At 36.8% G+C, this 57,671-nt stretch carries 60 protein-coding genes and 1 tRNA gene (2 of these 61 only partly in view); 10 read left to right on the top strand and 51 right to left on the bottom strand.

The window, feature by feature from the left end; translation table 11 throughout:
• Positions 1–396 carry the 3' portion of a methionine biosynthesis PLP-dependent protein gene (locus BM211_RS07760; protein WP_035429700.1) on the top strand. Its footprint begins 717 nt before the window's first position, so the window shows 396 of its 1,113 coding nt (coding positions 718–1,113); its start codon lies beyond the left edge, outside the window; its stop codon occupies positions 394–396.
• Positions 393–1,556 (top strand): cystathionine beta-lyase, encoded by a 1,164-nt coding sequence (metC, locus tag BM211_RS07765; protein WP_035429703.1) that lies wholly within the window; start codon positions 393–395, stop codon positions 1,554–1,556. The genes BM211_RS07760 and metC overlap by 4 nt, the downstream gene beginning before the upstream one ends.
• A 291-nt stretch (positions 1,557–1,847) precedes the next feature.
• On the opposite strand, the gene BM211_RS07770 is transcribed toward metC, so the two are convergent.
• Together BM211_RS07770 and BM211_RS07775 are read right to left on the bottom strand one after the other, a co-directional pair.
• On the bottom strand, positions 1,848–2,627 hold the full coding sequence (locus BM211_RS07770; protein ID WP_035429705.1) for a class I SAM-dependent DNA methyltransferase: 780 nt from the start codon (positions 2,625–2,627) through the stop codon (positions 1,848–1,850).
• A gap of 13 nt (positions 2,628–2,640) precedes the next feature.
• Positions 2,641–3,486: an MBL fold metallo-hydrolase gene (locus BM211_RS07775; RefSeq protein ID WP_035429708.1), complete on the bottom strand. Its 846-nt coding sequence runs from the start codon at positions 3,484–3,486 to the stop codon at positions 2,641–2,643.
• A 358-nt stretch (positions 3,487–3,844) separates the two neighbouring features.
• Here BM211_RS07775 and BM211_RS07785 point away from each other — a divergent pair, with 358 nt between their 5' ends.
• Positions 3,845–4,135: an ArsR/SmtB family transcription factor gene (locus BM211_RS07785; protein WP_020062633.1), complete on the top strand. Its 291-nt coding sequence runs from the start codon at positions 3,845–3,847 to the stop codon at positions 4,133–4,135.
• 164 nt (positions 4,136–4,299) lie between these two features.
• Here BM211_RS07785 and BM211_RS07790 read toward each other — a convergent pair whose 3' ends face one another.
• Both BM211_RS07790 and BM211_RS07795 read right to left on the bottom strand, forming a co-directional pair.
• Positions 4,300–5,415 (bottom strand): class I SAM-dependent methyltransferase, encoded by a 1,116-nt coding sequence (locus BM211_RS07790; protein ID WP_090996176.1) that lies wholly within the window; start codon positions 5,413–5,415, stop codon positions 4,300–4,302.
• 11 nt (positions 5,416–5,426) lie between these two features.
• Positions 5,427–6,056, bottom strand: coding sequence for an MBL fold metallo-hydrolase (locus BM211_RS07795; protein WP_035429714.1), 630 nt, complete (start codon positions 6,054–6,056; stop codon positions 5,427–5,429).
• A 155-nt stretch (positions 6,057–6,211) separates the two neighbouring features.
• Here BM211_RS07795 and BM211_RS07800 point away from each other — a divergent pair, with 155 nt between their 5' ends.
• Positions 6,212–6,385, top strand: a complete 174-nt coding sequence (locus BM211_RS07800) for a DUF2759 domain-containing protein (protein ID WP_035429716.1) — start codon at positions 6,212–6,214, stop codon at positions 6,383–6,385.
• Positions 6,386–6,496: 111 nt separating this feature from the next.
• Here the strand turns inward: BM211_RS07800 and BM211_RS07805 are convergent, their stop codons facing one another.
• The 15 genes from BM211_RS07805 to BM211_RS07875 form a co-directional block, all read right to left on the bottom strand.
• The gene (locus BM211_RS07805; protein WP_035429719.1) at positions 6,497–7,474 is read right to left on the bottom strand and encodes an ROK family glucokinase; all 978 of its coding nucleotides are present in this window, start codon (positions 7,472–7,474) and stop codon (positions 6,497–6,499) included.
• Positions 7,475–7,657: 183 nt separating this feature from the next.
• Positions 7,658–7,849, bottom strand: coding sequence for a YqgQ family protein (locus BM211_RS07810; protein ID WP_035429721.1), 192 nt, complete (start codon positions 7,847–7,849; stop codon positions 7,658–7,660).
• Positions 7,850–7,962: 113 nt separating this feature from the next.
• Complete coding sequence (locus BM211_RS07815; protein ID WP_035429725.1) at positions 7,963–8,532, bottom strand: 5-formyltetrahydrofolate cyclo-ligase; 570 nt, start codon at positions 8,530–8,532, stop codon at positions 7,963–7,965.
• A 51-nt stretch (positions 8,533–8,583) separates the two neighbouring features.
• On the bottom strand, positions 8,584–8,733 hold the full coding sequence (rpmG, locus tag BM211_RS07820) for a 50S ribosomal protein L33 (protein WP_012095458.1): 150 nt from the start codon (positions 8,731–8,733) through the stop codon (positions 8,584–8,586).
• A 70-nt stretch (positions 8,734–8,803) separates the two neighbouring features.
• Positions 8,804–11,161, bottom strand: coding sequence for a sugar phosphate nucleotidyltransferase (locus tag BM211_RS07825; RefSeq protein ID WP_035429961.1), 2,358 nt, complete (start codon positions 11,159–11,161; stop codon positions 8,804–8,806).
• Positions 11,162–11,167: 6 nt separating this feature from the next.
• On the bottom strand, positions 11,168–12,358 hold the full coding sequence (locus tag BM211_RS07830) for a glycosyltransferase family 4 protein (RefSeq protein WP_177206897.1): 1,191 nt from the start codon (positions 12,356–12,358) through the stop codon (positions 11,168–11,170).
• Positions 12,359–12,820: 462 nt separating this feature from the next.
• Positions 12,821–13,477, bottom strand: coding sequence for a phosphate signaling complex protein PhoU (gene phoU / locus BM211_RS07835; protein ID WP_090996185.1), 657 nt, complete (start codon positions 13,475–13,477; stop codon positions 12,821–12,823).
• A gap of 90 nt (positions 13,478–13,567) precedes the next feature.
• Positions 13,568–14,383 carry a phosphate ABC transporter ATP-binding protein gene (gene pstB / locus BM211_RS07840; protein WP_090996188.1) on the bottom strand — a complete coding sequence of 272 codons (816 nt, stop codon included), beginning with the start codon at positions 14,381–14,383 and terminating at the stop codon, positions 13,568–13,570.
• 29 nt (positions 14,384–14,412) lie between these two features.
• On the bottom strand, positions 14,413–15,279 hold the full coding sequence (pstA, locus tag BM211_RS07845; protein ID WP_035429733.1) for a phosphate ABC transporter permease PstA: 867 nt from the start codon (positions 15,277–15,279) through the stop codon (positions 14,413–14,415).
• A 1-nt stretch (position 15,280) separates the two neighbouring features.
• The gene (gene pstC / locus BM211_RS07850; protein ID WP_035429735.1) at positions 15,281–16,231 is read right to left on the bottom strand and encodes a phosphate ABC transporter permease subunit PstC; all 951 of its coding nucleotides are present in this window, start codon (positions 16,229–16,231) and stop codon (positions 15,281–15,283) included.
• Positions 16,232–16,258: 27 nt separating this feature from the next.
• Positions 16,259–17,152, bottom strand: a complete 894-nt coding sequence (locus tag BM211_RS07855) for a PstS family phosphate ABC transporter substrate-binding protein (protein WP_256217048.1) — start codon at positions 17,150–17,152, stop codon at positions 16,259–16,261.
• A 614-nt stretch (positions 17,153–17,766) separates the two neighbouring features.
• Positions 17,767–19,902 carry a peptidoglycan D,D-transpeptidase FtsI family protein gene (locus BM211_RS07860; protein WP_090996194.1) on the bottom strand — a complete coding sequence of 712 codons (2,136 nt, stop codon included), beginning with the start codon at positions 19,900–19,902 and terminating at the stop codon, positions 17,767–17,769.
• Positions 19,903–20,010: 108 nt separating this feature from the next.
• Positions 20,011–21,288 carry an MFS transporter gene (locus BM211_RS07865; RefSeq protein WP_090996197.1) on the bottom strand — a complete coding sequence of 426 codons (1,278 nt, stop codon included), beginning with the start codon at positions 21,286–21,288 and terminating at the stop codon, positions 20,011–20,013.
• Between the two features lie 386 nt (positions 21,289–21,674).
• Positions 21,675–22,286 carry a superoxide dismutase [Mn] gene (gene sodA, locus BM211_RS07870; RefSeq protein WP_035429743.1) on the bottom strand — a complete coding sequence of 204 codons (612 nt, stop codon included), beginning with the start codon at positions 22,284–22,286 and terminating at the stop codon, positions 21,675–21,677.
• Between the two features lie 226 nt (positions 22,287–22,512).
• Positions 22,513–22,586, bottom strand: a tRNA-Ile gene (locus BM211_RS07875).
• A gap of 208 nt (positions 22,587–22,794) precedes the next feature.
• Here BM211_RS07875 and BM211_RS07880 point away from each other — a divergent pair.
• From BM211_RS07880 to ispG, 3 genes are all read left to right on the top strand, one after another.
• Positions 22,795–23,562 (top strand): DUF1189 domain-containing protein, encoded by a 768-nt coding sequence (locus BM211_RS07880; protein WP_090996199.1) that lies wholly within the window; start codon positions 22,795–22,797, stop codon positions 23,560–23,562.
• Positions 23,563–23,627: 65 nt separating this feature from the next.
• Positions 23,628–23,969, top strand: coding sequence for a hypothetical protein (locus tag BM211_RS07885; RefSeq protein ID WP_035429748.1), 342 nt, complete (start codon positions 23,628–23,630; stop codon positions 23,967–23,969).
• Positions 23,970–24,265: 296 nt separating this feature from the next.
• Positions 24,266–25,414, top strand: a complete 1,149-nt coding sequence (gene ispG / locus BM211_RS07890; protein ID WP_177206898.1) for a flavodoxin-dependent (E)-4-hydroxy-3-methylbut-2-enyl-diphosphate synthase — start codon at positions 24,266–24,268, stop codon at positions 25,412–25,414.
• 52 nt (positions 25,415–25,466) lie between these two features.
• On the opposite strand, the gene BM211_RS07895 is transcribed toward ispG, so the two are convergent.
• The 4 genes from BM211_RS07895 to BM211_RS07910 form a co-directional block, all read right to left on the bottom strand.
• Complete coding sequence (locus tag BM211_RS07895) at positions 25,467–25,880, bottom strand: Fur family transcriptional regulator (RefSeq protein ID WP_035429752.1); 414 nt, start codon at positions 25,878–25,880, stop codon at positions 25,467–25,469.
• Between the two features lie 13 nt (positions 25,881–25,893).
• The gene (locus BM211_RS07900; RefSeq protein ID WP_035429754.1) at positions 25,894–26,727 is read right to left on the bottom strand and encodes a metal ABC transporter permease; all 834 of its coding nucleotides are present in this window, start codon (positions 26,725–26,727) and stop codon (positions 25,894–25,896) included.
• On the bottom strand, positions 26,724–27,497 hold the full coding sequence (locus tag BM211_RS07905) for a metal ABC transporter ATP-binding protein (protein WP_035429755.1): 774 nt from the start codon (positions 27,495–27,497) through the stop codon (positions 26,724–26,726). Before BM211_RS07905 ends, BM211_RS07900 begins: the two co-directional genes overlap by 4 nt.
• Positions 27,498–27,655: 158 nt before the next feature.
• Positions 27,656–28,534 (bottom strand): YitT family protein, encoded by an 879-nt coding sequence (locus tag BM211_RS07910; protein ID WP_035429756.1) that lies wholly within the window; start codon positions 28,532–28,534, stop codon positions 27,656–27,658.
• A 144-nt stretch (positions 28,535–28,678) separates the two neighbouring features.
• Between BM211_RS07910 and BM211_RS07915 the strand changes: the two genes are divergently transcribed.
• Positions 28,679–28,933, top strand: a complete 255-nt coding sequence (locus tag BM211_RS07915; RefSeq protein WP_035429758.1) for a DUF2624 domain-containing protein — start codon at positions 28,679–28,681, stop codon at positions 28,931–28,933.
• Between the two features lie 68 nt (positions 28,934–29,001).
• Here BM211_RS07915 and BM211_RS07920 read toward each other — a convergent pair whose 3' ends face one another.
• Both BM211_RS07920 and BM211_RS07925 read right to left on the bottom strand, forming a co-directional pair.
• Positions 29,002–29,898, bottom strand: coding sequence for a deoxyribonuclease IV (locus tag BM211_RS07920; protein ID WP_035429760.1), 897 nt, complete (start codon positions 29,896–29,898; stop codon positions 29,002–29,004).
• Between the two features lie 332 nt (positions 29,899–30,230).
• Positions 30,231–31,541 (bottom strand): DEAD/DEAH box helicase, encoded by a 1,311-nt coding sequence (locus tag BM211_RS07925; protein WP_035429762.1) that lies wholly within the window; start codon positions 31,539–31,541, stop codon positions 30,231–30,233.
• Positions 31,542–31,916: 375 nt separating this feature from the next.
• Between BM211_RS07925 and vrrA the strand changes: the two genes are divergently transcribed.
• Positions 31,917–32,582, top strand: a complete 666-nt coding sequence (vrrA, locus tag BM211_RS07930) for a VrrA/YqfQ family protein (RefSeq protein ID WP_090996202.1) — start codon at positions 31,917–31,919, stop codon at positions 32,580–32,582.
• A gap of 91 nt (positions 32,583–32,673) precedes the next feature.
• Positions 32,674–33,615, top strand: a complete 942-nt coding sequence (locus BM211_RS07935; RefSeq protein WP_035429765.1) for a 4-hydroxy-3-methylbut-2-enyl diphosphate reductase — start codon at positions 32,674–32,676, stop codon at positions 33,613–33,615.
• A gap of 226 nt (positions 33,616–33,841) precedes the next feature.
• On the opposite strand, the gene BM211_RS07940 is transcribed toward BM211_RS07935, so the two are convergent.
• The 26 genes from BM211_RS07940 to dnaK form a co-directional block, all read right to left on the bottom strand.
• Entirely contained in the window at positions 33,842–34,963 is a 1,122-nt protein-coding gene (locus tag BM211_RS07940; RefSeq protein ID WP_035429766.1) for a Nif3-like dinuclear metal center hexameric protein, read from the bottom strand.
• Entirely contained in the window at positions 34,960–35,667 is a 708-nt protein-coding gene (locus tag BM211_RS07945) for a tRNA (adenine(22)-N(1))-methyltransferase (protein WP_035429768.1), read from the bottom strand. Before BM211_RS07945 ends, BM211_RS07940 begins: the two co-directional genes overlap by 4 nt.
• Before the next feature lie 177 nt (positions 35,668–35,844).
• Positions 35,845–36,204, bottom strand: coding sequence for a cytochrome c550 (cccA, locus tag BM211_RS07950; RefSeq protein WP_090996205.1), 360 nt, complete (start codon positions 36,202–36,204; stop codon positions 35,845–35,847).
• A 385-nt stretch (positions 36,205–36,589) separates the two neighbouring features.
• The gene (gene rpoD / locus BM211_RS07955; RefSeq protein ID WP_020062259.1) at positions 36,590–37,711 is read right to left on the bottom strand and encodes an RNA polymerase sigma factor RpoD; all 1,122 of its coding nucleotides are present in this window, start codon (positions 37,709–37,711) and stop codon (positions 36,590–36,592) included.
• Positions 37,712–37,770: 59 nt separating this feature from the next.
• Positions 37,771–39,567: a DNA primase gene (gene dnaG / locus BM211_RS07960; protein ID WP_035429773.1), complete on the bottom strand. Its 1,797-nt coding sequence runs from the start codon at positions 39,565–39,567 to the stop codon at positions 37,771–37,773.
• Positions 39,568–39,605: 38 nt separating this feature from the next.
• Complete coding sequence (locus tag BM211_RS07965; RefSeq protein WP_035429775.1) at positions 39,606–40,064, bottom strand: YaiI/YqxD family protein; 459 nt, start codon at positions 40,062–40,064, stop codon at positions 39,606–39,608.
• A gap of 255 nt (positions 40,065–40,319) precedes the next feature.
• Positions 40,320–41,132, bottom strand: a complete 813-nt coding sequence (locus BM211_RS07970; RefSeq protein WP_035429776.1) for a pyruvate, water dikinase regulatory protein — start codon at positions 41,130–41,132, stop codon at positions 40,320–40,322.
• Between the two features lie 29 nt (positions 41,133–41,161).
• The gene (locus BM211_RS07975; RefSeq protein ID WP_090996208.1) at positions 41,162–41,794 is read right to left on the bottom strand and encodes a transcriptional regulator CcpN; all 633 of its coding nucleotides are present in this window, start codon (positions 41,792–41,794) and stop codon (positions 41,162–41,164) included.
• A 105-nt stretch (positions 41,795–41,899) separates the two neighbouring features.
• The gene (gene recO / locus BM211_RS07980) at positions 41,900–42,646 is read right to left on the bottom strand and encodes a DNA repair protein RecO (protein ID WP_035429782.1); all 747 of its coding nucleotides are present in this window, start codon (positions 42,644–42,646) and stop codon (positions 41,900–41,902) included.
• A gap of 33 nt (positions 42,647–42,679) precedes the next feature.
• The gene (locus tag BM211_RS07985) at positions 42,680–42,823 is read right to left on the bottom strand and encodes a YqzL family protein (protein ID WP_081904761.1); all 144 of its coding nucleotides are present in this window, start codon (positions 42,821–42,823) and stop codon (positions 42,680–42,682) included.
• A 186-nt stretch (positions 42,824–43,009) separates the two neighbouring features.
• Positions 43,010–43,918, bottom strand: coding sequence for a GTPase Era (gene era, locus BM211_RS07990; protein WP_035429785.1), 909 nt, complete (start codon positions 43,916–43,918; stop codon positions 43,010–43,012).
• Positions 43,911–44,309 (bottom strand): cytidine deaminase, encoded by a 399-nt coding sequence (locus BM211_RS07995; protein ID WP_035429788.1) that lies wholly within the window; start codon positions 44,307–44,309, stop codon positions 43,911–43,913. Before BM211_RS07995 ends, era begins: the two co-directional genes overlap by 8 nt.
• Before the next feature lie 55 nt (positions 44,310–44,364).
• Positions 44,365–44,718, bottom strand: coding sequence for a diacylglycerol kinase family protein (locus tag BM211_RS08000; protein ID WP_035429791.1), 354 nt, complete (start codon positions 44,716–44,718; stop codon positions 44,365–44,367).
• Positions 44,715–45,185 carry an rRNA maturation RNase YbeY gene (ybeY, locus tag BM211_RS08005; RefSeq protein ID WP_035429795.1) on the bottom strand — a complete coding sequence of 157 codons (471 nt, stop codon included), beginning with the start codon at positions 45,183–45,185 and terminating at the stop codon, positions 44,715–44,717. The genes BM211_RS08000 and ybeY overlap by 4 nt, the downstream gene beginning before the upstream one ends.
• Positions 45,186–47,333 carry an HD family phosphohydrolase gene (locus BM211_RS08010; protein ID WP_035429967.1) on the bottom strand — a complete coding sequence of 716 codons (2,148 nt, stop codon included), beginning with the start codon at positions 47,331–47,333 and terminating at the stop codon, positions 45,186–45,188.
• A gap of 484 nt (positions 47,334–47,817) precedes the next feature.
• On the bottom strand, positions 47,818–48,777 hold the full coding sequence (locus tag BM211_RS08015) for a PhoH family protein (RefSeq protein WP_035429798.1): 960 nt from the start codon (positions 48,775–48,777) through the stop codon (positions 47,818–47,820).
• A 7-nt stretch (positions 48,778–48,784) separates the two neighbouring features.
• Positions 48,785–49,984, bottom strand: coding sequence for a sporulation protein YqfD (gene yqfD / locus BM211_RS08020; RefSeq protein ID WP_035429801.1), 1,200 nt, complete (start codon positions 49,982–49,984; stop codon positions 48,785–48,787).
• Between the two features lie 178 nt (positions 49,985–50,162).
• Positions 50,163–50,456 (bottom strand): sporulation protein YqfC, encoded by a 294-nt coding sequence (yqfC, locus tag BM211_RS08025; RefSeq protein ID WP_035429805.1) that lies wholly within the window; start codon positions 50,454–50,456, stop codon positions 50,163–50,165.
• A 106-nt stretch (positions 50,457–50,562) separates the two neighbouring features.
• Complete coding sequence (locus BM211_RS08030; RefSeq protein WP_035429808.1) at positions 50,563–51,006, bottom strand: GatB/YqeY domain-containing protein; 444 nt, start codon at positions 51,004–51,006, stop codon at positions 50,563–50,565.
• A 15-nt stretch (positions 51,007–51,021) separates the two neighbouring features.
• Entirely contained in the window at positions 51,022–51,195 is a 174-nt protein-coding gene (rpsU, locus tag BM211_RS08035; protein WP_020062243.1) for a 30S ribosomal protein S21, read from the bottom strand.
• Between the two features lie 667 nt (positions 51,196–51,862).
• Complete coding sequence (gene deoC, locus BM211_RS08045) at positions 51,863–52,528, bottom strand: deoxyribose-phosphate aldolase (RefSeq protein WP_035429813.1); 666 nt, start codon at positions 52,526–52,528, stop codon at positions 51,863–51,865.
• A 164-nt stretch (positions 52,529–52,692) separates the two neighbouring features.
• Positions 52,693–54,045, bottom strand: coding sequence for a tRNA (N(6)-L-threonylcarbamoyladenosine(37)-C(2))-methylthiotransferase MtaB (gene mtaB, locus BM211_RS08050; RefSeq protein ID WP_035429816.1), 1,353 nt, complete (start codon positions 54,043–54,045; stop codon positions 52,693–52,695).
• 6 nt (positions 54,046–54,051) lie between these two features.
• Complete coding sequence (locus BM211_RS08055) at positions 54,052–54,801, bottom strand: 16S rRNA (uracil(1498)-N(3))-methyltransferase (protein WP_035429819.1); 750 nt, start codon at positions 54,799–54,801, stop codon at positions 54,052–54,054.
• A gap of 209 nt (positions 54,802–55,010) precedes the next feature.
• Positions 55,011–55,949 (bottom strand): 50S ribosomal protein L11 methyltransferase, encoded by a 939-nt coding sequence (gene prmA / locus BM211_RS08060; protein WP_090996210.1) that lies wholly within the window; start codon positions 55,947–55,949, stop codon positions 55,011–55,013.
• Between the two features lie 28 nt (positions 55,950–55,977).
• Entirely contained in the window at positions 55,978–57,081 is a 1,104-nt protein-coding gene (dnaJ, locus tag BM211_RS08065; RefSeq protein WP_090996213.1) for a molecular chaperone DnaJ, read from the bottom strand.
• 202 nt (positions 57,082–57,283) lie between these two features.
• On the bottom strand, positions 57,284–57,671 hold the end of the coding sequence (dnaK, locus tag BM211_RS08070) for a chaperone protein DnaK (RefSeq protein ID WP_035429827.1). The gene runs 1,448 nt beyond the window's last position; the window shows 388 of its 1,836 coding nt (coding positions 1,449–1,836); its start codon lies beyond the right edge, outside the window — the gene reads right to left on this strand; the stop codon is at positions 57,284–57,286.

The raw sequence follows: 57,671 nt of genomic DNA on the forward strand, positions 1-57,671 counted from the left end.
ATACGCGGCATGAAAACATTAGCACTGCGCATGAGGCAGCATGAAGAGAATGCCAAAGCAATTGTTGCCTATTTACAAGGAGAAGAAGCGATAACTGATGTGTATTATCCAGGAAAAGGCGGCATGATCTCTTTTAAACTGCGAGAAGAGTCGTGGGTTGATCCGTTCTTACAATCTCTTTCTCTTATTACGTTTGCAGAAAGTCTTGGCGGTGTAGAAAGCTTTATTACATACCCCGCAACACAAACACACGCCGATATACCAGAAGATATTCGCACAGCACGAGGCGTTTGTAATCGTCTGCTCCGCTTCTCCGTAGGAATTGAGAACCAAGATGATTTAATTCAAGACTTACAGCGATCATTAAAACGAGTAAAAGAAGGAGTGAGAATATGAGCTATTCCTTTGATACGCTTTTACTTCATAACCGTTTTAAGCATGACAAACAAACAGGTGCTGTAAATGTTCCTGTTTATAATACATCTACATTCCATCAATTTGATGTAGATACATTTGGAAAATATGATTATAGTCGTTCTGGAAATCCAACGCGCGAAGCACTCGAGGAACTAATTGCTTTACTAGAAGGCGGAAGCAAAGGATTTGCCTTTTCATCTGGCATGGCTGCTATTTCAACAACTTTTCTTCTTTTATCGCAAGGAGATCATGTCCTTATTTCTGAAGACGTGTACGGGGGTACATACCGAATCATAACAGAAGTTCTTTCTCGTTACGGCGTTTCCCACACATTCGTTGACATGACAAATTTAGAAGAGGTAAAACAAAACATTCGCCCCAATACAAAAGTCTTTTACATCGAAACACCATCAAACCCATTATTAAAAGTAACAAATATTAGAGCCGTTTGTGAACTTGCAAAATCTATTGATGCGCTCACTTTTGTTGATAATACATTTTTAACACCCCTTTACCAAAAACCATTAGAACTTGGGGCTGATATCGTTCTTCATAGCGCAACAAAATTCCTTGCAGGTCATAGTGATGTTACCGCAGGATTAGCAGTCGTAAAAGATGAAGAACTCGCAAAAAAAGTGGGATTTTTACAAAATTCTTTTGGAGCTATATTAGGACCACAAGATTGCTCCCTTGTGCTTCGTGGTTTAAAAACATTATACGTGCGCTTAGAGCACTCTTCACGAAATGCTGAAAAAATCGCCTGTTATTTACAGCAACATCCTAAAATTAAAGATATCTATTATCCCGGCTTGCCGTCCCATCCCGGATATGAAACGCAGCACAATCAAGCAAAATCAGCGGGAGCGGTCCTTTCCTTTACACTAGAATCTGAACATGCGCTAAGGCAATTTCTAGCACACATCCAACTTCCCGTATTTGCAGTTAGTTTAGGAGCCGTTGAATCAATTCTTTCGTACCCAGCGAAAATGTCACACGCTGCCATGCCAGAAGAAGAACGTGAAAAACGAGGAATTTCAAATGCATTGCTACGCTTATCGGTTGGATTAGAAAACGCAGACGATTTAATTGCGGATTTTGGGCATGCTCTTACTTATGTAGAGGAAGTCGTTATCTCTTAGACTGGAAACTTATATAAATACAAATTTTAAAACCATTTTTAGATGGGTGAGAGCAACTGGCCGTGTATAAGAGCGGTCAGGGCCTTTTTCTGCCACGTGCGATGTTTAGAGGAGCAAGCGAGTGCAGGCTATGTTTTATGTTGAAAAATTCAAATGACAAGTATTGATCTTTTAAAAAAGAATGATAGACTCAAAAAGTTCCTTCAGAAGGCTGAAGGAACTTTTTTATATAAGTCCCGTTAGCGGAAGTGACAGATGATAGTCCATCTAACTTTAGACAAGTTCTCCTTTTTACTTCCTACAAACAAAAATCATCTCTGGCCCTTCTTCAATAGCGCAGCCATCATAATCCCCATATTGCTCAGCGATTGTAAATCCAGCAGCCTGAATCATATATGTAATTTGTTCATAATAATAATATTTTAGAGACAACTGTTCTCTTAATTCTTCTTTTGTCCCATTTTCATGTGTAATCCGAAATATATATTCTGGATAAATGATTTGATTTTCTACATCAATGGCTTTGGCAATATGAGATTTTTGAATTGTACTTCCTGTTTGCGGATCTATCTTTTCCCATTGCACCTTTTCAGGTTGAACCCAAGTTTTATCTAATTGCTGAAAAGGGCGAAATACATTGAAGATAAATTCTCCATCAGCTTTTAGATGGTTATAGATCGTTTTCAAACATTCGATTTGGTCTTCTTGTTTGAGAAGTGCTTGATATGAAATACCCGGAATTAAAATGAACTCATAGCTCTTGTTCATAGTAAAATTGGCCATATTTGCTTGCTGAAGATGAACCTTCTTCTGAATTTCACTTGGCATAATGCTTAGTTTTTCTCCAAGTATATTTAACATATATTCAGATAATTCAATTCCCCATATCGAAAAACCAGCTTGTGCTAAGGGCAAAGTAATTCTTCCTGTTCCACAAGCAATTTCTAAAATGTCACCTGATAATTTAGAAGCTCTTTCGAGATAAAATGATATTTCTCTATGATCCTGCCTCTCTTCTAAATCATAAAATTCAGCTGTATTTTCATATAGATTCCCTTTTGGTGTAGCCATGTATTTTGCACCTCTACACATCGATATTCATCGTATCGTAAGCAAATGTTATATTTATACCTTCCGCTCGTAATTCAGATTCAATTTCTTTCAATTCGTCATATCCAATGTTGTCTACTTCTTCAATATGCGTAATAATGGTATGTTTTGCTCGTAATTGTTTCGCTACTTCTAGCGTATCTTCAAACGTCGCCTCCCGCATGCTTTCAATAAAAGCACGGTCTCTTATTCGCTCTTTCGTCTTCCAATCAAACTCAGCAATTCCCATTGGTAAAATAGCTACATCTAAATTATCAATCAAATGAGCAGGCGGTTCCCATTTATACAGTTCATCCATTGCAATAAGTACTCGCTTTTCTTTTTCTTCTAACAGGAATGCATACACATATTGTTCATGTAAACGAAATGGTGTAACTTTTATTTTATTTTTCACAAAAGATTGCCCATCTCGTAATACGATTATATCAATCCATCCTTGCTGCTGCATAAATTGCAAATGATCCCACGATCCTAAAAATGTTTTCATATCCTCTGCTACTTGCTCTGGTACATAAACCGCTGTACTCCAAGCTCTGTTCGTATCAAACGCCATCGTTTCCCAAATTCTCCGTCCCATTGTATGATCTGGGTGCCAATGAGAGTATATCCCGGCTTCTACTTTCAATATTTGAGCTCGCTCTAATTGCAAGCGTATTTCCTCTGGCGTATCAATTAATAAGCGGAGATCGTGAATAAAAACACTCGGTCCCATTCTACTATATGGCAACCCTTTTTCTCTTGCCTCTTTACTTACTTTGCTATAACTCCCTGGTCTTGGAGTTGGTGTGGCACCACCTGTTCCTAAAAATTCTATTTTCATGACTATCCCTTCTTTCTATCCGTATTAATTTCCAGATTACTATATATAACTCCTTCAAAATTATCGAAAAATTTTTTCAATTCCGTTGTTGAAAGAAAAATAAAATATGGTAAGATTGTAATATAACTGGAAATGTTTTTTGTTGAGAACAAAAATATTTATGATTAACATCTATCAAGTACTGCTTTATCCTAATGGAAAAACGTCTAGATTTACCCAATTTATTTACATCACAGTCTCTTTTCTTACAATTTCTTTACTTTAAAGCATTTTTTTTGCAACAACTATTCTCTTTGGTTTAGAATTTTGTTATGTATAGTATGGGTATAACAGCAGCACACATGGAGGTGGAGAAAATATGTTAGAAACCTTTCAACAAGAATTAGAGCTATATGAAAACAATGCAGAATTATTAAAAGTACTTGCTCATCCAGTGCGTTTATGTATTGTAAAAGGATTGATTGAGCGAGGACCAAGTAACGTTTCTACAATGTACACAGGTTTAAACATGCCCCAATCTACAATTTCTCAGCATTTAGCGAAATTAAAAAGCGCTAAAATTGTTTCAAGTGAAAGAAAAGGATTAGAAATTTACTACAAAGTAGAAAACGAAACAATTATTCAATTAGTTCGTGTATTACTAGGTTAAATGTATTCAAATATACAAAAGGCGTATAATGTATGTATATTTCATCTCATATCTTTAATATAAATATATATCATGAGATGAAATATAAACATTCTACATAATCCTAAACAAAATGTCGTATTTACCTATAAAACGAGGCGCAGTATTTTACACTGCGCCTCGTTTTATGAAAAGGTATGTAAATAATGGGTTAAATTGAAATGAGGCAATCCTTTTTGCTGAATGACAACATCAAATGCATCGCTCATTCCACCTTGTAAAATCATAGAATAAATCGCGCGGTTTTTCTTTTGATTATTAGAAAATGGGTTACGATCTTCATGATTAACAAATTGTTCTAAAATTCCTGCAGCAAGCAAAAATTCTCTTTGTTTCGTATGCCATACTGTTTGCAATCCTTGTTCTTCGCAAGCAGTCTTCAATGCATCCCAATGAATATGAGTTGTTATATCCATCTCTCCTGGAAATTGAAGAGGGTTACGAATCATTTGATGCTCATAATAACCTCGTAAACTTCCTTCACGATGAGCTGGGTGCATCCATTCTTCATTTGTATATCCATAATCGATTGTTATAAGTAAGCCTTCCTGTAGCCATCTTGTAAGCTGTTTGACATAAGCATTCATTTGTAATGGCACTTCAAATCGCTGTCTTTCATACAATTGAATTTGGTGTCTTTGTAAATAGCTTATAATTTGTTCATTATCTAACGGGCGCAATACTTCTATGAGTCTGCCTTCACTGTTATACTTTATGCGTACTTCATATAACATGCCTTCCCGCTTCTCAATGACTTCTACAGGAAATGCATCAAACAACTCATTTGAAAAAACAATTCCTGTAAAAGGGGCATCCAATTCATCATAGGATGCATATTGCGAAACGTTTGCAAAAGAAATAAGTTGCTGTTTTTGCAACCTTCTATGGAATGGACTCACTTCTATAAGAGAATACTGCAAGTTTGCAAACGTATCAGGTGAAATCGTTTGCCACTCTTGCAATACATTATAAGCAAATTTCCCCGTTCCACCACCAATTTCACATATATGAGGTGTAACAACTCCTTCTTTTACAAGCCGAAGAAAAAAATGAGCAAATGTTTTTGCATAAATAGAAGACACATTACTACTTGTAAAGAAGTCTCCTTGCCTGCCAATTTTTTCACGTTCTTTCATATAATAGCCATTATTTTCGTCATATAAAGCAAGGCTCATATATGTACTATAAGAAATAGAGTGGTCTTCTTCTTTTTCCATCGCCTGTTTTAGAACGTGCTTCATTGCCGTTCCCCTTATTGTAGAAATGGATTATTTTCTTTTTCAAAGCCAATCGTTGTTTCTGGACCATGCCCACATAACACAGTTGTATCATCGGATAATACAAATAACTTTTCTTCAATACTCATGATTAATTCTTGGAAGCTACCTCCCGGCAAATCAGTGCGGCCAATACTCATTTGAAATAAAACATCACCTGAAATGACAACGTTTGCTTCTTTGCAATAGTATGAAATACTTCCCGGTGAATGCCCCGGCGTTTCAAACATATCAAACGTAAACGAACCAATTGTCAAAGTTCCTTCTCCTTCAATGATGTGATCCGCAGGTCTTGCTGTAATACTACGATTCATCATAAAAATTTGCGAACCGTTAACAGCAGCATCTCCTAACCAATCCGCTTCTTCTTGATGAACATATACTGGAATTTGAAAAGCAGTACGTACTTCATCCACCGCACCAATATGATCAAAATGTGCATGTGTTAATAAAATAGCTAATGGTTTTAACTGTTCTTGTTTTACATAATTTATAAGTTTTTCCCCTTCATTACCTGGGTCAAAAATAATACATTCTTTTTGGTCATTACTTAAAATATATGCATTTGTTTGCAGTGGCCCTAACGGCATTTGAATCCACTTCATACTTAATCTCCTCCAGTCATTACACTCACTTCCATCATACAATATTTTCTTCTTATAGGAAACGAAACCTCGACAACCCTATTGAAAACATGTACAATTGAAATGAAAAAATATTACAAAAAATCAAACAAATCAAGAGAGTAGAGGGGATATGTATGGGTCTTGTTATTATTTTTGCGTTAGTCACTCTGTTAGCTGTATACTCTTCTCTTAAAACATTGCGGGACAAAAACCTTCTTGCTGGAGGCTTTTCTGTTGCAACTGTAATTGTTTTCGGGTGGTTTACAGTCATGACAGTACTAAACAATGGCTATCCACCAACACATTAAGCAATTCTTTACAAACTCTACATACACCATGATTTCTAGCATATGAAAAAGGAAGGGAAACCCCTTCCTTCTTCTTTTCTTGCTCATCTTCTATAAATAAAAAGCTTCATTTTACTTTACTTCATAAATATACTTTTTCACAAGCCATGCTCCGCCAATTACCCCAGCATCATTACCAAGTGTCGCAATTGCTAATTTTGTACTTTTAACAGCACGTGAAAATGCATATTGTTCAAAATAGCGTTGAATTGGTTGTAACAATGCATCACCTGCTTTTGATACACCACCGCCAATAACAATTTTCTCTGGGTTTAATGTACTAGCTAGATTTGCGACTGCTAATCCTAAATACGAAGCAACCTTTTCAACTACTTTTTTTGCTAATCCATCACCTTGTGCAAGTGCATCAAACACATCTTTAGATGTAATAAGACCTTCTTGCTCTAGCATCAAACGCAATACGCTAGCCTCATCTGTTTCCTGTATTTTTTGCATTGCAACCCGTACAATACCAGTTGCAGAAGAAACCGTTTCTAAGCATCCTGATTTCCCGCAGTTACAAGCAAAGCCACCTTCTGTTACAACTGTAATATGACCAATTTCACCGCCTGCTCCGCTTACACCATGGACGACCTCACCGTTTGTGATAACACCGCCACCAACGCCCGTTCCAAGCGTCATACAAACGATATCTTTTGAACCTTCTCCAGCGCCTTTCCACATCTCTCCAAGCGCTGCAATATTCGCATCATTATCAACAACAACTGGCAAACCAGTTTCTACTTCTAATAAATCTTTAAGAGGATAGTTTTTCCATCCTAAGTTTACTGCTTCATAAATCATTCCAGAAGCAACATGAACAGGACCCGGTGCACCCATCCCAATTCCAGCCAACTTACTTTTTAGCTCACCTAGTTCTTGTAACTTTTTATCAATTGCCTTTGCAATATCGAGTGTAATATGTTTTCCTTGTTCGCTTGTATTCGTTGGAATTTCCCATTTATGGATAAACTCACCATAAGTATTAATGAATGCTAATTTAATAGTTGTTCCGCCAAGATCAACACCAACCAACCATTTCTCTTCCATGTTGTTCGCCTTCTTTCATCTATTTCGTCAATAGAATATATAAATTCAGTTTCATTTTTCAACATATAAATTAATGCTATACAGAATACAACATCACCTGTACTCGTATGTGGCAGGAAAAAGCACTGACCGCTTCTATGCATGACCAGGCGCTCTTGTCCTCCCCTAAAAAGAAAGAAGTTTTTATGTCGTTTTTTGAATTTCTTGCTTTAATAAAAATAAAGCCATCTGATACTCTTTCGGCTCAATAAGCTGTGATTTATATAATTCACGAAGCTCATCGTCCATTAATTGTAAATCTGCAACACGATCTCCTGTATAAATAATCGTTCCAAATTTCTTTAATAATTGTTGAATATCATAAATAGTTTTCATTTTTTCACCCTCTAAATGTCTACTTACTATAAAAATACAATAAGAAAACGTTCACATAGTTTATTATAATCAACATAAAAAAGAATCGTCAATTTATAATTTATCTATATAAATTATAAAATTGACAATGTTTCTTTTTCTGTAATAATTTTCTGCACAGTTTTGTCAAACGGTTCCACTGGGATATGAGACACAATTTGAAGATTAAAAACCAATGATAGCGTTTTCTTTTTATAATTCACGAGATAACGATCGTAATATCCTCCGCCATATCCTACACGCTCGCCTTTTCTTGTAAAGGCAACACCTGGTACGACAAGTAAATCGATCTCCTCTGCTAATACTTCTTCTGTCATTGATGGAGCAGGCTCCCGTAAATTCATATAAACGGTTTCTAATTGTTCAAAACTTGTAATTTGACGAAATGTCATTGTTCTCGTTTCACGATTACATTTTGGAACAACAATTGCTTTTCCTTCTTCCCATGCTTTTTCAATAATTGTATATGTATTTACTTCACGCTCCATAGAAAGTGTAATCCCAATTGTTTTAGCCTCGGTCCATTCTCGTTGTTTAAATAGAGAATCTGCAATTTTTTCTGATAAAGTCGTATACTGTTCTTCTGATAAAGCATTCATACGCTGTAATATTTCTGTTCGTAATTTTTTTTTCTCTTCTTTCATTTTGAATTCCCCCTATATACAAAAGAAACAGTAGGAAAATATCCCTACTGCTTACTTTGTTTCGCGGTGTAACGTAGACTTCTTGTCACGCTTGCAATATTTTTTAAGCTCAAGACGCTCAGCGTTGTTACGTTTGTTTTTCTTAGAGATATAGTTACGATCTCCGCATTCTGTACATGCTAGAGTAATATTCACACGCATTCTTATTTCCCTCCAGTCACTAATAACTTAAATCAGACTATACCATAATACCACTTTTAAAACAAAAATTCTACACCTTTTGATATTGTCTAATTTTTTCTATAAGTGTATTCATATTTTCCTTTGCTATGACTGGGTTTCTTGCATGAGAATAAACGAGAAATTTAGGTTGATTTACATCTGAAACAACGTAAGACCACTCTTCTTCTGCATGTGTAAATTTAATTCCTTCTAATACTTCAAACTCGCGCTGTACGCGATCTCGCAGCAACATCCCTAATACTTTCCCTTTCTCATTCCATGAACAAACTACTTCATCACATAATAAGTACAGTGGTGAATATTGCTCTAACATTGCTGGCAATGTTTTCCCTTGAAGAACAATTAACTCCAATAATTTACCAACTCGAAATAAAATATCTTGCTGCCATCTCATTTGAAATAACTTCTTATTTTCAATATGGATATAAAAAAGAAGATAACATTCTCCTAATTTTAATGATAATGGGTAAAAACCTTTATCTTTTTCAAACAATAAATTAGGAATATCGATTTCTTCGCAATTTGTATTTTTATAAATATTCCCGTAAGTATCATATAATTCAAATGTATTTTCTTCTTCTTGAAATAGAATCGCCATATCTGCCCGGCTCGATTTCATTAATGACTTAATATGTTCTTTTTGCTTTGCGGCATATAACCACGTTACTGTGCAGCCGATTTTCTGTAAAAAAGAGGATAGCAACGGTTGAAATAACTCATCCGGCTTATTGATAAGAAGGTGAAAATGTTGTCTTTTTATAACAGGGGTATCGATGAATTGCAAAGTTGATTCAATATACATTTCTGAACAAACATCTATGACTTCATTATTCCCAATACTTTTACTATCGACATAACGAAATGACTCTGCCATATACAAATTTTCTATCTCTTTTTGCTTTTTATATGTTAATGCCATTCCTTCTTCATCGTAAAATTGAATAATGAGTTTCTCATCTTTCCCCTTATAAAAAAACACTCCACCAACGACATTTGTTTGCCCGGTTGCATATCGGAAGCAAGATTCGTTCATGTCTTGGCATTCCATTGTATGCACTCCTGCTGTATGAACAGCATGTAAAAAAATATGTTTAAACATTTGCACGTCCGCATGTGTACTGCTGCCAATCAGCAAACTGTCTCCTTCTGATAATAAAGAGCCATATGCCATCGCTAATTTCACAACAACTTGTGGCGTAATATCTAAATTACTTCTGCCGCATATACGACTTTTCTGCAAAAAACACGAAATATTTTCATGTTCTGTAATTCCAGATGAAGCAATAATTGTACTACTCTCAACCACTTTCTCTGGCCATACTTTCCCTTTCGTCTTAATCACTGCATTTTGGCCAATTCGACAATGATCAGCCACAACACTCTTTTCAAATAAAGTAACTCCATCTTCAATAATTGTGCCGTCTCCAATGGTGGTTCCAATCAATTCACATCGCTTTCCTACATACGTATGAGCGAGTAAAATACTTTTTTGAAGACGAGTATATGCTGAAATTAAGCTATGGTTACCAATAATAGAATACGGTTCAATAATAACTCCTGTTTGCACTGTTGTTCCCTCACCAATAAAAGCAGGGCCGTGTATCTTTGTTCCTTTTTCAATTGTTACATCTTCTCCAATCCATACCATTGGCAACACTTCTGTATATGGAATAGATACATGAACTTTCTTCGTAAGCAAGTCAAATTGAGCCTGACGATATTGTGTGAACGTACCAATATCAAGCCAATATCCATCTGCTACATATCCATACATTGCTTCTTTGTTTTCTAATAAAGGAAATACATGATGACTAAAATCAAAAAACGTATGAGGTGTAATATAAGAAAAAATGTCGGGGTCTATAATATAAATACCGGTGTTTACTGTATTGGAAATGACTTCATTCCAACTTGGTTTTTCAATATATTTAATAATTTCATGATGCTGATTTGTGACAACTAATCCATACGATGATGGATTCACTACTTCTTTAACAAACATCGTAACGATCCCGTTATGACTATTATGAAAATCAATTCCTTTCGATAGATGAAAATCTGTGAGCGCATCTCCGCTAATTACAACAAATGGTTCGTCTAAAAATTTCTCTGCTTGTTTTACACTCCCCGCTGTACCAAGAGGGGGGGTATCTTCAAAATAATATAACTTCACTCCCCATTTACTACCATCACCAAAATAATTTTGAATAACGGAACTCATATATTGAACAGTAATCGCAATTTCACGAATACCATGCTGTTTCAATAGTTCAATACTATATTCCATCACTGGCTTTTGTAGTAGGGGTAACATGGGTTTTGGAAGGTTACATGTTAACGGACGTAAACGCGTCCCTTTCCCTCCAGCTAAAATAACCCCCTTCATCGGCATTCAACCTCCACATTTATGATGTTGAACTGCTTTTTCATACGTGTGTGCCGTTGTTCTTGCAATTTCATTCCAATTATAGTGAACAAGAACATCTTCATACCCTTTATTTGCGACGCGCTGAGCAATTTTTGGCTGTTCTATAATCCATATTAATTTCTCACTCAAACTTTGCGAACAACCTGGTTGCATTTGAAACCCATTCACACCATCTACAATGATCTCTTGCAGACCGCCCACACGCGAAACTAAAACCGGTCTCTTGGCTAACATCCCTTCTAATGCAACAATCCCAAAAGGTTCATACAAGCTTGGAATTAATAACACATCGCACCTTTGAAGAAATGCTCGCTGCTCTTCTTCTGTAATATGACCGAGAAAATGAATAGAATGTTGTAGTCCCATCCCCTGTACAGCGGCACGATACTGCTCTAACATGGTTCCTTGACCTGCAATAATAAATAAAATCTGCGGATACCGCTGGGTAATTTGAGGTGCTGCTTCAATAATGGTATAGAAGCCTTTCTCATTTACAATTCGGCCAATTGAAAATACAACCAATCGATTCACTAAATTATAATGATTTGTAATTTCTAGCGAAGGCGTAACCGCGTGAAAAAAATATTGATCAATCCCATTAGGATGCACAATAACAGCATCACTATTTACTTCGAAATCCCGCACAACTTCATCTTTCATAAACTGACTACAAACAATCACAACGTTAGATTCTGTTACTAGCTCTTTTTCATGCATATGTATTTTCCATTGCAATGATGTATAAATCCCGCTATTCCGTCCACGTTCCGTTGCATGAACTGTTGTGACGAGAGACAACTGCTCTTGTTTTTGTAAATCCATCGCACAAATAGCAACAAGCCAATCATGAGCGTGAATGACATCAAACGCGTAAACTTTACATAGTTCTTGTGTATAAGCAATCATAGATTTGTTTAACTGAGCAATCCACTCATAAAAATGATACTTTTCACGATAATCAACTGCAACGCGATGTACATGTACCCCATGTACCTTTTCATATGTTGTGCATTGCTCTTCGTACACAGTTACTACATGCACATCATGTCCATAACGTGCAAGAGCTCGTGATAATTCATACACATGCCTTCCAAGGCCACCTACCATCATCGGGGGATATTCCCATGCCAACATTAAAATACGCAAAGGTTCCATACATCCCTCTTTTCTCTTCATATAGAAGACTAAAGTGAAACTTCCTTTCATGAGCGCTTTTTTCATGAAAGGTTAGTTGAACCAATCGGGCTCTTACGGATGGTTTGGCTTTCTTCTTGTCTATGCTTCTTACCAGCCGTTTGAGCGGGGTAAAGTGAAACTTCCTTTCATGAGCGCTTTTTTCATGAAAGGTTAGTTGAACCAATCGGGCTCTTACGGATGGTTTGGTTTTTCTTCTTGCCTGTGCTCCTTACCAGCCGTTTGAGCGGGGTCATACTACCAAAAGTAAACGCTTTCTTAAAATTCCATTATAATCCATAGTATCATCGTAACAAGAAAGTAACAATGATACTTTTTCGTCATATTTTGACTAAAAAAGAGGAATGCTTTCGCATTCCTCTCCAGGCTATATGGAGAAAACCTTCTCCATATCCTATTTTCCCTACCGATGACAATTTCACTTTATTCATTTAACAAATAATGCTTCCCTTTTACAAGATAAAAAACATTTTCTGCAATATTTGTACCGTGATCTGCTACTCGCTCAATATAACGGGCAATAAACGATAGTTGTGTAATTTGTCCAATTGCCTCTGGCTTATCTGGAATAGAAGAAATAAATTCACGAATTGCTTTTCCATACAGTTCATCAACTTCATCATCCATCTCAGCAATTTTTTTCGCATATGTTAAGTTTTCTTCTCTATAAGCTAGAATCACATTTTGCAACATATCTATTGCAATTTTAAACATACTTTCAAGGCTTTGTAATGAAACCGAAACCTCTTTTTCTCCAAGACGTATGGTTGACTTAGCAATGTTTACCGCGTGATCTGCAATACGTTCTAGATCTGTTGCCGTTTTAATCGAAACAAAAATTCTTCGTAAATCACTAGCAACGGGCTGTTGTTTCGTAATCAACATTAAGGCAAAATCATTAATTTCCTCTTCCAAATTATCCATACGGTAATCACCATCAATTACTGCAATTGCTTTCTCTACATCTCTTGTACGCAATCCTTCCATTGCAATTTCAAGAGCTTGTTTTGCTAATTCACCTAGTTCAATAACTTTTTGCTGTAATGTTTGTAAGTCATATTGAAACTGTTCGCGTACCATGTTGTTTCCTCCCTCACCTGTTACACATGCACTTTCATTTAAAATAAAGCATCCAATAAGAAGACAAGTTGCTCCTTCAAACAGATGCTATTAACCGAATCGTCCTGTAATATAATCTTCTGTTCGTTTATCAGTTGGCGTTGTAAATAACTTATTTGTATCTGTATATTCCACAACTTCTCCGCTTAAGAAGAAAGCTGTTTTATCAGAAATACGAGCTGCTTGCTGCATATTATGCGTCACAATCACAATACTGAAATCTTTCTTTAACTCCTGAATCAACTCTTCTACTTTTAATGTAGAAATTGGATCTAATGCTGATGTTGGTTCATCCATTAAAATGACATCTGGTTCAATTGCTAAGCAACGCGCGATACATAAACGTTGCTGCTGTCCACCGGATAATCCGTATGCATTATCATGTAATCTATCTTTCAATTCATCCCAAATCGCCGCACCGCGTAAACTTTTCTCAACAATTTCATCCAACGTTTTCTTATCGCGAATACCATGAACTTTCGGACCATATACAATATTTTCATAGATTGATTTTGGGAATGGGTTTGGCTTCTGAAATACCATTCCCACATGCGTACGCAGTTCTTCAACAGGATATGATTTATCAAAAATATTGCGATCGCGATACTCAATTACACCTGTTGTCCGAACGATTGGCACTAGCTCTACCATACGGTTTAATGTTTTCAGATAAGTAGATTTCCCGCACCCACTCGGTCCAATAATCGCTGTTACTTCATTTTCATGAATACTTAAATTAATATCTTTTAATGCATGGTCTTCCCCATACCATAAGTTTAAATTTTTCGTATCAAATACAACTTTTTTTGTTTGAGGTTCTACCTTTTCTTCATTTTTCACCTGAACTTTTACTACTGTAGCTACCATTTTGAAATTCCCCTTTCATCCAGTCCTTCTTACTTACGATTTCGCAGCCATATTGCAAGAGTATTGATAAGAAGTAGCAACAGTAGTAGCACAATAATTCCAGCTGCTGCTACATGTTGAAATTCCTCTTGCGGCCTATTCATCCAATTAAAGATTTGAATTGGTAAAACTGTAAATCTATCCATCACATCAAGCGGTACATAGTTTGCAAAAGCAAGTGCCCCAATGACAAGTAGCGGGGCCGCTTCTCCAATCGCTCGTGATAACGCTAAAATACAACCTGTTAAGATTCCTGGCATTGCTTCTTTAATCACAACATGGTACATCGTTTGCCACTTCGTTGCTCCTACTCCATAAGAAGCTTCTAGCAACGATTTTGGTACAGAGCGCAGTGCTTCTTGCGCTGCAACAACAACAGTTGGCAAAACGAGAAGGCTCATCGTTAATGCGGCCGCTAATATGCTTTCACCTAACTGTAAGCCATATACAAACATCGTCAATCCTAATAATCCAAAAACAACTGATGGTACTCCTGCCAACGTTTGAATGTTGATCTCAATTATTTTTGTAAACCATGATTGTTTTGCATAGTATTCTAAATAAAGGGCTGTTCCTACTCCAAATAAAAAGGAAGTAGGAGCGACAACACTCATAAATAAAATCGTTCCCGATAAAGCTGCTGCAATACCAGCTTGCTCTGGATTTCGCGATGCAAAACGGATTAAAAAATCTAATGAAATATATGTTATTCCTTGTTGAAAAATTTGGTATAGTAAAAAAACCAATATACAAAGTGAAAATAACATCGCTATGCGAAATACAGTTTTATATACACGATCTTTCCAAAAGCGTGGAGGCATATGTTCTTCTATGTTTCGCTCATTTAGCAGTCGCATATTATGTCGCCCCCTTCAAACGACGCATAATACGCTGTGCAATCATATTCATAATCAACGTAAACATAAATAGCGTCGCTCCGACAGCGTACATACTATAATATGACATCGTTCCATAAGGGGCATCTCCTAAACTAACTTGCACAATATATGCTGTGAGCGTTTGTATAGACTGTGTCGGATTTAACGATAAACTCGGCGTCGAACCACCCGCAATGACGACAATCATCGTTTCTCCAGCTGCTCTTGAAGCAGCTAGCACAATTGCTGCTAAGACTCCAGTAAAAGCAGCGGGTAACACGATATGCTTTGTCGTTTCAAAACGAGTGGCGCCAATCGCAAAAGAAGCCTCTCTCACTTTATGAGGAACAGCTCGCATCGCATCTTCACTAAGAGATGCAATCGTCGGGATCATCATAATGCCAATTACAATCCCTGGGCTAAGTGCGTTAAAAAACTGTAAATCTGGAACGATGCGCTGCAAAATAGGTGTAACAACTGTTAAAGCAAAAAAACCGTATACAATTGTCGGAATCCCTGCCAATAACTCTAATACTGGCTTTAACACCTTTCTCGCCGCATTAGAAGCATATTCACTTAAAAACACTGCACATCCTAATCCAATCGGAATAGCAACAATCATTGCAATACCAGTAACGAGTACCGTTCCATATATAAGCGGTAAAATACCAAACTTAGGATTTTCAAAAAAAGGAAGCCATTCTTTTTCAGTAAAAAAGGAAACGATTGATACTCTTTCAAAAAACATAAATGTTTCATTTGCCAAAGTTACAATTATCCCCATCGTTGTAATAATAGAGATACTGGCGATTATTCGTAACACAAAAGGAACCATTTGATTGATTCGCTGTGCTTTCTTTCGCTTGCCTGCATTTCTTTCAATCAAATGTTGAACAGAAATCGTAACATGACTCTTTTTATTACGAGCCAAAGATGAAAACCCCTTTCCATCTTGACGTTATTTTTGCATTTCTGTTAACATTCGCAGCTGTTCATTATATTTATATTGCGGCAACTTCACGTATCCAATCTCTTCTACAAGCTCTCCAGCATGCTTCATCATAAAAGATACATAATTTGCAACACTATTTTTTTCTCGGATAGAAGAATTATTTACATATGCATAAAGCGGCCGAGACAGCGGCTTATATGCCCCGGATTGTATCGTTTCTTTCGTCGGTGAAATACCGTTAATTTTTACGGCTTTCACTTTGTCACGATTCGCAGCATAGTATGCATATCCAACAAAGGCAATTGCATGTTTATTGCTCATAACACCTCTTATTAAAACATTGTCATCCTCAGATAATGTAACTGTTTTTGTAATCCGCTTTTGTTGCAATACTACACTTTGAAAATAATCATACGTACCAGAATCTATGCCCGGTGCGTAAAATTGTATCGTTTCATGCGGCCATTTCGGATGAATTTGCGACCATTTTTTCAGCGTTTCACTTTCACTCCATAACGTTTGCAACTCTTCTATTGTAAGATTATCTGCCCACGTATTCTCACGATTCACAATAAGCGTAAGACCGTCATAAGCAATTTGAAATGGCGTATACGTAATATGGTGCTTCTTAGCAAGCCGTTCTTCCTCTCTTTTCATTGGCCGAGAAGCATTTGTTATATCCACTTCTCCTTTTCCAAAACGATGAAATCCACCTCCCGTTCCGGATATACCAATAGAAAGTTTTACATGAGGTTCTCGCTTCGTATACTCTTCTGCTACTGCTTCCATAATCGGAAAAATTGTAGAAGATCCATCAATTTGCACTTCTCCTGCCATACTAGTGGCGGAAACAGGTAACGTATGAACAGATAAACAAAACAGTGATATGATAAAAACCATGGTGCGTGTTCTATTACGTTTCACGTAATATTTCCTCCTAGGAGCCTCCTGCGAACAGGAGTACATATATAAGAATAATGTTGAACTATTAATTCGGTTTTAATAGTTTGTAAAAGTTTTGTAAATATCTATATACAAATTAAAAAACCAGGATAAAAACCTTTTCTTTTTAGATGGGCGAGAGCACCTGGCCATGCTTAGAAGCGGTCAGGGCCTTTTTCTGCCACGGGCCATGCTAAACAAAAAGAGGGAACGAGTGCTTGTCACTTTTTGTTTTACATAGCAGCGATTTAGATGGTGAAAGATTAACGTCGATTTATCCCGCATTAACAGGCAGTAATACTCCCGCCTCAAAATTCAGCAGAAGCAAAGAAGTTAGGCGGGAGATGAACTGCCCGTAAAAGCCCGATTGGTTCAACTAATAATCAGTGGGGGATGAAGAAAACCCCCACTGATTAAAGTTTCACTTTATATACTCTTCTTCAACCCTCCTTTTGAAAATACATACTGTACATAATTTTTCTTAGGCTTGTACACTTCTGTCATCACTATATGCAACATGTATAAAAAAAAGCACACTATCTTCATAGATAGTGTGCCAATCTTTCACATTTTTATTCTTCTTCATTTGTTTTCTTCGTATCTTCTAGTTTACCAGCGTTTCCGTTTGCTTCTTGCTTTTTCAAATCAAAATATGCGTCCATAATTCGGCGTGAAATAGTTTTAGTTACTGGGTTATGATCATCCGTAAGCCACGGAACAACAACTGAGAAGGCAACTTCTGGATCAGATGCCGGTGCATATCCAACCATCGTTAAATTATATATGTTTCTTTCACCTAACTGTTTTCTTACTTCTTTTGCATTTGGACCGGCATAAGCTGCCTGTGCAGTTCCTGTTTTTCCTGCAGGATCATAAGTCGCTCCAGCAAAACCATTAGGATAACCTGTTCCATAACCTGTTCCTTCCGGTGTTTGCATTACCATTTTAAAGCCCTCTTGAACGCGGTGAATGTACTCATCTTTCATATCTACTCGGTTTAAAACAACCGGCTCCACCGAATCCACTACTTTTCCTAACTCTTCAGGTTTTGAAGTCGGCTTGCGAATTTCTTTTACAACCTGTGGTTTCATCCGATAGCCACCGTTAGCAATCGTTGATACATATTGCGCCAATTGCAGCGGTGTATACGTGTCAAACTGGCCAATTGCCAAATCCAGTAGCTTACCAGGTTCTGGTGCGTTTCCTTTTAAACCTGCCATCTCATTTGGTAAATCAATTCCCGTTGGTGCTCCAAGACCAAATTGACTAAAGTAATAACGCATTGTATCAAAGTCTTTTTGTTTAACACTTAACGTACCATTGTAAACATAATCTACACCTGCAATTTTCATCGCTGTTCTAAACATATATATGTTGGAAGACCGCTGCAGGGCAGTTAAATCATTAATCGGCCCCATAGTTTGCCATGATCTTTTAAATTCAGTTGATTTAAATTTAATAGGTTCATCGACCATTACGTCTCCTGGTTTAATGGCGTCTTCTTGATACCCAGTCAAAAGAGTGGCCCCTTTTACAGTCGAACCCATTTCATATGAACTCGTCATCGTACCAAGTGCATAATCTTTTATCACACTTTGTCCATTTTCTTCCCCAAACTGTTTACCAGCCATCGATAAAATTTCTCCGTTTTTCGGATTCATCATCACAACAAACGCGCGGTCCATATACGTCGCTGTGCCTGAAGCTTTTGCTTTTTTCATTTCTTCTTCAATAATTTGCTCAACTTTCTTTTGTAGCTCCATATCAATGGTCAAATTTATATTCTTTCCACTTTCTCCTTTAGAAAGATATACAGTTTCAAGAATATTTCCTTTTTGGTCTGTAATATTTTTCACTTGTGCTTTCATGCCATGCAATACATCTTCATATTGCTGCTCAATGTAACTTTTCCCAACACGGTCATTACGGTTGTAATCACGAACTAAGTAATAATCTAGATTCTCTCGCGGTAATCCTTCATCGGAACTCGTTACGCCACCAAGTACAGTGCGGAACATATCTCCATATGCATAGTGACGATCCCAATCAACTGTAGTGTCTACTCCTGGAAGCTTCGCTAAATTTTCACTAACTATAGCATATTCTTCAGGCGTCACATCTTTTTTAATAATTTGCGGCGTCATTGCATAGCCGCCTTCCATCTTACTCTTAATCGCTAACACTTTTAAATCTTCAGGAGTTAATTCATTTATTTCTGATTCTGTAATACGATTGAGTTGACGCTGTGCCAATTGTTTATCATCAATTTTTTTCGCTTTAAAATCAGCGTCATCTTTTTTTGTAACTTTTTCTTTTGCTCGGTCTTCATTTAACAGAATCCAAAAATCTTTTTTATCTCGTTCCGTTAATTTATCAGTCGGCACATCAAGCAGCTTTGCGAGTTGCTTTGCTGTTTCTAAACGTTCATCAGGTTTTGATTCCTTCGTTCTTGTAAACGTAATCGTTCGAAGTGGTGTATTATCCACCACCGCACGGCCATACCTGTCAAAAATCTTCCCGCGCGGAACAGGGGTACTTACCGTTAAGTTTTCCTTTCTGTTCACTTCATTTTTATAATCTTCACCATGGACAATCTGTATCATACCTAATTTGACAATTACTGATGAAAACAGTAAAAACACACAGAAAAACAACACGTTTAACCGAAATGGAACATGGGTTTTCTTTTTTTTCTTTTTCTTACTCATACGGACCCCCTCTGCCAACAGCTATATAAGCGGAAAGGGACACCCTCTTCAGGTGTCCTCGCTACTGTCATATACGTTTTCTTATTTTAACATAAAACATCACAGAAGTTAACCTTCTCCTTCTGTTGTATTTTGCGTCGTTTGTACAGCTGCAAGCCCTGCATGGCATGCTTTTTCATCATCATATTTGACATTTCGAATCGCAAAATAGATAAGTAAATGTCCAGCACCTAATATTAATAATAAAATAGGCAAGCTTTTTTCTGCCGGAAATAATGAAACTGCTAGTAAAAAACTTACAACCGAACAGATTCTTCCTCCGTTTAGCCATAGTTCACGAACAACAATATATTCTACTCGCCGCTCCTTTGCTTGTTTAGCTCTGCCTATTATATCATATGTCATCGAACCATATGGAACAAGCAGAATTGGATACGCTACGGCAATACAAGCTGCATAAATAAGTAATTTCGTATACGTGACATGAAAGACAACTAAAAATACAACTGCATATAAAATAATTCCACCGAGTAAAATGGCTTGTTTTCGCCACTCCTTTTTCAATACACGCGCCACTACATAATAGCAAACGAAAGAAACAGCGGAATTTACAAGTCCATATTTCCCCAGTGCTAATTCACTACCAGAAGCCATATACACATATACAGAAATAACAAATATAAATGTCCCTTCTCTAAGCCCTTGAAAGAAATGAGCAATTGTAATTCTTCCCCAGTTTTTATTACTCTTTCTCTCTTTCATTACTTCAACAATTTCGTAACGCCCTTCACATTCACGTTTTGTCAGAAAAAAGCTTACAACGATCGCAATAGTAAATAAGGTTAAAGATAGGAAAAAAACGAATGTATACCCATTCCACTTTTCCATACGCGAAATAATAAACCCGGATGCAATTGGACCAATCATACCTGAAAATGAGGTGAGCAATCCGAGAAATCCGTTAAAAAAATCACGTGTCTCTGGCTCTGTAATTTCAAATGTTAACAAATTAAATGAGAGCCAGTAAAATCCATATCCTATCCCAAGTATGCCACCGATAAGTAAAATATACTGCGAAGCGTTCGTTCCTGCCAGTAATACAACGATAAAAAAAACAGCTAATGTTGTTACACCGATGCGAAGTAAAATTGTACGATCTACTCGTTTCGCTAGTTTTCCGGCAACAAGAAAAGTCAACGGCTGTAAAACAACGCTTGCTAAATTATAAAAGCCAATATTCATAAAGTCCTTCGTTTGCTTCCATAAATAAATATTAACAAACGTATTGGACAACGAAATGGCCAACGTATATAACCCGCCAATTATGAGTAATAAAACTAAATCACGATTCACCTCAACATCGCCAACTAAATGTTTCCATTTCATATAAACTCTCCTTTACTTCATGTTCTAGTCTTCCAAAGAAGGTCACAATTATGTAGAAAAGAAAAGTGGAAAATGAAACTTTCATTAGTAAACGTTTTTCTCATTAATATATAAATACAACTTGAAAAACCAACATAAAAACCACTTTTTTTAGATGGGCAAGAGTGTCCGGCCATGCTTGGAGCGGTCAGGACCCTTTTCTGCCACATGCGTTATTTAAAATAAAGAGAGAAGGCAAGTGCACATTATGGTGTATTCTGTATAGCAGCAATTTGTATGTTAGTAAATCAACTTGAACTGTATATATTAAGGTGAGCCCATCAACTCTCCAAAAAAGAGCAAACAAAAAAACTAGGAGAAATTCCTCCTAGTTTTTACATTTATTATTATTTTGCGTCTTGGTAACGTTTTTCAATCGCATTCCAATCTACAACGCTCCAGAAAGCATTGATGTAGTCAGGACGACGGTTTTGGTAATGTAAGTAGTATGCATGCTCCCAAACGTCTAATCCTAAAACTGGCGTTTTGCCTTCCATTAATGGAGTATCTTGGTTTGGTGTGCTTGTTACTTCTAATTCACCATTGTTTACAACTAGCCATGCCCAACCAGAACCGAAACGAGTTGCGCCTGCTTTTGCAAACTCTTCTTTAAATGCATCGAAGCTACCAAATTTCGCTTCAATTGCACTTGCAAGTTCACCTACTGGCTGTCCGCCTCCATTTGGAGAAAGAATTGTCCAGAATAAAGAGTGATTTGCATGTCCACCACCGTTATTGCGTACTGCTGTGCGAATTGCTTCTGGCACTTCGTTTAAGTTTGCTACTAGCTCTTCAATGCTTTTTTCTGCTAATTCTGCATGTCCTTCTAATGCCGCATTTAAGTTTGTTACGTATGTGTTGTGATGTTTTGTATGATGGATGTTCATTGTTTCTTTGTCAAAATGAGGTTCTAACGCATCATACGCATAAGGTAAATTTGGTAATTCATGTTTCGCCATTGTTATATTCCTCCCATTGTATGTATTGCCGATAATGACTTGGCATACAAATTCATTTTACCCTAATTACATAAGGGTGAAAACAAATTTAACGTATTGCCTCGCTAACATTAAGGTAGCAAATTTCCCATTTCTTTTCAAACGAAATGCTCATACATTTCGCAAAAAAAAAAGCTCCCTTCTATAAGAGAGCTTTTCCGCTATGTATCAATATGCGAAATGGATATGGACCCTGTAGGACTCGAACCTACGACCGGACGGTTATGAGCCGTCTGCTCTAACCAGCTGAGCTAAGGGTCCGTAATATATGAGCAGTCATCAACCATACACTCTAATCAGTTAAACTTCGATGGTATATTATATGTAAAAATGTAAGATAAATTTACCATATTAAAAAGAAATGTGTCAATTGTATTTTCACATGCAACATGATATATCTTGTGATTCCTTAAAAACATACGTTACAATGAGATTATAAATCAATATATTTAATGAAGGAAGTGAATGCATGTCCATATTTATCCAGCTGTTTAAAAGCTTATACGCACCAAAAGAAATGGCACTTTTTCGTTTTCAAAAAATCGGAAAGACGATTCTTTACATAATGTTACTCTGTCTGCTTGCTACCGTTCCAAAAACGATTTTACTTGGAGACTTCATCCATGAAGGCATTAATTTAATCGATCGTTCTATCGAAAAAGATGTGCCTGATTTTAAAATTGAAAACGGTGAACTTCACGCAAACATTAGTAAACCAATTATAAAAGATGAAACAGATTTTATTTTTGTATTTGATCCAAACGCAACAGATACAAAGGCTTATCCAAACCGCGATGGTATATTCATTTTAAAAAATAAAATGGTTTCAACGGCACAACAACAAACACAATCCTTCCCATATAGTGATTTAGGAAATACAACTTTTGAAAAGAAAGATGCAAAGGAAATCGTTTCATTCATTGATAGCATCTCTTCAGTTGCTATATTCTTAATCGGGATATTTATTTACTTATTCGAACTATTCATTACTTTTCTTGGTGTTTCACTATTGGCATTTATCGGCTCTGCAATGAGCGGAGTTCGTAAATTATCTTACAAACAAGTTTGGACTTTAACTGCCTATAGTTTTACAATCCCGACTATATTCTTTATGATTATGGACTTATTAAAAATAAATGTTCCATTCTCATTATTTATATTCATTGGTGTTGTTCTCGTCGTTCTTTATTTAACAATAAAAGAAGTGCCAAGACCAAAAGAAAAAAATTCACTATAAAAAATGCCCTCAAGGCATTTTTTTTTTGGACAAGCATATATTTCTCTACAAAGGAGTGGAAAAATATGAAAAGGCTTGGCGGTGTCTTGTTACTACTTGTTCTCGGTTACGTCTTGTACTATGATATGACAATCGGCACGTTACCGTTGCTTCATACATATTCCAAAACAAAAGAAACCTCAGCTAAAGTTGCAAATGATAAGCAAAAAGAAAATACATCACAGGCAAAATTTAAAGTCATTGAAGTAAAAACGGGCGATACTGTTCTCTCCATTACAGAAGAAATTAACAAGAAAAAAATCCCTTCTATTGAAAAGGTTGTTACGGATTTCAAAGACTTAAATCAAGACAAATCTCCAGCAAAATTACAAGTCGGAAAAAAATACAAATTCCCCCTCTACCAGTAATAACATCACATAATTCTTGTCAACTGTAGTAAGGCGCTGATACAATAGGAAAAGTGAAACTATATAAATAAAAATTGGAAAAATAACACAAAAACCCCTTTCTTTTCAGGTGGGCGAGAGTATCTGGCCATGCATAGAAGCGGTCAGGGCCTTTTTCTGCCACATGCAAAGTGTAAAACAAAGGGAGAAAGCAAGTAGCGGTGATATTTTTTCTGCCTAGCCGCGACCGATATGTTGAAAAATCAATTTGTATTTATATAGACACTTAGCTTCACTTGACAAATACTGCATACAATATGAATGTATTTGTCTACAAAATAAGAAACTTCTTTTATAAGGAGAGCGATCTATTCGTGAATGAAATAACTCATCGTACAAAAACACGTCCTGTTAAAGTTGGAAATTTAACAATTGGCGGTAATAATGAATTAATTATACAAAGCATGACAACAACGAAAACCCATGATGTGGAAGCAACAGTTGCTGAAATTAAACGTTTAGAAGAGGCAGGTTGTCAAATTGTTCGTGTAGCCGTTCCTGATGAGCGCGCTGCAAATGCAATTGCCGATATTAAAAAACAAATTAATATCCCTCTTGTTGCTGACATTCACTTTGACTATCGCCTAGCATTAAAAGCAATTGAAGGCGGTATTGACAAAGTTCGTATTAACCCAGGAAACATCGGTCGTCGTCATAAAGTTGAAGCAGTTGTAAATGCTGCGAAAGAACGCGGCATTCCAATCCGCATCGGTGTAAACGCTGGTTCATTAGAACGTCATATTCTAGAAAAATATGGATATCCAACTGCTGATGGTATGGTAGAAAGCGCTTTGCATCACATTAAAATTTTAGAAGATCTCGATTTTCATGATATTATCGTATCGATGAAAGCCTCTGATGTGAATTTAGCAATTGAAGCTTACGAAAAAGCATCTCGTGCTTTCAATTATCCATTACACCTTGGCATTACGGAATCCGGAACTTTATTTGCTGGAACTGTAAAAAGTGCGGCTGGTCTTGGGGCAATCTTAAGCAAAGGTATCGGGAATACGTTACGTATCTCATTAAGTGCAGACCCAGTTGAAGAAGTAAAAGTAGCACGTGAGCTATTAAAGTCATTCGGACTTGCTTCTAATGCCGCTACATTGATTTCTTGTCCAACTTGCGGACGTATTGAAATTGACTTAATTAGCATTGCAAATGAAGTAGAAGAATACATCTCAAAAATTAAGGCACCAATTAAAGTTGCTGTCCTTGGCTGCGCAGTAAACGGTCCTGGTGAAGCGCGTGAAGCAGATATTGGGATTGCTGGAGCACGTGGAGAAGGTCTTCTCTTCCGTAAAGGTGAAATTGTACGTAAAGTACCAGAAGAAACAATGGTGGAAGAGTTAAAGAAAGAAATTGATAAAATTGCAGCAGAATACGCAGCAAAACAAGAAAAATAAAATGCAAAACTGCTAATAAAAAAGCTTGTCAGTTCAAAAACTGACAAGCTTTTTATTGTGCACATTTCGGACAGCGTCCATATATTTCAAATTTATGCCCCGTTACTTCATAACCTGTAAAGTCTTTATTCATAAATTCCATTGGACACGATGTAATTTCCTTCGTTCCTCCGCAATCTAAACAGATGAAATGGTGATGATGTTCTGTAGTAGAACATTTGAAACGAAAATGTTTTTCACCATTTAACTCTGTCTGTTCTAAAATACCGATTTCTACAAACAGAGTTAGGTTGCGATAAATGGTATCAAAACTAAGTCCCGGATAATCACTTTTCATATTGGCTAAAACATCTCTTGCCGTCAAATATTTATTATGATTGGCGAATAAACGCAACATGTCTTCTCTTTTCCCAGTATGTTTATAACCCTTCTCTTTCATATGGTGTAAAGCTTCTGTAAGATTCATAGTTATCCCTACTTTACGCAGTTTTTTTCTTCTTCCATAAGATTGCACCGATTAAAATAAGAACTGATAACACAACAATTGTGCCACCTGGAGCAAGGTCAAGTTGATAAGAAGCTAACATGCCTCCGATTACTGCAATTTCACCAAATACAATGGAGAAAAAGATTGTTTGCTTAAAACCTTTCGCAATTCGGATACTTGCTGCAACTGGTAATGTCATTAACGATGAAACGAGCAGAATACCGACAACACGCATTGAAATCGCAATAACAAGTGCAACTAAAATTATAAAAATAAAGTGAATCCATTTTGCACGTAAACCTGTCGCTACAGCGTATTCTTCATCAAAAGATAATAAAAACAGTTCTTTATATAATAATATAATGACTGCAACTACAATCACAGCAACAAATCCAATAATAAGCAAATCACTACTTGTAACTGCGCTCACACTACCAAACAAATAACTAAATAAATCTGTATTAAATCCATTGGCAAGAGAAATGAAAATGACACCAATCCCAATACCAGCTGACATAATAATAGGAATTGCTAGTTCCTGAAAATGTTTATATACCGTTCTTAATTTTTCAATGAGCAGCGCGCCGCCAATAGAAAATATCATCCCCATATATAATGGATTTAAAAAACCACCTGTAAATACGGTTTTTTCTAGTAATAAACTCGCTGCAATACCTGATAACGTAACGTGACTTAATGCATCAGCAATCAACGATAAACGACGAATAACAACAAAGACGCCAAGCATTGGGGCAACAAGTCCAATTAAAACTCCAGCATATAAAGAATTTCGTAAAAAATCATATTGCAAAAAGTCCTGTATCATCGTATCCCCCCATGATGCTCGTGATCATGCTCTAAACGATGAACATGATAACCGTATAATAATGACATTTCGGCATCTTCTAACTTTTGAAACGCATCTATATTTCCGTGGAAATGTAAACGTTGATTTAAGCAAGCGACATGTGTAACCTTCTCTGTGACAGCTCCCATATCATGAGTGACAAGAATAAGTGTAATCCCTAAATGCTTATTTAAATGTTCTAGCATTTCATAAAAACTTTCTACATTTTTCACATCAACACCGACAGTAGGCTCGTCCAAAATTAATAATTCCGGTTCACTTACAAGTGCGCGCGCAATAAAAACACGTTGCTGTTGGCCACCAGAAAGCTCGCCAATATTCCGATTCATAAACTCACTCATTCCAACATCAGCAATCGCTTTTGTCACTTTCTCTTTATCCATCTTTGTTAAGAATCGAAACAAGCCTTTCTTAGAAACAAGTCCCATCGAAACAACTTCAAATACAGTTGCTGGGAATCCAGAGTTGAAACTATTTGCCTTTTGAGAGACATAGCCAACTTTATTCCAATCTTTAAATTTTTTACTATCCATACCAAACAACCGAATCGTTCCTTGTTTCGGTTTTAAAATTCCTAATATACATTTCAATAATGTAGATTTCCCTGATCCATTCGGTCCTACTAAACCTAAAAAAGCTCCTTTAGGAACTTGCAATTGAATATCCTCTAACACATTTCGCTCTTCATAACGAAAGGTTAAATCCTTTATTTCTAATATATAATTCATCATATCTCACCTATTTTAATTCAGAATGATTCCGATTTATATTTATTTAAATTATATTATAGCTCATTACGAGTTGTAAACCAATCTGCCCTAAAATATACCTCTCATTTTAGACAACTTATCTATTATAACAAAAAGCAGAGAAAATCTCTCCGCTTTTAATGAATTGCTGATTTAAATTTTGCACCTTTTGTTTCTTGTGTATTCATAATGGTAATAAAGGCATTTTCGTCTACTTCATGAACAATCGATTTTAGCTTCGTTACCTCTAAACGTGTAATAACTGCATAGATAACTTCTTTTTCTTTATCCGTATAGCCACCTTTTCCAACTAACTTCGTTGTCCCGCGGCCAAGTCGATGTAAAATTGCGTTTGATACCTCTTCATAATGGTCCGAAACAATAATTACTGCTTTTGTTTCATCTAAACCTTGGATAACCGTATCAATCGTTTTAAATGCAATATAGTACGTCATAACGGAATACATTGCTTGTTCTACACCAAATACAACTGCCGCCCAAGCAAAAACGAAAATATTCATAAACATAACAAATTCACCGACAGAAAACGGTAATTTCTTTGTTAGTAAAATACCTAAAATTTCCGCTCCATCTAATGAACCTCCGTGCCTAATCACAAGCCCAACACCAACACCTAAAATTAATCCTCCAAAGACAGTCGCCAAAATGGGCTCTGTTGTAAAAGGCTGAATGGAATGTAATGTTGACTCAATCAAGGCTAAACATACGACTGCAAAAACAGAAGATAACATAAATGTTTTTCCGATTTGCTTATAACCTGAGTACATAAACGGTAAATTGAGGATTACAACTAAAGTGGAAAAGCTTAGCCACCAAATATTTGGTGTAAGGAAATCTAATATGAGGGAAACACCGATTATACCACCATCAATAATTTTGTTCGGAATTAAAAACAGCTCAAGTGCCACAGCTGCACAGCCAGCACCTATGACAATCATAACAAGACGATACACAAGATGAATTATACTTTCCTTTTTATGCTGTTGTTCTGCCATATTACCTCCTTAAGTATCTATTTATTTTCCCCTTTATTATAACATACCCTCCCTATTTTGATGAGAAAACTAACTGTTTTGGAATATACACAAGCATATTTTACATATATTCGGATATGAGGACAAAATAAAGGAGGGTGCAACATGAACCTCATTCAACAGTTTGTAAATAAAAAAATAAACAATATGACTTCTAAGGAATTATTAAAATACAGTAAAGAATATGAAGTGCCTATAACAAGCGAACAAGCAGATAAAATTGTCACATTAATTCAAGGAAAACAGATTAATATTTATGATATCCAAGAAAGATTACAACTTTTAAAACAAATTGCAACGGTTACTTCTCCTGCTACCGCACAACAAATTAATACCCTATTTCAAAAATTAATAAATTGAAACTTCCATCAATGTGATGTAACTATCCAAAATAGCAGGACAAAATAAAAAAGGGGTGCTCCCCTTTTTTATTGTCCTTTAATTTTCTGAAGAATCTCTTCATCAAACACACCGTTTTTCAGCATTTCAATTTCAAATTTATACGGTGGCTTTTTATCGTTTTTATCTTCACCTACATATGGTGTTTCAAGAATTTTTGGCACATTCTGTAATTGTGGATGATGAACAATGTGATGCAATGCTTTATAACCAATGTGACCGAAACCGATATTTTCATGACGGTCTTTTTTAGCGCCGCACTCATTCTTGCTATCATTAATGTGTAATACTTGTAAACGATCAATACCAATCATTTTATCAAACTCATTTAAAACGCCGTCGAAATCATTAACGATATCATAACCAGCATCATGCGTATGACATGTATCGAAGCAAACTGATAATTTCTCATTATGTGTTACACCATCGATAATTCTCGCAAGCTCGTCAAAGCTACGTCCACACTCTGTTCCTTTTCCAGCCATTGTTTCTAGCGCAATGTTCACTGTTTGATCAGTTGTTAATACTTCATTTAATCCTTCAATAATCTTTTGGATTCCTGCATCCGCACCTGCTCCAACATGAGCTCCGGGATGGAGTACAATTTGCTTTGCAACACCTAATGCTGATGTTCTTTCAATTTCCATGCTAAGAAAATCAACACCTAGTTGGAATGTTTCAGGTTTCGTTGTGTTACCGATGTTAATGATATATGGTGCATGAACAATGATTTCTTCAATTCCGTGCAATTCCATATGTTTACGGCCTGCTTCTATATTTAACTCTTCAATCGGTTTTCTTCGCGTATTTTGCGGTGCCCCTGTATAGATCATAAACGTTGTTGCACCGTATGACACAGCTTCTTCACTAGCTGCTAATAACATTTTCTTTCCACTCATCGAAACGTGAGATCCAATTTTCAACATGTAATCACCTCTTATAAATGCAATAGCTATAATGATAGCATAATTTGTAGAAATCTGACACTATATACAAGTTAAAAAACCGTAACTACTCAGTCACTCTATGAAAACAAGGCAGAAAAGCATTTTTTAAATGGTATGGAAGGGACTGGCTATGTATAGGAGCGGTCAGGGCCTATTTCTGTCACATGCAATGTTTAAAACAAGGAGACATGTCCTGGTGTATTCTGCAAAAGAAAAACGGAGCCTAGAAAGCAAAGCTAGACAAAGATGTCGAAAAATCAAACCGGATTTATATATTAATTTCTCCGTAAAAAAAAGATAAGGAAAAATCCTTATCTTTTCTTTTTGTTATATTTTTTCTTAATTTTTTCGCGTTCCCATTCAAGCTTTTTCTTATAGTTCGGCTTTACTTTTTTCGGTTTTTTCACAACTTTTTGTGCCATAGCATCTAATTGGTCATTTGGCTTTTTACGGCTTTGACGGCGACGGCGAGGCCCTAATTCAACCCACTCACCTGCACGTAAGTCCACATGTTCGAATTCAATATGACGTTGCTTTTCTAACGTATTTAATGCTTCTTCATCCGCTTGGTCATAAATTGTTGCCGCGATACCAGAATATCCAGCACGTGCTGTTCGACCTACACGGTGAATAAAGAAATCTAAATCAGATGGAATTTCGTAGTTAATAACATGACTAATTCCCTCAATATCAATACCACGTGCAGCTAAATCTGTCGCTACAATATATTGAAATTCTAAATCACGGACTTGTTTCATCATTTTCTTACGATCACGCGGTGATAAATCACCGTGAATACGCCCAACTTTTAAACCACGTTCCGTTAAACCGTTCGCTACTTCTTCTGCCATTTTCTTTGTATTCGTAAAAACAATTGCTAAATACGGCTGATATTGCAGTAACAGATTTTTGACAAGTTCAACTTTATTACGGTGCCTTGACGGAATAAGATGATGTTCAAGATTAATCGCTGCTATTTGCTTTGGATTAATATGAATATGCTCTGGATTCTCCATATATTTCTTCATAAATGGTTTTAACTTTTGTGGAATTGTCGCTGAGAAAACAAGCATTTGCAAATTTTTAGGCATACGCGATGCAATTTTATCCACATCATGAATAAAGCCCATATCAAGCATTAAATCTGCTTCATCGACAACAATTGCAGAAACCGTATGTACAAATAGCGCTTGTTCTTCCACTAAATCTTTAATACGCCCTGGTGTTCCCACCACAACATGCGGTTGTTTCTTCAATTTTTCAATTGAACGTTGTTTATCTGTTCCACCGATAAAACAGCGAGCTGTAATCATTTTGTCTTCTTCACAAAACTTTGTTAACTTGACGATTTCTGCATAAATTTGCTGCGCTAACTCACGAGTTGGAGCTGTAATTACAAGTTGTACTTCTTCTCTAGTTGCATCAATACGATTTAATGTTGGAAGTAAATATGCATGCGTTTTTCCAGATCCTGTTTGTGATTGTCCAATAATACTAACGCCCTTTTTCACAACCGGAAAAATCTTTTGTTGAATTTCTGTTGGCTCTGAAAAACGTAATTCACGAATTGCATCTATTAAAAATGGTTGAAAATTATACTGTGTAAATGTTTGCACTGTCATACATTCCACCTTCTTTCTTATTTCTACTGCGTTCATTAATCAGTCAAGTTACCATTATATCGAAATCTATCAGTAAAATCTATCTTTATATATATCCATTTTCATTTTCCGACATCTTTGTCTAGCTTTGCAGCACACAACATGACCTGCACTCGCTCGCCTCCTCTGTTTTAAACCTCGCACGTGGCAGAAATAAGCCCTGACCGTTTCTATGCATGGTCTGATGCTCTCGCCCGCCTAAAACAAAGAGGGTTTTTTATATCTTTTTTAACTTATCCATCTATAATTCAGCATTTCAACAGAAAAACTAACCTTCTTTCTCTCCATTGCATATTGTAGTGTATATTACCTAATTGAAGAAAGGAGGATTTCCTAATGTATATGAAATCCCCTCCCTATCAACAAATGTACACGCAATCTCCCTATCCTCATACCATGTACCCAACACAAGGCATGCAACCGATGATGCCTAAGAAAAAAGGAATTCTTGCAAAATTGTTTCAAAAACGCAATCCCGCTACAGATTATATGTATATGATGCCCCCTTATAGACAATTGGAAACATACCCAAATGCACAATACCAACACAACCAGCCATATATGCACCCTCCAAAACAGCAACAACAAATGATGCAGCCTCAAATGATGGCAGAAGGTGAAACACGAGGAACAGCAGGAAACGCATCTAGTGGAATTGGCAGTTTTTTCACGAACTTTATTTCAAATCCAACTGGAATGATAAACAACGTTGAAAAAGTTGTCCAAATGGCCCAGTCCGTTGGTCCTGTCGTGCAGCAATATGGACCGATTGTCCGCAACATTCCTAGCATCATGAAGATACTTTCATCCGGAAAAAACACTGAGGAAAAACAAACAGAAGTAGCCGAAAAACAAACAGAAGTAGTCGCGGTCTCCCCTTCCACTCCATCTAAAAAAATACCTATTACAAGAGAACCAATTGCTCCTAAAATCATAATTGAGGATGAGGCAGTAGTAGAAAACGTACAGTCTACTACCCCTAAACCAAAGCTATACGTATAACATTTCTTTGTCATCTGCTTTCTTCTCCTTTATAATGAAAAGGATTAGCTTTATAAAAACAAATCCTTTTTTAAAGGAGCGGATTAATTACATGAAAATCGTTAAAATTTCTCCTCGCGGCTATTGCTACGGCGTTGTAGACGCGATGGTCATTGCGCGCAATGCAGCGCTCGATAAAACATTACCAAGACCAATTTATATCTTAGGCATGATTGTCCACAACAAACATGTAACAGATGCATTTGAGGAAGATGGCATCATTACACTTGATGGCCCAAGTCGCTTAGATATTTTAGAAAAAATCGAGTCTGGAACTGTTATTTTTACAGCTCACGGTGTATCTCCAGAAGTAAAGCAACGCGCCAGGGAAAAGGGTTTAACAACAATTGACGCAACATGTCCTGACGTTACAAAAACACACGACTTAATTGAAGCAAAAAAAGACGAAGGCTACCATATTATTTATATCGGTAAGAAAGGACACCCTGAACCTGAAGGTGCAGTCGGAATTGCCCCGGATATTGTCCATCTTATCGAGAAAGAAGCAGACCTTGAAACACTTATCATTCCAACGGAAAAAATTCTAGTTACAAACCAAACGACGATGAGTCAATGGGATGTTCAACATATTATGGAGAAAATTCAAGAAAAGTTTCCAACAGCTGAGTTTCATAAAGAAATTTGCCTTGCTACGCAAGTGCGTCAAGAAGCTGTTGCAAAACAAGCAAATGTTGCTGAATTAACGATTGTCGTTGGCGATCCAAAAAGTAACAACTCTAATCGTCTTGCACAAGTATCTGAAGAGATTGCTAATACAAAAGCGTACCGCGTTGCCGATGTAAGTGAAATTCAATTAGAATGGCTACAAGGTGTAGAAACAGTCGCTATTACAGCAGGTGCTTCTACACCAACGCCTATTACAAAAGAAGTAATTGCATTCTTTGAACAGTACGATCCAACAAACCCTGCAACGTGGGAACGTAAGCGAAACGTACCATTACAAAAAATCTTACCAAAAGTTAAAGCAAAATAAACTTTTCATCAGTAAAGGTTTTTTGCTCGCAAATTGCAGGATGATACAAACAAGAGGCTGTTCCAAAAGTTTCACTTTTGGAACAGCCTCTTTATTCTTATATAGAATAAGCTGACTAAAAAGTGGGCTTTTTAGTCAGCTCAGCGAATCGACCACTTGTATGTCGAATCATCGATATATTACAAAGAACGGTCGATAGCCGAAAAAAGGACCGATTTTTTTCATTCTATACAAATGTAAATGGATCTGTATGTAATTCGGAAGCATGAATACGCGCAGTAAATTTTTTCGCATCCACTTTTTCTTGCAATTGTTTTTGTACACCTTTTTTCATTACTTTTTCTACGTTATGCCCTGGGTCTACAATATTTAATCCGAGCATCATCGCATCATGCGCAACGTGATAATACATATCTCCCGTTACATATACGTCTGCCCCTTTAAACTTCGCTTGCTTTATATACTTATTTCCGTCTCCGCCAAGTACAGCTATTTTCTTCACCGTTTGCTGTAAGTTACCGACAACACGAGCTCCCTTTACATCAAGGGATTGTTTCACATGTTCCGCAAATTGTTGTAATGTCATTTCTTGCGGCAAGTAGCCAATTTTTCCAAGTCCTAACGTTTCACCTTTGTTCTCTAGCGGATAAATATCGTATGCCACTTCTTCATATGGGTGTGCGCCAAGCATCGCCTTCATAATTTTACGTTGCAACGACGCTGGGATAATCGTTTCAATACGAACTTCTTCTACCTGTTCTAAACGCCCTGCCGCTCCGATATACGGATTCGTCCCTTCTTGTGGTAAAAATGTACCCTTACCTTCACTATTAAACGTACAATGACTATAGTTTCCGATATATCCTGCTCCTGCATCACCAATTGCTTGACGTACTGTTTCTACATGCGAAGAAGGAACAAATACAACTAGCTTTTTCATTTCTTCTGTATGAGTGGGAACAAGCACCTCTGTTTCCTGCAATCCTAACGCATCTGCCAACAAATCGTTCACACCGCCTTTTGCGATATCAACATTTGTATGAGCAGCATAAATTGCTATATCGTTTTTTATACACATTTCGATAATACGCCCGTATGCTTGCTCTGTAAGTATTGCTTTAAGCGGATTAAAAATAAGCGGATGATGGGCAATAATTAAATTTACCCCTTTTTCAATTGCTTCTTGTACAACTTCTTCTGTTACATCAAGCGCAATTAACACATTCTCTACCGGTTTATTTAATGCACCAATTTGTAATCCAACTTTATCACCCTCGACCGCTAAATGTTTCGGGTACATACTTTCAAACAAAGAAATGATTTCGTATCCATTAGGCGTTTTACTCATGATAAAATCTCCTCAATCATACGGATCTTCTCTAACACTTCTGCACGTTTCGCTTTTGTCTCTTCTGTTTCTGTGGCACGCTCTAATTGCTTACAAATGTTCTCAAAGTTTTTTCGTTCACTTTCCCATTTTTCTACAAACACTTCATTTTTCTCTTTCATTAAAAATGGTCCTATGAATAAAGCTTCTTCTTTTTTCTCCTTGTAGGGTGCTAGAACATCGCCCTGTTCTCCTACTAAAATTTCGTAAATCTTTCCGTCTTCTTTTACGATTTTTTCTTTGATTAATTCCCAGCCATTCTCAATAAACCATTCACGAATATGATGTGCAGCGATGTTTGGTTGTAAAACTAAACGTGTCACACCTTTTAGCTTCTCTTTTCCATTTTCTAAAATATCACGAATTAGCGCACCGCCCATACCTGCAATTGTAATTACATCTACTTCACCTGGCGCGATGACTTCTAAACCATTCCCTTTACGTACGCTCACTTTGTCTTGCAATCCGCATTCTGCTACTGTAGCTTGTGCAGAACGAAATGGACCTTCTACAACCTCTCCTGCTACTGCCTGCACGGCAATATGATGTAAAATTGTATAGCAAGGTAAATAAGCATGATCCGAGCCAATATCTGCAACAGTGGAACCCGCTGGAATTTCAAGTGCCACTTCTTCTAATCGTTTTGAAAGCTTTACTTCATTCATTTATTTCAATTGCTCCTTCTCTTTCAGTCTGTCTCCATGATATAGAATTTATAGTTGTGATTGCAAGTAGATAAATCATTTTACTCCGCTTATCAACCATTTATTTTTAAATTCAATGTCTTACAAATAAAAAAGCTCTTTACTTAGGCGCGTAAAGAGCTACTATGTAATCCACTATTATTTTTTCTTTGATAACCAATCCGCTACTTTCGTTGCTTGATCCGCTGGAATAATACCTGGTGGCATATTTCCTTTTCCTTTTACAATCACTTCTTGGATTTGATCTTTCGAGAGCTTACCGCCAACTTTTTGTAAATTAGGACCGACTGCTCCCTGCAATTGCTCACCATGACAACTTGTACAACTTTGCTTTACAATCTCTTCTGGTTTTGCTGCTGTTTGTGTCGTTTTTCCCCCGTTTTTCTGCGCGTCAGATAGTTCCTTTGATTTATGCAAGCCTTGAAATGAAAATACAAACATAACAATAATTCCCAATACAGCAATAAGAGCAAATGGAATCAACGGATTACGCTTCATTTTTTCTTTTTCCCCCTCTATCTCCCCTAATAGTTTGATGATTCAGTCATTTCTATTGTACTTGAAAACAATCTACCAGAAAAGACCAAACTACAATATGTCAAAAATATTCCGCATATTCAATTAATTATCCAACTACAAATTCACGTAATTTTATGCCAAATATCCTCTTTTCTCATCATAAACAGTTACATTCTCCAAATATTTTTGTAAAGAATACACGAAATTAATCGAAAAATCGAAAAATGACTATTTGCAAATCAAAAGACAATTCTGTAAAATAAATTACAAGAATTGTAATTGCTACTGACAAATAATTTTTAATAAAAATTAACAAAAGAAAAAAGTTTACTTCACATTCATGAAGTAAACTTTATACAAAGCTCTATTCTAAGAAATCTTTCAAGCGTTTGCTACGGCTTGGGTGTCTTAATTTACGAAGTGCTTTTGCTTCAATTTGACGAATACGCTCTCTCGTAACGCCGAATACTTTCCCAACTTCTTCAAGCGTACGAGTTCGTCCATCGTCTAAACCAAAGCGAAGACGAAGAACATTTTCTTCACGATCTGTTAATGTATCTAGTACATCTTCTAATTGCTCTTTTAGCAATTCATATGCTGCATGGTCTGCAGGAGATGTTGCTTCTTGGTCTTCAATAAAATCACCTAAATGAGAGTCATCCTCTTCACCAATTGGTGTTTCAAGAGATACAGGCTCTTGTGCAATCTTTAAGATTTCGCGTACTTTTTCAGGAGCAAGATCCATTTCTTCACCAATTTCTTCTGGAGATGGCTCACGACCTAAATCTTGTAATAATTGACGTTGAACACGAATCAATTTATTAATTGTTTCAACCATATGAACTGGTATACGAATTGTTCTTGCTTGGTCCGCAATTGCACGTGTAATGGCCTGACGAATCCACCACGTTGCATACGTACTAAATTTATATCCTTTGCGGTAATCAAACTTTTCAACTGCTTTAATTAGACCCATATTCCCTTCTTGAATTAAGTCTAGGAAAAGCATACCGCGGCCAACATAACGTTTTGCAATACTTACAACTAGGCGTAAGTTTGCTTCTGCAAGACGGCGTTTCGCTTCTTCATCGCCTTCTTCAATACGTTTTGCAAGAGCAATTTCTTCTTCAGCAGATAGTAAGTCAACACGACCAATTTCTTTTAAGTACATACGAACAGGATCATTAATTTTCACACCTGGTGGTACACTTAAATCATTTAAGTCAAACTCTTCTTCAGCTTTGGCTAATTGACGAGTATTTGGGTCTTCATCGCTGTCGCCAACTAAATCGATTCCTTGTTCACCTAAATATTCATAATATTCATCCATTTGATCGGATTCAATATCAAATCCACTCATGCGTTCTGCGATCTCTTCATATGTAAGAACGCCACGTTTTTTTCCGAGCTCTGTGAGTTGCTCTTTCACTTGCTCAAGTGTCATATCAGTTTCAATTTGTTTAGAACGAGCTGGTTTATCAGCCATTTGTTCCCCTCCTTACGTGAGATACAAACAATGATTATAGTAAGTTTTTATACAAAAAGCTATTTTTTTGCTTTTCGTTTTTGTAAATATTCTTGGAAAAATCGTGCTGCTGCTAAATGATCTTCTTTTTCCATTTGCTTTAGCATGATAATATTTTCCATTTTCTTCAACTTTTGCTTCTGCCGACGCAGCGCGTCTACATTGCCATGCAGCAACTCTTCTGAGAACTCAGGATTAATCATTTCATCTGTTGAAATATTAGTCACAATATTTCTCAACTTTTCATCAGAAAGCCAACTTAGAAAGTTTGCGACTGACGGTTCATTTCCCTTTTCATAATATGCGTATAGCTCATATAAAATCCCTTTATGTTCTTCTGTATGAAAATCTTCTATATGAGGTTCGATACGAAAAGCGATATCTTCACTCTGTAACATGTGATAAATAAGCTCTCTTTCAGCTCTTTCAAAACCAGAAAATTTCGGCTTCACATGAACAATTTGAGAAGGCTGTGCAATTGGCTTTGTCTGTTTTTGCTGCACCTTTTGTTCTTTGCGATATTGGTGCAATTGCCCCAGCAGTGTTTCCATTGAGTAAGCAAATTCCTGTGACAATGCCTTCAAGTACGATTCCGCTTGCATTGCATCTTGCAATGACGCTAACTCTTTTAAAACACTTTTCACATAAGCTTCTTTTCCAGATTCATCTTGCAAATTTTTCCCTAAACGAAGATAATTTATTTTAAATCCAATAAAACTCATACTTGCTTGTACAAGTTTTTGAAACGCTGTTGTTCCATAACGCTGTACATATTCGTCAGGGTCTAATTTATCTGGCATAGAGACAACTTTCACTTCACAACCGGTTTGCAATAACAATTGTCCTGCTTTCATTGTTGCCTCTTGTCCTGCTTTATCACCATCATAGCAAAGAACAACAGTTTCAACATTACGCCGCAAAAGCTTCGCCTGCTCCTCAGTTAAAGCAGTTCCCATTGTTGCAACAGATTCTTCAATCCCACTTTTCACAGCAGCTAAAACATCCGCATATCCTTCAAAGAGAAGAACTTGTCCTCGCTTTCGAATAAATGGCCTTGCTTGATGAAAATTATATAGCAGCTTGCTTTTATGAAAAATAGGTGTCTCTGGACTATTTAAATATTTAGGAGTATCATCCCCTAATGCCCGTCCACTAAAAGCAGATACTTTTCCTTGCAGTGTATGAATTGGAAATATCACTCGTCCACGAAAACGATCATGATAACTGCCATCCTTCTCACTGCGAACAAGTAATCCGGCTTGCTCCATAACAGCTGGTGAAAAACCTCTTTTTTGTAAGATTTTCTCCGCTGCATCCCAAGCAGGAGTGGCATACCCAATTTCAAACTTTGCAATCATTTCTTTTGTAATGCCTCGATCTAATAAATACGCAAGCGGTTGTTTACCCTCTTCTGTATTTACTAAGAGATGATGATAATACTTTTTCAAAAGCTCGTGGGCTTGCAACATAATCGTGCTATCATCAGATATATTTTTTGTTTGCTCTAGCTCTGATGTAAAGTTAGCAACAGGAATACCATTTCGCTCACCTAACTTTTGCACAGCTTCCACAAATGCCAGTCCATCTATTTTCATTAAGAAAGAAAAAACATTTCCCCCTTCTCCGCATCCAAAACAATGAAAAATTTGCTTATCAGCAGAAACCGAAAACGACGGTGAGTTTTCACCATGGAAAGGACAAAGCCCAAAATAATTTCGACCTTGTTTTTTTAGCTGCACATATTCACCAATCACTTCAACAATATCCGATGATGTACGAATTTGTTCTACAACTTCCTCGGGAATTCTGTTCCCCATAACTCCATCTCCGTGTCGTATTTTGTATTCGATACAAATTAAAGGATTCCTTTATTATTCGACAAATTTTTTTCTAAACTAGATAAAAAATATTGTCGATCACGCTTAGAAAACGCTTTTTGCCCTTTTGTAAAGGTTCCTTGTCTGCGTAATTTCACAGATACGTATCGATTATATAAAATTGTATCCATATGTTCATCGGGCACAATTGTGCCGCGCGGAGATAATACATATACTCCTTTTTTAACAAGAAGACCAGCAAGTCCCATATCTTGTGTGATAATGAGATTTCCCGCTTTTGCACGTTGATAGATACAAAAATCCACCTCATCTTGTGCAGAATCTACATATATCCAATTTCCCTTCTGACTTCTTGACTGATGGGCGTAGGATGCGATAAACCAAATATCGACATGAAATTTTGCACCAACGCGCATAATTTCTTCCTTCACTGGACATGCATCTGCATCAACATAAATTCGAGTGATGTTTTGCATATTTCTCTATTCTACATCCCTTTTGTGAATCCTTCCATAATGTGCGTTTTCTTGTTCAGATTTTTGTCGATTTTACGTAAAAGCATGACATTTCCAAAACCTATCACTAGTTTATTCTGAAAAATTGAAGTCTAAACGTAAAACAAATGTTTTTATCACAATTTTTTATTATAATACATTTCTCTAAACTTAGCTACATATCCTGTTAAATTTTATAGTGGAGCGAAAAAAGCACATTCACCGTTGGTAAATGTGCTAAAACATTCTTTGGTTTTGCACTGCATTTACAATAATATTTGCTGTTTCTTCAATTGCCTTATTCGATACATCAATAACCGGGCAACCTATTTTACTTACAATCCGTTCAAAATGTTTAATCTCTTCTTTAATGCGTTCAATATTTGCATAATTTGCTCCATCACTTAATCCAAGAGATTTTAAACGTTCTTTGCGAATATTATTTAATTTATCAGGCGTTATTTTTAACCCAAAACATTTTTCTTTCGGTACATGATATAATTCCTCTGGCGGATCTACTTCTGGTACGAGAGGAACATTAGCAACCTTTAATCGCTTATTATGCGCTAAATATTGTGAAAGCGGTGTTTTCGATGTGCGAGAAACTCCAATTAATACAATATCAGCTTTTAAAAGACCGCGTGAATCTCTACCATCGTCATATTTCACAGCAAATTCAATTGCTTCGATTTTTTTGAAATACTCTTCATCCAGCTTTCGGACAACCCCTGGCTCATACCTTGGAGTTTGTTTTGTTATACCTTCAATTTGATCGATAAGAGGACCGATAATATCATACACTTCTACGCCTTCTTTTTCTGCTTCTTCCCGTAAATACTTTCGCATATCAGGCTTTACTAATGTAAAACAAATAAGAGCATTATTACTTTTAGCGATAGAAATAACTTCTTTTAACGTTCCTGTATCTTCTACATACGGCACACGTCTAAGATCCGGCGTAAATGGAAATTGTCCCATAGCTGCTCGAACAACTAAATCAGCTGTTTCTCCAACTGAATCAGACACGACATATACGATTTTACTATTCATTGCATTACCTCACTTTAAACGAATTGCCTTTACTCATGATTTACTAAATCAACAAATGCACGCGTAATATTGGTTTTTGTAATTCGACCAAGAACTTCTAATCCCTGTTTCGTCTCTTTTACAACTGGAACAGAGTCAATCTGTTTTTCTATTAAATCCATTGCAACATCATACAAGCTATCTTCCTTACGACACATCGTAACATTCGGCATTCTTGTCATAATAATATTTACCGGTAATGATGCTAAATCCTGCTTTCCTAAGCTTGCTCTTAACAAATCTTTTCGAGAAACAACACCGACTAACAATGTATTTTGATCAACGATAAATAAAGTACCGACATCTTCTAAAAACATTGTACAAATCGCATCATATACCGAAACATTTTTATCAACCACAACTGGCCTAGATTGATAATCTTGAACGGCAATCTTTTTAACCGCCTCTGATAGCAGTTGTCCACCTGTTTTTCCAGTGTAAAAATATCCGACGCGAGGACGCGCTTCTAAATAGCCAGCCATCGTTAAAATAGCCAAATCTGGTCTAAGTGTTGCTCTTGTTAAATTTAATTGTTCCGCAATTGATTCTCCAGTAATTGGACCGTTGTCTTTTACAATCTGAATGATATGTTCTTGGCGCTTATTCAGTTCTATGGTAATCACCACCTTCAGTACAAAACGAAAAATGTTATACTATCTCTTAAATATTATATACTAAATATATCATTCGAAAAAGAAAGTATGTAAAAAGGACCTGAATACGGTCCTCTATATTTGAAATTTATCAAGTTGATCTAAAAAACGTCTTGATTTCAAATATATCCCACAGTATTCATCATAATACATATTCAATACTGTGCGCATTTGTTTTTTTGTTTCTGCTTTCACAGAGACATTTCCAAGACGTGCTAAGTCGAAATGATAAAATAATCTAAGCAGCTTGTGAATAGCTTCGCTAATTGAAATACGGTACGGATCTTGCTCAGCGTGATATTTACACAGAAAGCCGCCTTCTCTAACAGAAAAGGCGACAAAGTCTGTTGACTGATGACAAATTGCACAAGTATCAAAGTGCGGGTTAAGCCCTAGAACTGGCAGCATCTTCGTTTGATAGATTAGCGCTAAAATTTCCGGGTCAACCCCTTCGGTCATATAATGCAACGTTTGATATAACATTTCGAATAAATACGGATTATGTTTTTTCTCTTCTGTCGCTTTATCAGTCAACTCAACAATAAATGACGCATAAGCAGTTAAAAATAAATCTTCGCGAATTTCTCTCATAGAAGAAATAATCTCACCTTGCTGCAATGTTCCTAAACCAGAACCCATTTGAATAAGAAAATGGCCATGAGTTAATAATTGAGAAATGGATGACAATCTGCTTTTAGGCTTTTTAGCGCCTCTCGCCATCGCACTAACTTTCCCTAATTCACGAGAAAAGATAGTTACAATTTTGTTTGTTTCTCCATAATCAATCGTTCGAATGACTATTCCCTCAATTTTTTGAAACATGTTCGTCACCATCCAAGGTTCGAACAAAATGGGTTAGGAAATTGGAGAATCCAGCTCTACTTGTATTTCTTCATGCTGTTGCATCTCATCTTCTACACCTTTTTCCATTTCTTTCAAAAGAAGATAAGTTTCAATGCTTCCTGTTTTCGAGAAAACTTTCCAGGTAAAATCTAACATAAGAATCCACCTTTCTCAGTGAGCGTTCATGTAATCCAATTTCTTTCTTTGCTATTAAAATGACCCATTTTGTTCATTTTCATGTGAGAAAAATTTTTCTAAATTATACAGCTTTTATCTTGCTATTTGCGAGCATGAAAAGCTCTATTTGTTCAACTAAGTAAACGTAAGAAAAATCGTTTCACCTTATAGATATTCATCTTCACGGAAGCCAAGATCACGTAAATGGGACATTTTATTGCGCCAATCTTTCTGCACTTTTACCCACAGTTCTAAAAATACTCTTGAACCAAGAAGCGACTCTACATCAAAGCGTGCTCTTTTTCCAATTTCTTTTAACATCTTACCTTGTTTTCCGATTACAATTCCTTTTTGCGACGGACGTTCTACAATGATTGTGGCATTCACATAAATCGCTCCGCCTTCACGCTTTTGAATTGCATCAATAACAACCGCAACTGAATGCGGCACTTCCTCACGTGTTAAATGCAATACTTTTTCACGAATAAGTTCCGCAATAATAAAGCGCTCCGGATGATCCGTTACTTGATTTTCCGGATAATATTGAGGCCCTTCTGGTAAATACTTTTTAATTGCTCCAATTAACGCATCAACATTATTTCCTTGTAATGCTGAAATTGGCACAATTTCAGCAAAATTATATAACGTACGATATCGATCAATTAGTCCGAGAAGCTCTTCTGGATGAACTTGATCAATTTTATTTATAACTAAAAATACCGGTTGTTTCGTTTCTTGTAATTTTTCGATGATAAACTCTTCACCGCGTCCAAAACCTTCTTCTGCGTTGACCATAAATAGAACAATATCTACTTCTTTTATGGTCGTTTGCGCCATTTTAACCATAAAATCGCCAAGCTTATGCTTTGGTTTATGTATACCTGGTGTATCAATAAATACGACTTGCGCATCATTTTCTGTGTACACACCTTGAATTTTATTACGTGTTGTTTGTGGTTTATCACTCATAATCGCAATTTTTTGACCGATAATGTGATTTAAAAATGTTGATTTCCCAACGTTTGGTCTCCCAATAATAGAGACAAAACCTGATTTAAAACCTTCTCTATTCATGTAAATCCTCCGCTAAAAATGCTCCTGGCAACAATTCTCCTACTGTTGTTTCTTGTATGTCACCATGTAAATTTGTCAAGTATACTTTTGTATTTGACTTACACAATTCTACCATAACTTGACGACACGCTCCACATGGAGGTACCGGACGTTTTGTATCTGCTACAACTGCAATTGCAGTAAATTCTGTGCTTCCATCAGAAATCGCTTTAAATAGCGCTGTTCTTTCCGCACAGTTACATAAACCATACGATGCATTCTCAACATTACAACCACGGTATACCTTACCATCTGTCGTTAAAAGGGCGGCACCTACTTGAAATTTAGAATACGGTACATATGCTTGTTTACGTGCTTCAATCGCTTCTTGAATTAATTCTTTGTTGTTCATCGTTTCTCTTCCTTTCCACTCACGATATGAAAAGATAAAAATCGTTGGAATGCAACTATATCATATACGGTCCAAAGATAATAGCACCAATTACAACGGCAATAATCGAGAAAAATAATACCGCACCTGCTGCTGCATCTTTTGCTATTTTAGCAAGGGGCTTCACGTCCATCGTTACTAAATCAACCGTTTTCTCCACCGCTGTATTCACAAGTTCTAGCGCAAAGACAATACCAATAGTCAAAAGCAAAATAAGCCATTCTGTTTTTGTAACATGAAAATAAAAGCCGAGAAAACTAACTATACACGCTGCTAAACAATGAATTTTTACATTTCGTTCATAACGAAGACAAAAGAAAATGCCAGCAAACGCATAGCGAAAACTATTTATAAGTTTTCCTTTTTTCATCTACCTAATCCAAATGCATCAAGAATGTCTTTTTGCTTTCCAAACATAACCTTTTCCTCTTCCTCTGTCATGTGATCGTAGCCAAGCAAATGTAAAAAGCCGTGCACCGCTAAAAAACCAAGTTCACGATCAAAAGAATGACCATATTCTTCAGCTTGCTCTTTCGTTCTCGGAATAGAAATAATAATATCACCTAACATGCGCGGCATTTCTACACCAACAATCTCCATTTCGCCTTCACCCATATCTTCCATTGCAAAAGAAATTACGTCTGTCGGCTGATCTTTATCACGGTATTCACGGTTAATTTCTTGAATACGTTCATTATTAACAAATGTAATCGAAAGCTCTGTTCCATCCTCTACAGATTCTATCTCTGCAGCTTTTTCAACTAATTGTTGAATCATTTCAACATACTCTTCTTTCACTTCTTCCGTTTCATCAATAAAGTCGATTATTAATCCCATTTATTTCACCTTTTCTTCTGTTAATTCCGGATACTTAATCCGCGAGTGGAAAATTCCATTTAATGTTTCACATAATGTTTTTCCAACAATTTGCAGTTCTTTAAATGTTAAATTACATTCACTGAATTGACCATCTTGTAAACGATCTTTAATAATGCTGCGAACAAGATTATCAATTTGCTCAGGTGTTGGCGCATTCATCGAACGAACTGCCGCTTCTACACTATCAGCAATCCCAACAATTGCTGATTCTTTAGATGTTGCTTTTGGCCCTGGATAACGAAACATTTCTTCTGTATATTTCTCTTTATCTTCTTGCATTGCATTGTAGTAAAAATATTTTAACAAAGTTGTTCCATGATGCTCGGCCGCAATATCAATAATCTCTTGTGGAATATAATGTTCTTCTAACATTTTCACTCCATTTGTAACATGAGCGATAATAATATCTCTACTTGTTTCAGGATCTAACCGATCATGGGGATTCGCTATGCCCATTTGATTTTCAATAAAGAAATGCGGCTGCACCGTTTTTCCAATATCATGATAATATGCCCCTACACGCGCTAGTACACCGTTCGCTCCCACAGCTTCACATGCTGCTTCCGATAAATTTGCAACCATAACACTATGATGATACGTTCCTGGTGCCTCTAACAGAATTTTACGAAGCAACGGATGGTTCGGGCTTGCCAATTCTATCAATTTCATGCTAGAAACAAGGCCAAGGCCACTTTCTAAATACGGCAATATTCCCATCGCTAAAATAGATGAAATAATTCCAGACGCCGCTGCCATTAATAAATGCGTTCCAATCTCAATTACCGAAAAGTTTCCATTACGTAGTAACAATAAAGCTGCTAATACAACAACATTTAAAATCGATACTAGTATCCCAACTTGCAGTAGCATTGTGCGACGATGTTTTTGCCGCAAGAAAATACTAACCGAAAGCGAGCTTAGCAATACGTAAATCCCGACTGCATAATTAAGTGTACTTGTTACACCTTCATTAAATAAAATGCTTCCGCACACCGAAAAAATCACACTTGTTATAAAAACAAATCGATCACCAATCATCAATTTTACTAATATAGTCCCCATTGCAACTGGAGCAATATAAGCAATACCGACATATTCTAACTTTTGAAACAAACTAATAATTTTCATTAAAACAACTGTAATAGCGACAATTGTTGTATACGCTAAAATATATGGCTTGTCCTCTCTTATCGGCTTTAAAAACGCTACAAATTGCTTATGCATGAAAAATAAAAGAACGCCAATAAAAATTGCTAATCCTAAATAAGGCTGAAACGAATTACTTTGATCTAATAACCCCACTAACTTTAACTGTTCATACGCTTCTCTTGTAATTGTGTCTCCTTCTTTTACAAGAATTTGACCTTGTAAAATATAAACAGGAGCTACTTGATCGATTGCCAATTGCTTTCTTTCTTTCGTTGCATTCGAATCATAAAAATAGTTAGGTACAATCGCATACTGTCCAAGCGCAGTAATTGCTTGTTTCAATTCATTGCTGACATTTACGTTTTTTAACTCGTCCGTAATGCGGTCTTTAAACTGATCTACTTCATTCATTTTAATATGGGAGCTCATTAAACTATTAACAGCTGTAACAGTTGATTCCTTCGCCATAAGAAGCTGATCTTCCGTTGCACCTAAAAATTGTAATAACACTTGATCAGACAAACTTTTCGTTAACTCCGTTGGAAGTTTCTTTTTTAACTTGTCCAATCGTTCTACCGCCGACAATTTATGTTGTCCCTCTGGCGCTGAAGCGATTGCATTTGACTCTGCATCCACCTCTTTAATTGCATCAAAGACTGAATTCACAACATCGATCCTGTTTTGCTTAAATTCATTTCGATATGTATACTGATCTTCAACCTTTTGAGCCGCTTCTCTCTTTTTCTTTTCTGTTGTTACTTTATCCTCAATTTTTATCGGAGAATGAATTGTCTTTTTGGAAATAGACAACATTTTGATATTGAGTTGTTCCGGTTTTACATTATTCATCAGTGCAAAAAATAACACTGCTCCTATTAAAACATAAGAAATCCAGCTCAGTTTTTTCGAATGCTGTAAATTACGAAACCACTTAGCAACTTCTTGAAACCTTGACATAATTACAATACCTTCTCCTCTCGAAATATTAAGTGAAACACTCTTTTCTTTATTTATGATAATAAAAAATAAAGCATTAGCCAACCTGTTTACAATATCTATATGCATGCAAGGTAAAAAACGACATAAAACCACTTTCTTTTAGAGGAGGGCGTGAGCATCCGGCCGCGCATAGAAGCGGTCAGGGCCTTTTCCTACCAACAAGTAGCAGTCAAATTGGATTCTGCACTTGCAGTGACTTGTATGTCGAAAAATTAAAATGGGTTTATCTATAAAATGTACAGTGAAACTTCCTTCTAGAGCGCTCTTCTCTAGAAGGTTAGTTGAACCAATCGGGCTCTTACAGTCGGTTTGTTCTTTCTTCCTTGCTCTGCTTCTACCGACTGTTTGGGCGGGGTACAGTGAAACTTCCTTCTAAAGCGTTCTTTTTTAGAAAGTTAGTTGAACCAATCATGATAAAAAGAAATGATCCTTACAAGCAGGATCATTCCATTTTATCATATGCTTCAATAATACGCTGTACGAGCGGATGACGAACAACATCCGACTGCTCAAGTTTAACAAACGAAAGACCAGGCACATGGTCTAAAATATTCGCTGCAATAGAAAGCCCAGATTTCACACCTTTTGGTAAATCAATTTGAGATGGGTCTCCTGTTACAACCATTTTCGAGCCAAATCCAAGACGTGTTAAAAACATTTTAATTTGTGCACCCGTTGTATTTTGCGCCTCATCTAAAATTACAAATGCGTCATCGAGTGTACGTCCTCTCATGTACGCTAGCGGAGCAACTTCAATGATGCCGCGTTCCATCATTCTTTGCGTATGTTCTTGCCCAAGTACATCATGAAGAGCATCATAAAGTGGTCGTAAATACGGGTCCACTTTTTCTTTCAAATCCCCAGGTAAAAATCCGAGACTTTCGCCAGCTTCCACAGCAGGTCTTGTTAAAATAATTTTTTTTACATAGCCATTTTTTAATGCTCGAACAGCCATTACTACAGCTAAATATGTTTTACCAGTACCAGCCGGTCCCATTCCAAACACCATGTCATTTTTCTTAATGGCATAAATATATTGCCTTTGTCCCATCGTTTTCACACGAATGGACTTACCTTTTGCTGTTTTAAAGATCTCCTCTTCGTATAACTTTTCAAAATGAGCCAGATTCCCTTGACGCCCAAGTTGAATCGCATAGACTACATCACGCTCAGAAATCGATATACCCTTGCGAATAACAACTAGAAGTTGTTGTAATATCCCTTCAACAAGAGCTACTGCTTCATTCGTCCCGGAAACACGAACAGATTCACCTCTCGTAACAATCGATACCTCAAGTTCATTCTCAATTATTTTTAAATGCGCATCATTTACTCCAAACAAAGCAATTGCTTCATTATGGTTTTCCAATTGTTGATTCATCTCTACTAATTGTTCAGCCATTAATTACTCAATCTCCTTGAATATCGGATTCTGATATCGGTTGAGCCTCTGCAATATTCTCAATCACAGTATAATGCAGCAATAATTTCAAATTCCCATTCTCAACCTGTTTATGCAAAACTTTCTTCCCTATAATCATAGCACGTTCATCCAATTTTTTCTTTAATTCTTTTTGACCCATCTCCTCCGCAACTACCATTGCTTGCTTTTCTGTATATTCACGATTTGCCTCTTCCTCTTCACGTACAATCGCTTTTTCGTAAGCAATCGGCAGTGTAAAACCAAGCAATTTCACATCATGCCTTACTGTCTCAGTTTTAGACTGCTTATACTTATCATGCTGAAATCCCCATATTTTTATTTTCATATTTCCAAAAGTAAGATAATGTTCATTATATGATTTTCCTGTATAAACTTGAAATTTCGTTTTTAGAGGTACCTCCACTTCAGACTTGTACCAAGTTTCACCAAATACAACACCTTTAGCCGAAACAATCGTAGGACTCTCTTCTTTCCCATACATTCCTGACACAAGAAGTTGTCCTTTTTGCACATAATCGTTTTTCATAACAATTGGTTTTCCAATCTCAACAAACATTTTTGTAACAATCGCTTCTTTTTTGGCGACTAAATGTTGCGGCACCTGTTCTTCTTCTTTCTTCGGCTCATTTTTTTCAACTATTTTAAAATGATATGTCGTGCCTTTTACGTCCAAACCAACCCATGTTATAGCGTTAATATTATCAGTCAAATAACGCTGTATATTTTCTACACTCGGCATTTGAAATTGAAGCTTCCCTTTTTTAATACCCATTTTGTCTAATTCTTTCATCATTATATATTCCGTCTCTGGCTTCGCCCCTGTTACCTCTATTTTCCATACCATATTTGACATAACAATGACACTTAAAAAAAATAAGAGAAAACCAACAAGAAAACCACTATTCCGAAGTAAACGCTTATTCCAAAACGGAACTCCGTAGCGTCCAATAAAATATAGATTACACTCATTTTTACGGTAAATCGGGCGTAATCGCTTCACATCTCGAAGCAACATACAAAAGACAAGTGTATCATCTGCAACTTTCTTGACATCCCAAACTAAAATGTCTCTTCGTACACATTCGTTAATAAATCGTTCTGCTCCCCTTCCTTGAATTCGCACTTTTACATACCCAATCCATTTTGTAAACCACTGATTTTTCATAGCTCGCCTCCATCAGCTTTCTAAAAAAGGCGCAGCCCTTTAAGAGACCTGCACCAACTGTATAACTTTACTCCGCTCATACAGTCCAGTCAGTAGGAGGAGGACTAAGAAGTATATACTACCTGACCACTTACCTTTGATCCGTTCAATAAAACATCTCATGAATAACAGCTTCATTTTATTTTCCCTTTTTTTCATCTTCTAAAAATAGGACTTGTTCAATGGTCCCTTCAAGCAAAAGCTCTTCTGGAAGAATTGTCTTAATTACAAAAGAATCTCCTTTTATTAATAATTGTCCTTGTTTTAATAAAAGTCGTACCTCTTTATCACTAAATACCAATAATCCACGATGATTTTCTATATAAATATGTACCTGCCCAACAAGTGTAATTCTCGGCAGATCCATGAATACATCTGCAGGTAGGTCTATCTGCTTCGTAATCCAATTTTTCATTTGCTGCAACTTTCTCATCGAAGACCCCCCTCTCATCCCATATGTATGAAAAAAAGGCTTGTAATATCACGTCCAAATTGAAAAAAAACATAAAAAAGCGTCTCATTATAAATGAGACGCTTTTTTATGCTAATAGTTGTGAAACAAGCCTATTCACTTGTGAGCCATCTGCTTTACCTTTTACTTTCGGTAAAACATTACTCATCACTTTGCCCATATCAGCTTTAGAAGCTGCACCAACTTCAGAGATAGCTTGCTGAATAACAGCAAGCAATTCTTCTTCTGTCAATTGCTCTGGCAAATATGTTTCTAAAATCTGAATTTCGCTTTTTAGTTTATCGACAAGGTCTTCACGACCCGCTTTTTCAAACTCAAGGAGGGAGTCTTTATACTGTTTTACTTCACGAGCTAAAACTGTTAGTTCCTCTTCTTCTGTAAGAGGGTTCTGCAGTTTAATTTCTTCATTTTGTAAAGCAGCCTTAACCATACGAATAACGGTTAATTTATTTTTTTCTTTATTCTTCATCGCTTGTTTCATATCATCGTTTAAACGACCGAGAAGACTCATAAATTACACCCTCTCTTAGAATTTACGCTTTCTTGCCGCTTCAGATTTCTTCTTACGTTTTACACTTGGCTTTTCATAGAACTCGCGTTTTCTTGCTTCAGCAAGCGTACCAGCTTTAGAAGTTGATCTTTTAAAACGGCGAAGTGCATCCTCCAAAGACTCGTTTTTACGAACGACTGTTTTTGACATTCTCTTTCCCTCCCTCCGAAACATCCACTTACATCCTAATTTCAGCATGCAAAAAGTAAACACTTTCTCAGCATGTCTTTTACGATTATAATACATTTTATACTTTTAGGTCAACTATCTGAAAAAAGAAAAGCAGAGTACTTGCTCTTCTTTTTTCACAAAACGTACATTTTCGATATATATTTCTATAACAATTCAATATGATTCTATCGAAATGTTCGCCTCTGCTTTCTCATCCTCTAAGCACTGCACCGTAACCTGCCAAACGAGATCAAAAGCGGCTATGTAGAAAAAGGAGACTGCACTCGCTTGCTCCCTTTGTCTAACTTCGCATGTGGCAGAAAAAAGCCCTGACCGCTTCTATGCACGGCCAGATGCTCTCGTCCACCTAAAAGAATGGGTTTCTGTCTTTTTTCGCCTTTATTTTATCCAGCTGCGCCTCCTAGTCCTTCACGTCTAAGAACCTTCCACGCGAGAAGGTAAAGAACACCTTCTGCGTGAAAGAACCTTAGCCAACAGGACTAAACAGTCGGCTCCGCTTTTATATTATCCAGCTACAGCCGCTAGAACAATCGGTCGTTTCACTCTTTCCTACGAGGCAAAAAACGCCTCTGCGTTAAGAGCTCCAACGCCCTCATGTTCTATACGAGCGGCTTTCGCTTTTATTTTAATAATCAGTTGTTGCTGTTTTTCCGCTTATTAACGCTACGCCAGAACTTGTTCCGATTCGCGTTGCACCTGCTTCTACCATTGCATCCATGCCTGCTTCGTCACGAACACCGCCTGATGCTTTTACACCGATATTTGGTCCTACAGTTTTTCTCATCAATGCAATATCTTCAACTGTTGCACCGCCTGTTGAAAATCCTGTTGATGTTTTTACGAAATCGGTACCTGCTTTTACAGATAATTCACAAGCACGAACTTTTTCTTCCTCTGTTAGTAAGCATGTTTCAATAATTACTTTTACAAGCGCTTTTCCTTTTGCAGCCTCTACAACAGCGCGAACGTCACGTTCTACTAACGCATCGTTTTTATCTTTTAACGCACCGATGTTAATTACCATATCAACTTCAGTTGCACCTTTTGCAATCGCATCCGTTGTTTCAAACGCTTTTGTTTCTGGTGTATTTGCTCCAAGAGGAAAACCAATTACTGTACAAACTTTTACATCTGTTCCTTTTAGCAGTTCTGCTGCCGTTTCAACCCACGTTGGATTTACACATACAGAAGCAAAATCATGCTGTTTCGCCTCTTCACATAAAGTCACGATTACTTCTTTTTTTGTATCTGGTTTTAATGCCGTATGATCAATTAACTTTGCATAGTTCATTTAAAAATGCCCCTTCCTCAACTTTTACGTAGTAATTTTTTTACTTATCAGTCGTCTGACAACTTTAACCTTCCGCATTATAACATAACGTATAGCGTTTTCATATTTTAACTTCTCCAGCAAATAAAAAAGCATACAAACAAAAGTGTTTGCATGCTTTTTTGTTACGCACTTGCTGATTCTTTTGGAGATGCATCTTCTAGCACACGAACAAACTGTGCTTCATTGTAAGGATAACCAGCTTTCGTAATTTTTACTTTAATTAATTTACCGATTAATTCTTCAGAACCTTCAAAGACAACTTTTAAGTAATTATCTGTATATCCTACATATAACCCTTCACGATCAGCTTCTTTAAATGGTTCTTCTGGAATAATTTCAAGAACTTCACCTTCAAACTGTGATGCATATTCTTTCGCTAATTGATCTGACAATGCAATTAAGCGGTGTACACGCTCGTTCTTAATTTCTTCTGGCACTTGATCATCCATGCGTGCTGCTGGTGTTCCTGTACGTTTTGAATATGGGAATACATGAAGTTCAGAGAAACGATTATTTTTAATGAAATTGAACGTTTCCATGAATTCTTCTTCTGTTTCACCTGGGAAACCAACGATAACATCAGATGTAATTGCAAGTCCTGGCAGCGCTTCTTTTAAGCGGTCTAAACGCTCTTGGAAAAACTCCATTGTATATTTACGACGCATACGTTTCAACACTGTATTCGACCCAGATTGAAGCGGAATGTGTAAATGACGGACAACAACTTTAGAATCTCGCAGTACTTCAATTACTTCATCTGTAATTTGACTTGCTTCAATAGAAGAAATACGAAGGCGTTTTAAACCTGTTACTTGCGCTTCCATATCACGAAGTAGTCCCGCTAAATTATAATCTTTCATATCCTCACCGTATCCACCTGTATGAATACCTGTTAAGACGATTTCTTTATAGCCAGCCTCTACTAATTGCTGCGCTTGGCGAATAACTTCTTGTCCATCACGAGAACGCATTAAACCACGAGCCCACGGAATAATACAGAACGTACAGAAGTTGTTACATCCTTCTTGAATTTTTAAAGATGCACGCGTACGATCTGTAAAATATGGTACGTCCAATTCTTCGTATACACGTGTTTTCATAATGTTACGCACAGCATTAATCGGCTGACGTTCATTGCGATAATCTTCAATATAGCCAAGCATTTTCTCACGGTCTTGTGTTCCGACTACAATATCTACACCTGGAATTGCCATAATTTCAGCTGGAGATGTTTGTGCATAACATCCCGTTACACAAATTACCGCATCAGGATTTTGACGAACGGCACGACGAATAACTTGACGACTTTTTTTATCCCCTGTATTTGTTACAGTACATGTATTAATTACATACACATCAGCTGTTTTTTCAAATTCAGTTCGCTCATAACCACCTTGTTTAAACAGTTGCCAAATTGCTTCTGTCTCGTAGTGGTTTACTTTACAACCTAACGTATGAAACGCAACAGTTGCCATATATACTCACCCCATTAATTCAAAATGATAAGAAGCGGCACTTAGCGCGTATAAAGGCGCTGTTTCTGTCCGCAATATTCTTGGTCCTAAACTACATGGTACAAAAGCATGCTCAGAAAGAGAAGATACTTCTTCTTCCGTTAGACCACCTTCTGGTCCAAATACAATGAGCACCTTTTGTCCTGGTTTTAAATTCGTTAAAACCTTAGCGAAGTTTGATTTTTCACCTTGTTTCGCTTCCTCTTCATACGCAACAAGGCAGCTATCATAATCTTTGCTCATCGCGAGAAGCTCTTTAAAAGAAACAGGTGCATACACAGTCGGAATCTCACTGCGATGAGACTGCTCAGCTGCCTCTTTGACAATTTTATTAAAACGCTCTACTTTTTTCCCAGCTTTTTTCGCATCCCATTTCACAATAGACCTTGATGCTTGGAACGGTAAAAAGGCTGCTGCTCCAAGTTCAGTTCCTTTTTGTAAAATCAACTCAAGCTTATCACCTTTAGGCAATCCGCTTGCAATTGTCACAAAAACAGGAAGCTCAGTTGACATCTCTATCCATTCTACAATAGTCGCATTTACAAATTCATTGGTAATTTCAGCAATTGTACAAATTGCTGTTTTTCCACTTGTACAACAATAAATTTGATCACCAGGCGTCATACGCATTACTCTTCCGATGTGATGCACATCATCTCCTACAATACGAATGGCCAATTCATTTACATTTTGTTCTTCTACAAAATAACGCTGCATTTTATCACCTTAGTAAAGTTTAGCTCTTTTCGTAAACGAGTGCTTACGAAAAGAGCCAAACAGTATGATTTAGACGAAACAAATGGTAAGTCCCCCGCTGCTTTCAGCGAGAGACTTTCCGCTTACATCATCCATAAACACTTAATCAGGGAGACTTTATCCCGCTATTCGTGAGCTAAGACTTCCACTGACTGAAGTTTCACTTTATCTTACCCTCTACGCGCAATAATCGCTACCCAATCTTCCATCGTTAACACTTCTTCTACTGTAAAACCAGCATTTACTAACGCGGATGTTACAATTTTTTCTTTTGCAGCAATAATACCAGACGTTATGAACAATCCACCTTGCTTCACAACTTTCGCTGCATCTTCTGGGAATAGTAAAATAATTTCCGCTAGTAAATTTGCGACAATTAAATCTACAGGTCCTTCAATGCCCTCTAGTAAGCTGTTTTGTCCAACAGTTACAACATTTTCTGTATGATTTAATCGGACATTCATTTCCGCACTTTCTACCGCAACCGGATCTAAGTCGTATGCTTGAATAGAAGCAGCACCTAATTTAGCCGCTGCAATACTTAATACACCAGAACCCGTTCCAACGTCAATAACAGTATCTCCCGGCTGAACAGTTTTCTCTAAAGCACGGATGCACATCGTTGTTGTCGGATGCGTTCCCGTACCAAATGCCATTCCTGGATCTAGTTCAATAATTTTTTCTTCAGGTGAGGAAGGAGTATACTCTTCCCACGTTGGCACAATTGTAAATGTATCAGAAATTTTCACTGGATGGTAATACTTTTTCCAAGCAGTAGCCCAATCCTCTTCATCTACTTCATTAACAGATACAGTTGCTGCTCCAATCTCGATTCCATAAGAAGGTAACAGATCAATAGACGATTTTACATTTGTAATTGTTTCTTGCAGGGCATCATTCTTTGGGAAATACGCTTTTACAAGCACACCTTCTTCCGGATATTCAGCCGGATTTAATGCATAAATCTCGCCAAATTGTTGTTCACGCTCTTTCGTTAATTCCGCAGGATCTTCAATCGCAACACCACTTGCACCTGCTTCGTGTAAAATATGCGAGATTGCTTCTACCGCGTACTCTGTTGTATGAATACTAATTTCTGACCATTTCACAATTTACCAACTCCATTTTTTATTTCCATTATTCCCCTTTAAAAGCTCGCTTAAGCTTTCCAAATAGGCTATCATCTTGATCTTCTTGACCTGCAAATTCTCTTAATAAATCCTTTTGATGCGATGTTAATTTCGTTGGTGTTATAACACGTACAACTACGTATTGATCACCTTGCCCATATCCGCGTACGTTTGGAGCACCTTTTCCTTTTAAACGGAATTCTGTTCCTGTTTGTGTTCCCGCTGGAATTTTTAATTTCACTTTTCCTTGCACAGTTGGAACTTCCACTTCATCCCCAAGTGCTACTTGCGCGAATGTTAATGGCATTTCGCAAATAATATCATCACCTTCGCGATGGAAGAATTCATGATCTTTCACGCGAACGACTACATATAAGTCTCCTGCCGGACCGCCATTTATACCAGCTTCCCCTTTACCAGTAACGCGAATTTGTTGACCGTTATCAATACCTGCTGGAATTTTAACATTAATTTTTTTGCGTTTACGTAGTTTTCCAGATCCATGACATGTTGTACATTTCTCTTTAATAATTTGACCTGTTCCAGAGCAATGTCTACAACTTTGACGATTCACAATACGACCAAATGGTGTGTTTTGCTCCACGCTAATTTGACCTGTTCCAGAACAATGTGAACATGTTTCCTTAGAAGTCCCAGGTTTTGCTCCACTACCGTTACATGTATTACAAGGATCTTCAGCTGGAATTTCAATATCCATTTCCTTACCAGAAATCGCCTCTTCAAAATCTAAAGTCACTTGATATTGAAGATCTGCACCTTGGCGCGGTGCATTTGGATCACGGCGTCTACCGCCTCCACCACCAAAGAATGAACTGAAGATGTCTTCAAAGCCAAAGCCACCACCGAAGTCGCCTCCACCAAAGCCTTGATTTGGACCAGCATGACCAAATTGATCGTACTGCGCACGTTTTGAATCATCACTTAACACTTCGTATGCTTCTTGCACTTCTTTAAATTTTTCAATTGCATTTTCTTCAGTACTTACATCTGGATGATACTTTTTCGCCAAACGACGATATGCTTTTTTAATCTCATCATTCGAAGCACCCTTGCTAATGCCGAGCACCTCATAGTAATCTCGTTTATTCATAAGTTTGTTACCCCCGAATCCTTTCACATAAACGTAATTTTAACATCGAAAGAAAGTGCTTTGCAACACTGTTTCCTCACTTACAGTATGCAAAAAGAAAAACATTGGACTCTCTCACAAAAGACTTCATGTATACTCTTCGTGAAAAAAGCCAAAGCCAAGGCACGCTTGACTTTGACTTTTTGTCATCTTACTTATTTGATTATTTATCTTCTTTTACTTCTTCAAACTCAGCATCTACTACATTATCGTTTTTTGCGCCTGCATTACCTTGTGCACCGTCTGCTTGCTGTGCTCCTGCAGCAGCTTGAGCTTGCTCATATAATTTTACAGTTAATTGTTGTACGATTTCTTGAAGTGCATCTTTTTTCGCACGGATTTCATCAAGATCATTTTTCTCGATTGCCGCTTTTAATGCATCTTTTGCTTCTGTTGCTTTCGCTACTTCAGCTGCATCTACTTTGCCTTCTAAATCTTTTACAACTTTATCAGTTTGGAATACAAGTTGATCCGCTTCATTGCGAAGTTCAACCTCTTCTTTACGTTTTTGGTCAGCATCAGCATTTGCTTCTGCTTCTTTTACCATACGT

This window comes from Bacillus sp. 491mf, assembly GCF_900112415.1.
Taxonomy (GTDB): Bacteria; Bacillota; Bacilli; order Bacillales; family Bacillaceae_G; genus Bacillus_A.

Excerpts from the sequence above, each read along its gene's own strand:
- BM211_RS07880 (WP_090996199.1), top strand. The coding sequence starts at position 22,795 with ATGTCCATATTTATCCAGCTGTTTAAAAGCTTATACGCACCAAAAGAA.
- rpoD (WP_020062259.1), bottom strand. The coding sequence starts at position 37,711 with ATGGCTGATAAACCAGCTCGTTCTAAACAAATTGAAACTGATATGACA.
- dnaG (WP_035429773.1), bottom strand. The coding sequence starts at position 39,567 with ATGGGGAACAGAATTCCCGAGGAAGTTGTAGAACAAATTCGTACATCA.
- rpsU (WP_020062243.1), bottom strand. The coding sequence starts at position 51,195 with ATGTCAAAAACAGTCGTTCGTAAAAACGAGTCTTTGGAGGATGCACTT.
- BM211_RS07935 (WP_035429765.1), top strand. The coding sequence starts at position 32,674 with ATGAAAATCGTTAAAATTTCTCCTCGCGGCTATTGCTACGGCGTTGTA.
- metC (WP_035429703.1), top strand. The coding sequence starts at position 393 with ATGAGCTATTCCTTTGATACGCTTTTACTTCATAACCGTTTTAAGCAT.
- BM211_RS07810 (WP_035429721.1), bottom strand. The coding sequence starts at position 7,849 with ATGAAAACTATTTATGATATTCAACAATTATTAAAGAAATTTGGAACG.
- dnaJ (WP_090996213.1), bottom strand. The coding sequence starts at position 57,081 with ATGAATAAACGAGATTACTATGAGGTGCTCGGCATTAGCAAGGGTGCT.
- recO (WP_035429782.1), bottom strand. The coding sequence starts at position 42,646 with ATGTTTCAAAAAATTGAGGGAATAGTCATTCGAACGATTGATTATGGA.
- BM211_RS08030 (WP_035429808.1), bottom strand. The coding sequence starts at position 51,006 with ATGAGTCTTCTCGGTCGTTTAAACGATGATATGAAACAAGCGATGAAG.
- BM211_RS07970 (WP_035429776.1), bottom strand. The coding sequence starts at position 41,132 with ATGAATAGTAAAATCGTATATGTCGTGTCTGATTCAGTTGGAGAAACA.
- BM211_RS07800 (WP_035429716.1), top strand. The coding sequence starts at position 6,212 with ATGGGTCTTGTTATTATTTTTGCGTTAGTCACTCTGTTAGCTGTATAC.
- BM211_RS07945 (WP_035429768.1), bottom strand. The coding sequence starts at position 35,667 with ATGAATGAAGTAAAGCTTTCAAAACGATTAGAAGAAGTGGCACTTGAA.
- ybeY (WP_035429795.1), bottom strand. The coding sequence starts at position 45,185 with ATGGGATTAATAATCGACTTTATTGATGAAACGGAAGAAGTGAAAGAA.
- BM211_RS07830 (WP_177206897.1), bottom strand. The coding sequence starts at position 12,358 with ATGGAACCTTTGCGTATTTTAATGTTGGCATGGGAATATCCCCCGATG.
- BM211_RS08000 (WP_035429791.1), bottom strand. The coding sequence starts at position 44,718 with ATGAAAAAAGGAAAACTTATAAATAGTTTTCGCTATGCGTTTGCTGGC.
- BM211_RS08055 (WP_035429819.1), bottom strand. The coding sequence starts at position 54,801 with ATGCAGCGTTATTTTGTAGAAGAACAAAATGTAAATGAATTGGCCATT.
- BM211_RS07825 (WP_035429961.1), bottom strand. The coding sequence starts at position 11,161 with ATGAAGGGGGTTATTTTAGCTGGAGGGAAAGGGACGCGTTTACGTCCG.
- BM211_RS07900 (WP_035429754.1), bottom strand. The coding sequence starts at position 26,727 with ATGATACAGGACTTTTTGCAATATGATTTTTTACGAAATTCTTTATAT.
- BM211_RS08010 (WP_035429967.1), bottom strand. The coding sequence starts at position 47,333 with ATGTCAAGGTTTCAAGAAGTTGCTAAGTGGTTTCGTAATTTACAGCAT.
- cccA (WP_090996205.1), bottom strand. The coding sequence starts at position 36,204 with ATGAAGCGTAATCCGTTGATTCCATTTGCTCTTATTGCTGTATTGGGA.
- BM211_RS08015 (WP_035429798.1), bottom strand. The coding sequence starts at position 48,777 with ATGGCTGAACAATTAGTAGAGATGAATCAACAATTGGAAAACCATAAT.
- BM211_RS07865 (WP_090996197.1), bottom strand. The coding sequence starts at position 21,288 with ATGAAATGGAAACATTTAGTTGGCGATGTTGAGGTGAATCGTGATTTA.
- mtaB (WP_035429816.1), bottom strand. The coding sequence starts at position 54,045 with ATGGCAACTGTTGCGTTTCATACGTTAGGTTGTAAAGTAAACCACTAC.
- pstB (WP_090996188.1), bottom strand. The coding sequence starts at position 14,383 with ATGGTAGCTACAGTAGTAAAAGTTCAGGTGAAAAATGAAGAAAAGGTA.
- deoC (WP_035429813.1), bottom strand. The coding sequence starts at position 52,528 with ATGAACTATGCAAAGTTAATTGATCATACGGCATTAAAACCAGATACA.
- sodA (WP_035429743.1), bottom strand. The coding sequence starts at position 22,286 with ATGGCGAAACATGAATTACCAAATTTACCTTATGCGTATGATGCGTTA.
- BM211_RS07925 (WP_035429762.1), bottom strand. The coding sequence starts at position 31,541 with ATGACAGTGCAAACATTTACACAGTATAATTTTCAACCATTTTTAATA.
- BM211_RS07985 (WP_081904761.1), bottom strand. The coding sequence starts at position 42,823 with ATGTTAGATTTTACCTGGAAAGTTTTCTCGAAAACAGGAAGCATTGAA.
- BM211_RS07770 (WP_035429705.1), bottom strand. The coding sequence starts at position 2,627 with ATGGCTACACCAAAAGGGAATCTATATGAAAATACAGCTGAATTTTAT.
- phoU (WP_090996185.1), bottom strand. The coding sequence starts at position 13,477 with ATGGTACGCGAACAGTTTCAATATGACTTACAAACATTACAGCAAAAA.
- BM211_RS07815 (WP_035429725.1), bottom strand. The coding sequence starts at position 8,532 with ATGAAAGAAGAGAAAAAAAAATTACGAACAGAAATATTACAGCGTATG.
- BM211_RS07885 (WP_035429748.1), top strand. The coding sequence starts at position 23,628 with ATGAAAAGGCTTGGCGGTGTCTTGTTACTACTTGTTCTCGGTTACGTC.
- BM211_RS07905 (WP_035429755.1), bottom strand. The coding sequence starts at position 27,497 with ATGAATTATATATTAGAAATAAAGGATTTAACCTTTCGTTATGAAGAG.
- yqfD (WP_035429801.1), bottom strand. The coding sequence starts at position 49,984 with ATGAAAAATCAGTGGTTTACAAAATGGATTGGGTATGTAAAAGTGCGA.
- rpmG (WP_012095458.1), bottom strand. The coding sequence starts at position 8,733 with ATGCGTGTGAATATTACTCTAGCATGTACAGAATGCGGAGATCGTAAC.
- ispG (WP_177206898.1), top strand. The coding sequence starts at position 24,266 with ATGAATGTATTTGTCTACAAAATAAGAAACTTCTTTTATAAGGAGAGC.
- yqfC (WP_035429805.1), bottom strand. The coding sequence starts at position 50,456 with ATGAGAAAGTTGCAGCAAATGAAAAATTGGATTACGAAGCAGATAGAC.
- BM211_RS07790 (WP_090996176.1), bottom strand. The coding sequence starts at position 5,415 with ATGAAGCACGTTCTAAAACAGGCGATGGAAAAAGAAGAAGACCACTCT.
- BM211_RS07855 (WP_256217048.1), bottom strand. The coding sequence starts at position 17,152 with ATGGTTTTTATCATATCACTGTTTTGTTTATCTGTTCATACGTTACCT.
- BM211_RS07915 (WP_035429758.1), top strand. The coding sequence starts at position 28,679 with ATGAACCTCATTCAACAGTTTGTAAATAAAAAAATAAACAATATGACT.
- vrrA (WP_090996202.1), top strand. The coding sequence starts at position 31,917 with ATGTATATGAAATCCCCTCCCTATCAACAAATGTACACGCAATCTCCC.
- BM211_RS07860 (WP_090996194.1), bottom strand. The coding sequence starts at position 19,902 with ATGAGTAAGAAAAAGAAAAAAAAGAAAACCCATGTTCCATTTCGGTTA.
- BM211_RS07895 (WP_035429752.1), bottom strand. The coding sequence starts at position 25,880 with ATGAATCTTACAGAAGCTTTACACCATATGAAAGAGAAGGGTTATAAA.
- BM211_RS07940 (WP_035429766.1), bottom strand. The coding sequence starts at position 34,963 with ATGAGTAAAACGCCTAATGGATACGAAATCATTTCTTTGTTTGAAAGT.
- BM211_RS07965 (WP_035429775.1), bottom strand. The coding sequence starts at position 40,064 with ATGCAAAACATCACTCGAATTTATGTTGATGCAGATGCATGTCCAGTG.
- BM211_RS07910 (WP_035429756.1), bottom strand. The coding sequence starts at position 28,534 with ATGGCAGAACAACAGCATAAAAAGGAAAGTATAATTCATCTTGTGTAT.
- BM211_RS07795 (WP_035429714.1), bottom strand. The coding sequence starts at position 6,056 with ATGAAGTGGATTCAAATGCCGTTAGGGCCACTGCAAACAAATGCATAT.
- BM211_RS07805 (WP_035429719.1), bottom strand. The coding sequence starts at position 7,474 with ATGGAAGAGAAATGGTTGGTTGGTGTTGATCTTGGCGGAACAACTATT.
- era (WP_035429785.1), bottom strand. The coding sequence starts at position 43,918 with ATGAATAGAGAAGGTTTTAAATCAGGTTTTGTCTCTATTATTGGGAGA.
- BM211_RS07785 (WP_020062633.1), top strand. The coding sequence starts at position 3,845 with ATGTTAGAAACCTTTCAACAAGAATTAGAGCTATATGAAAACAATGCA.
- BM211_RS07920 (WP_035429760.1), bottom strand. The coding sequence starts at position 29,898 with ATGTTGAAAATTGGATCTCACGTTTCGATGAGTGGAAAGAAAATGTTA.
- pstA (WP_035429733.1), bottom strand. The coding sequence starts at position 15,279 with ATGCGACTGCTAAATGAGCGAAACATAGAAGAACATATGCCTCCACGC.
- BM211_RS07775 (WP_035429708.1), bottom strand. The coding sequence starts at position 3,486 with ATGAAAATAGAATTTTTAGGAACAGGTGGTGCCACACCAACTCCAAGA.
- BM211_RS07995 (WP_035429788.1), bottom strand. The coding sequence starts at position 44,309 with ATGAACAACAAAGAATTAATTCAAGAAGCGATTGAAGCACGTAAACAA.